Origin of the sequence: Rhizobium sp. AN6A (assembly GCF_900215635.1) — a bacterium.
GTDB classification, from domain to species: Bacteria; Pseudomonadota; Alphaproteobacteria; order Rhizobiales; family Rhizobiaceae; genus Agrobacterium; species Agrobacterium tumefaciens.
The window spans coordinates 620,001-677,671 of the sequence record NZ_OCNC01000003.1; the positions used below are offsets into that span (position 1 = coordinate 620,001).

The 57,671-nt window shown below is 59.0% G+C and carries 48 protein-coding genes (1 of these 48 only partly in view); 17 read left to right on the forward strand and 31 right to left on the reverse strand.

The window, feature by feature from the left end:
- Positions 1 to 154: 154 nt before the first annotated feature.
- Complete coding sequence (locus CRO62_RS06740; protein WP_097099664.1) at positions 155 to 2,101, forward strand: M23 family metallopeptidase; 1,947 nt, start codon at positions 155 to 157, stop codon at positions 2,099 to 2,101.
- A gap of 68 nt (positions 2,102 to 2,169) precedes the next feature.
- Here the strand turns inward: CRO62_RS06740 and clpB are convergent, their stop codons facing one another.
- The 6 genes from clpB to CRO62_RS06770 form a co-directional block, all read right to left on the reverse strand.
- Positions 2,170 to 4,794, reverse strand: a complete 2,625-nt coding sequence (clpB, locus tag CRO62_RS06745) for an ATP-dependent chaperone ClpB (protein WP_004432113.1) — start codon at positions 4,792 to 4,794, stop codon at positions 2,170 to 2,172.
- Positions 4,795 to 5,166: 372 nt separating this feature from the next.
- On the reverse strand, positions 5,167 to 5,973 hold the full coding sequence (locus CRO62_RS06750) for a DUF4167 domain-containing protein (RefSeq protein ID WP_097099665.1): 807 nt from the start codon (positions 5,971 to 5,973) through the stop codon (positions 5,167 to 5,169).
- A gap of 395 nt (positions 5,974 to 6,368) precedes the next feature.
- Positions 6,369 to 7,238, reverse strand: a complete 870-nt coding sequence (gene prmC, locus CRO62_RS06755; protein WP_097099666.1) for a peptide chain release factor N(5)-glutamine methyltransferase — start codon at positions 7,236 to 7,238, stop codon at positions 6,369 to 6,371.
- The gene (gene prfA / locus CRO62_RS06760; protein ID WP_013762139.1) at positions 7,235 to 8,317 is read right to left on the reverse strand and encodes a peptide chain release factor 1; all 1,083 of its coding nucleotides are present in this window, start codon (positions 8,315 to 8,317) and stop codon (positions 7,235 to 7,237) included. The genes prmC and prfA overlap by 4 nt, the downstream gene beginning before the upstream one ends.
- Positions 8,318 to 8,345: 28 nt before the next feature.
- On the reverse strand, positions 8,346 to 10,613 hold the full coding sequence (gene ptsP / locus CRO62_RS06765) for a phosphoenolpyruvate--protein phosphotransferase (protein WP_097099667.1): 2,268 nt from the start codon (positions 10,611 to 10,613) through the stop codon (positions 8,346 to 8,348).
- A 176-nt stretch (positions 10,614 to 10,789) separates the two neighbouring features.
- The gene (locus CRO62_RS06770; protein WP_004432098.1) at positions 10,790 to 12,067 is read right to left on the reverse strand and encodes an aspartate kinase; all 1,278 of its coding nucleotides are present in this window, start codon (positions 12,065 to 12,067) and stop codon (positions 10,790 to 10,792) included.
- Between the two features lie 390 nt (positions 12,068 to 12,457).
- Between CRO62_RS06770 and CRO62_RS06780 the strand changes: the two genes are divergently transcribed.
- On the forward strand, positions 12,458 to 14,305 hold the full coding sequence (locus tag CRO62_RS06780) for a DEAD/DEAH box helicase (RefSeq protein ID WP_097099668.1): 1,848 nt from the start codon (positions 12,458 to 12,460) through the stop codon (positions 14,303 to 14,305).
- Positions 14,306 to 14,427: 122 nt separating this feature from the next.
- On the opposite strand, the gene CRO62_RS06785 is transcribed toward CRO62_RS06780, so the two are convergent.
- Together CRO62_RS06785 and nspC are read right to left on the reverse strand one after the other, a co-directional pair.
- Positions 14,428 to 15,666, reverse strand: a complete 1,239-nt coding sequence (locus tag CRO62_RS06785; RefSeq protein ID WP_013762136.1) for a saccharopine dehydrogenase family protein — start codon at positions 15,664 to 15,666, stop codon at positions 14,428 to 14,430.
- 59 nt (positions 15,667 to 15,725) lie between these two features.
- Positions 15,726 to 16,823 (reverse strand): carboxynorspermidine decarboxylase, encoded by a 1,098-nt coding sequence (gene nspC, locus CRO62_RS06790; RefSeq protein ID WP_097099669.1) that lies wholly within the window; start codon positions 16,821 to 16,823, stop codon positions 15,726 to 15,728.
- Between nspC and CRO62_RS06795 the strand changes: the two genes are divergently transcribed.
- From CRO62_RS06795 to galE, 4 genes are all read left to right on the forward strand, one after another.
- On the forward strand, positions 16,822 to 17,082 hold the full coding sequence (locus CRO62_RS06795) for a hypothetical protein (protein WP_097099670.1): 261 nt from the start codon (positions 16,822 to 16,824) through the stop codon (positions 17,080 to 17,082). The two genes, nspC and CRO62_RS06795, sit on opposite strands and share 2 nt — an antisense overlap.
- Before the next feature lie 40 nt (positions 17,083 to 17,122).
- Positions 17,123 to 17,467, forward strand: coding sequence for a DUF883 family protein (locus tag CRO62_RS06800; protein ID WP_004432077.1), 345 nt, complete (start codon positions 17,123 to 17,125; stop codon positions 17,465 to 17,467).
- A 9-nt stretch (positions 17,468 to 17,476) separates the two neighbouring features.
- Positions 17,477 to 17,914, forward strand: coding sequence for a hypothetical protein (locus tag CRO62_RS06805; RefSeq protein ID WP_097099671.1), 438 nt, complete (start codon positions 17,477 to 17,479; stop codon positions 17,912 to 17,914).
- A gap of 198 nt (positions 17,915 to 18,112) precedes the next feature.
- Positions 18,113 to 19,096 carry a UDP-glucose 4-epimerase GalE gene (galE, locus tag CRO62_RS06810; RefSeq protein WP_097099672.1) on the forward strand — a complete coding sequence of 328 codons (984 nt, stop codon included), beginning with the start codon at positions 18,113 to 18,115 and terminating at the stop codon, positions 19,094 to 19,096.
- Between the two features lie 101 nt (positions 19,097 to 19,197).
- Here the strand turns inward: galE and CRO62_RS06815 are convergent, their stop codons facing one another.
- Positions 19,198 to 19,773, reverse strand: coding sequence for a PRC-barrel domain-containing protein (locus tag CRO62_RS06815; RefSeq protein WP_004432071.1), 576 nt, complete (start codon positions 19,771 to 19,773; stop codon positions 19,198 to 19,200).
- Positions 19,774 to 20,011: 238 nt separating this feature from the next.
- On the opposite strand from CRO62_RS06815, the gene CRO62_RS06820 reads away from it, so the two are divergent.
- Positions 20,012 to 21,736 carry a sensor histidine kinase gene (locus CRO62_RS06820; protein ID WP_097099673.1) on the forward strand — a complete coding sequence of 575 codons (1,725 nt, stop codon included), beginning with the start codon at positions 20,012 to 20,014 and terminating at the stop codon, positions 21,734 to 21,736.
- A 300-nt stretch (positions 21,737 to 22,036) separates the two neighbouring features.
- Here CRO62_RS06820 and CRO62_RS06825 read toward each other — a convergent pair whose 3' ends face one another.
- Together CRO62_RS06825 and CRO62_RS06830 are read right to left on the reverse strand one after the other, a co-directional pair.
- On the reverse strand, positions 22,037 to 23,026 hold the full coding sequence (locus tag CRO62_RS06825) for a sensor histidine kinase (protein ID WP_097099674.1): 990 nt from the start codon (positions 23,024 to 23,026) through the stop codon (positions 22,037 to 22,039).
- A 95-nt stretch (positions 23,027 to 23,121) separates the two neighbouring features.
- The gene (locus CRO62_RS06830) at positions 23,122 to 23,916 is read right to left on the reverse strand and encodes a response regulator (protein WP_004432063.1); all 795 of its coding nucleotides are present in this window, start codon (positions 23,914 to 23,916) and stop codon (positions 23,122 to 23,124) included.
- A 137-nt stretch (positions 23,917 to 24,053) separates the two neighbouring features.
- Here CRO62_RS06830 and CRO62_RS06835 point away from each other — a divergent pair, with 137 nt between their 5' ends.
- Positions 24,054 to 24,260: a NepR family anti-sigma factor gene (locus tag CRO62_RS06835; protein ID WP_004432062.1), complete on the forward strand. Its 207-nt coding sequence runs from the start codon at positions 24,054 to 24,056 to the stop codon at positions 24,258 to 24,260.
- Complete coding sequence (locus tag CRO62_RS06840) at positions 24,260 to 24,826, forward strand: RNA polymerase sigma factor (protein WP_004432061.1); 567 nt, start codon at positions 24,260 to 24,262, stop codon at positions 24,824 to 24,826. The genes CRO62_RS06835 and CRO62_RS06840 overlap by 1 nt, the downstream gene beginning before the upstream one ends.
- A gap of 66 nt (positions 24,827 to 24,892) precedes the next feature.
- On the opposite strand, the gene CRO62_RS06845 is transcribed toward CRO62_RS06840, so the two are convergent.
- Positions 24,893 to 25,363, reverse strand: a complete 471-nt coding sequence (locus tag CRO62_RS06845) for an Lrp/AsnC ligand binding domain-containing protein (protein WP_004432060.1) — start codon at positions 25,361 to 25,363, stop codon at positions 24,893 to 24,895.
- A 175-nt stretch (positions 25,364 to 25,538) separates the two neighbouring features.
- On the opposite strand from CRO62_RS06845, the gene putA reads away from it, so the two are divergent.
- Positions 25,539 to 29,225, forward strand: a complete 3,687-nt coding sequence (gene putA, locus CRO62_RS06855) for a trifunctional transcriptional regulator/proline dehydrogenase/L-glutamate gamma-semialdehyde dehydrogenase (RefSeq protein WP_097099675.1) — start codon at positions 25,539 to 25,541, stop codon at positions 29,223 to 29,225.
- A gap of 43 nt (positions 29,226 to 29,268) precedes the next feature.
- Here putA and CRO62_RS06860 read toward each other — a convergent pair whose 3' ends face one another.
- The 4 genes from CRO62_RS06860 to CRO62_RS06875 form a co-directional block, all read right to left on the reverse strand.
- Positions 29,269 to 30,096: an ABC transporter ATP-binding protein gene (locus tag CRO62_RS06860; protein WP_097099676.1), complete on the reverse strand. Its 828-nt coding sequence runs from the start codon at positions 30,094 to 30,096 to the stop codon at positions 29,269 to 29,271.
- 8 nt (positions 30,097 to 30,104) lie between these two features.
- Positions 30,105 to 30,884 carry an ABC transporter permease subunit gene (locus CRO62_RS06865; RefSeq protein ID WP_097099677.1) on the reverse strand — a complete coding sequence of 260 codons (780 nt, stop codon included), beginning with the start codon at positions 30,882 to 30,884 and terminating at the stop codon, positions 30,105 to 30,107.
- Positions 30,885 to 30,907: 23 nt separating this feature from the next.
- A complete protein-coding gene (locus CRO62_RS06870; protein WP_004432036.1) occupies positions 30,908 to 31,861 on the reverse strand; it encodes an aliphatic sulfonate ABC transporter substrate-binding protein in 954 nt (317 codons plus the stop codon).
- Positions 31,862 to 32,119: 258 nt separating this feature from the next.
- Positions 32,120 to 33,649 (reverse strand): aldehyde dehydrogenase family protein, encoded by a 1,530-nt coding sequence (locus CRO62_RS06875; protein ID WP_097099678.1) that lies wholly within the window; start codon positions 33,647 to 33,649, stop codon positions 32,120 to 32,122.
- A gap of 215 nt (positions 33,650 to 33,864) precedes the next feature.
- Here CRO62_RS06875 and CRO62_RS06885 point away from each other — a divergent pair, with 215 nt between their 5' ends.
- Positions 33,865 to 34,767, forward strand: coding sequence for a LysR family transcriptional regulator (locus CRO62_RS06885; protein ID WP_004432029.1), 903 nt, complete (start codon positions 33,865 to 33,867; stop codon positions 34,765 to 34,767).
- A 4-nt stretch (positions 34,768 to 34,771) separates the two neighbouring features.
- Here CRO62_RS06885 and CRO62_RS06890 read toward each other — a convergent pair whose 3' ends face one another.
- Positions 34,772 to 35,752 carry a glutathione S-transferase family protein gene (locus CRO62_RS06890; RefSeq protein ID WP_097099680.1) on the reverse strand — a complete coding sequence of 327 codons (981 nt, stop codon included), beginning with the start codon at positions 35,750 to 35,752 and terminating at the stop codon, positions 34,772 to 34,774.
- 105 nt (positions 35,753 to 35,857) lie between these two features.
- The gene (locus tag CRO62_RS06895; RefSeq protein WP_004432025.1) at positions 35,858 to 36,745 is read right to left on the reverse strand and encodes a DMT family transporter; all 888 of its coding nucleotides are present in this window, start codon (positions 36,743 to 36,745) and stop codon (positions 35,858 to 35,860) included.
- A gap of 376 nt (positions 36,746 to 37,121) precedes the next feature.
- On the opposite strand from CRO62_RS06895, the gene CRO62_RS06900 reads away from it, so the two are divergent.
- Positions 37,122 to 38,453 carry a UDP-glucose dehydrogenase family protein gene (locus CRO62_RS06900; RefSeq protein ID WP_035252640.1) on the forward strand — a complete coding sequence of 444 codons (1,332 nt, stop codon included), beginning with the start codon at positions 37,122 to 37,124 and terminating at the stop codon, positions 38,451 to 38,453.
- An 86-nt stretch (positions 38,454 to 38,539) separates the two neighbouring features.
- On the forward strand, positions 38,540 to 39,562 hold the full coding sequence (locus CRO62_RS06905; RefSeq protein ID WP_013762120.1) for an NAD-dependent epimerase: 1,023 nt from the start codon (positions 38,540 to 38,542) through the stop codon (positions 39,560 to 39,562).
- 1 nt (position 39,563) lies between these two features.
- On the opposite strand, the gene CRO62_RS06910 is transcribed toward CRO62_RS06905, so the two are convergent.
- The 4 genes from CRO62_RS06910 to CRO62_RS06925 are packed head-to-tail and all read right to left on the reverse strand — an operon-like array spanning position 39,564 to position 43,576.
- Positions 39,564 to 40,610, reverse strand: a complete 1,047-nt coding sequence (locus CRO62_RS06910; protein ID WP_097099681.1) for a glutathione synthase — start codon at positions 40,608 to 40,610, stop codon at positions 39,564 to 39,566.
- Between the two features lie 17 nt (positions 40,611 to 40,627).
- Positions 40,628 to 42,505, reverse strand: coding sequence for a flavohemoglobin expression-modulating QEGLA motif protein (locus tag CRO62_RS06915; RefSeq protein ID WP_097099682.1), 1,878 nt, complete (start codon positions 42,503 to 42,505; stop codon positions 40,628 to 40,630).
- Positions 42,502 to 43,332, reverse strand: coding sequence for an N-formylglutamate amidohydrolase (locus CRO62_RS06920; RefSeq protein ID WP_097099683.1), 831 nt, complete (start codon positions 43,330 to 43,332; stop codon positions 42,502 to 42,504). The genes CRO62_RS06915 and CRO62_RS06920 overlap by 4 nt, the downstream gene beginning before the upstream one ends.
- Positions 43,313 to 43,576 (reverse strand): hypothetical protein, encoded by a 264-nt coding sequence (locus tag CRO62_RS06925; protein ID WP_097099684.1) that lies wholly within the window; start codon positions 43,574 to 43,576, stop codon positions 43,313 to 43,315. Before CRO62_RS06925 ends, CRO62_RS06920 begins: the two co-directional genes overlap by 20 nt.
- A 44-nt stretch (positions 43,577 to 43,620) precedes the next feature.
- Here CRO62_RS06925 and CRO62_RS06930 point away from each other — a divergent pair, with 44 nt between their 5' ends.
- From CRO62_RS06930 to CRO62_RS06945, 4 genes are all read left to right on the forward strand, one after another.
- Positions 43,621 to 43,848, forward strand: coding sequence for a hypothetical protein (locus CRO62_RS06930; RefSeq protein WP_004431991.1), 228 nt, complete (start codon positions 43,621 to 43,623; stop codon positions 43,846 to 43,848).
- Positions 43,849 to 43,865: 17 nt separating this feature from the next.
- Positions 43,866 to 44,426, forward strand: a complete 561-nt coding sequence (locus CRO62_RS06935; RefSeq protein ID WP_097099685.1) for a type 1 glutamine amidotransferase domain-containing protein — start codon at positions 43,866 to 43,868, stop codon at positions 44,424 to 44,426.
- Between the two features lie 146 nt (positions 44,427 to 44,572).
- On the forward strand, positions 44,573 to 45,799 hold the full coding sequence (locus CRO62_RS06940) for an NAD(P)/FAD-dependent oxidoreductase (protein ID WP_097099686.1): 1,227 nt from the start codon (positions 44,573 to 44,575) through the stop codon (positions 45,797 to 45,799).
- A 150-nt stretch (positions 45,800 to 45,949) separates the two neighbouring features.
- The gene (locus CRO62_RS06945; RefSeq protein WP_004431986.1) at positions 45,950 to 46,450 is read left to right on the forward strand and encodes a ferritin-like domain-containing protein; all 501 of its coding nucleotides are present in this window, start codon (positions 45,950 to 45,952) and stop codon (positions 46,448 to 46,450) included.
- 79 nt (positions 46,451 to 46,529) lie between these two features.
- Here the strand turns inward: CRO62_RS06945 and CRO62_RS06950 are convergent, their stop codons facing one another.
- The 9 genes from CRO62_RS06950 to CRO62_RS06995 form a co-directional block, all read right to left on the reverse strand.
- Positions 46,530 to 48,866, reverse strand: a complete 2,337-nt coding sequence (locus CRO62_RS06950) for a glucose/quinate/shikimate family membrane-bound PQQ-dependent dehydrogenase (protein ID WP_097099687.1) — start codon at positions 48,864 to 48,866, stop codon at positions 46,530 to 46,532.
- Between the two features lie 104 nt (positions 48,867 to 48,970).
- Positions 48,971 to 49,201: a hypothetical protein gene (locus tag CRO62_RS06955; RefSeq protein ID WP_097099688.1), complete on the reverse strand. Its 231-nt coding sequence runs from the start codon at positions 49,199 to 49,201 to the stop codon at positions 48,971 to 48,973.
- 517 nt (positions 49,202 to 49,718) lie between these two features.
- Positions 49,719 to 50,762, reverse strand: coding sequence for a helix-turn-helix domain-containing protein (locus tag CRO62_RS06965; RefSeq protein ID WP_097100412.1), 1,044 nt, complete (start codon positions 50,760 to 50,762; stop codon positions 49,719 to 49,721).
- A gap of 117 nt (positions 50,763 to 50,879) precedes the next feature.
- A complete protein-coding gene (locus CRO62_RS06970) occupies positions 50,880 to 51,665 on the reverse strand; it encodes a 3-hydroxybutyrate dehydrogenase (RefSeq protein WP_025595201.1) in 786 nt (261 codons plus the stop codon).
- Positions 51,666 to 51,669: 4 nt separating this feature from the next.
- The gene (locus CRO62_RS06975; RefSeq protein ID WP_097099690.1) at positions 51,670 to 53,625 is read right to left on the reverse strand and encodes an acetoacetate--CoA ligase; all 1,956 of its coding nucleotides are present in this window, start codon (positions 53,623 to 53,625) and stop codon (positions 51,670 to 51,672) included.
- Positions 53,622 to 54,506, reverse strand: coding sequence for a 3-hydroxyisobutyrate dehydrogenase (gene mmsB, locus CRO62_RS06980; RefSeq protein WP_097099691.1), 885 nt, complete (start codon positions 54,504 to 54,506; stop codon positions 53,622 to 53,624). The genes CRO62_RS06975 and mmsB overlap by 4 nt, the downstream gene beginning before the upstream one ends.
- A 13-nt stretch (positions 54,507 to 54,519) precedes the next feature.
- The gene (locus tag CRO62_RS06985) at positions 54,520 to 56,115 is read right to left on the reverse strand and encodes a GMC family oxidoreductase (RefSeq protein ID WP_097099692.1); all 1,596 of its coding nucleotides are present in this window, start codon (positions 56,113 to 56,115) and stop codon (positions 54,520 to 54,522) included.
- Between the two features lie 73 nt (positions 56,116 to 56,188).
- The gene (locus tag CRO62_RS06990) at positions 56,189 to 57,196 is read right to left on the reverse strand and encodes a branched-chain amino acid ABC transporter permease (protein WP_019566513.1); all 1,008 of its coding nucleotides are present in this window, start codon (positions 57,194 to 57,196) and stop codon (positions 56,189 to 56,191) included.
- A gap of 1 nt (position 57,197) precedes the next feature.
- Positions 57,198 to 57,671, reverse strand: the 3' portion of a protein-coding gene (locus CRO62_RS06995; RefSeq protein ID WP_097099693.1) for a branched-chain amino acid ABC transporter permease. 414 nt of this gene lie beyond the right edge of the window; only the last 474 of its 888 coding nucleotides appear in the window; its start codon lies beyond the right edge, outside the window; the stop codon is at positions 57,198 to 57,200.

A 57,671-nucleotide genomic window follows, 5' to 3' on the forward strand; every position in this document is an offset into this window, starting at 1 on the left:
TGCTTTGCCAACAAAACGTTAATGCGGGCACGCGCGCGAGCCTGTTGCCGGCATATCTCTTGAGGGTGCCGATCAATTTGACTCACGGCTTTGAAAGTTGCACACCTTCGCCTGAAGTTTCTGGAGAGCGCATGACCGACGGGGCACAGCTAGTATGACTGCGGATCGCAACGTGATCCGGTCGCTAGGCACGGAACCGCCAATTCTGGCGGAAGGGCGCCGTGCACCCGATCGCCGTGAGATTTCGCTCAGATGGCTTTCCGGCACGTTCCTTACCGGCATTACCTCTTCCATATTGATGGGTGTTGCCCTTTTTGCAGCTCTCGATGGCCGCCAGCAGCTTGCCATTCCGGCCGAGGCCTTCGCCAAGGCGGATATGGGCAACAATACCGCGGAAGCGGCACGCCGCGGCACACGCCTCATTGCGCCTAACATTGCGGCGCGGCCCTCGGACCGGTCGATCATGGAAGTCTCCACCGTTATCAACGAGGGCGACAAGGAAGTGGTCCGCAAGGTTCCCTTCTCCCACGTCAAAATTCCGCTGGCGTCCAACTACGCCAAACAAGACGATTATCCCGCCTTCGATCCCCTGAACATTTTCGCAAGCGGTGACGACAAGGACGCCCCGGCGCCGGCGCCGAGCCGCACGGGCACAATCTACGGCTCCGAGGTCGAATCCGAAGTCAGCCTGAAAACGGTCGCCTTTCCGATCCAGCACTCCAAGTATCCCTTCGCCGGCTCCCTGAGCTTCGACGAGGTGGAGGAGGCAGTGCGCTCGAACGGCTCGATCCTGACAGATGGTAATGAGCAGCTTGCAGCGCTCTATTACATCGACCCCCGTCGTTTCGATAATGATGAGGGTGATGTCGATATCACCGCCGGCCTTGCCGCCCGTGTCGTCGAGCAGAATATGTCGGTTTCAACCCCTCAATCGCCCTCGGTTCCGGTCAAGGAATATGCCGACGACGTGATCCCTGCCCGCCAGACCGAAACCATCGAAGCCGCTTTGTTCGGCGCGGGTTATTCGAAGGCGCAATCCTCCGAAATCGCCGGCCTGTTGTCACCGCAACTCCAGTCGAACAATGTCGAAAGCGGCGATGTGCTCCGCGTCGGCATTATTCAGGAAGACGACAAAAGCGACATCGTACGCGTGAGCCTTTACCGCAAGGGTCGCCACATGGTCACCATGGCGGTGGACGATCGCAAGAATTTCATCAAGGCCAGCGAACCACCCAAGCTCGACGCGGTGGCGACGGCCTTCGACAGCACCCCGGCACCGGCCGCCGGCCGCGATCTGCCCAGCGTCTACGATGGCGTTTACCGGGCGGCCCTGGCCTATGGCATGAATCAGGGCATGGTCTCCCAGCTCATCAAGCTTCTGGCCAGCAGCGTCGATTTTCAGGCGCAGTTGAAACCGGCAGATACGCTGGAAGCCTTCTTCTCCGTGGAAGATGCGGACGGCAAGGCGACGGACAAGTCCGAACTGCTCTACGTCAACGCCAAGTTCGGCGACAACGAGACGCGGTTTTACCGGTTCCAGAACCCGGACGATAACAGCGTCGATTATTTCGACGAGAACGGTAAGAGCATCCGGCAGTTCCTGTTGCGCAACCCGGTTCCGAACGGCCGCATGACATCAGGTTTCGGCATGCGCCGCCACCCGGTTTTGAAATTCAGCCGCATGCATACCGGCACCGACTGGGCGGCAGCCCGCGGCACGCCGATCATCGCGACAGGCAACGGCACTGTCGAAAAGGCCGGCTGGGCCTCCGGTTACGGCAACCAGACCCTGATCCGCCACGCCAATGGCTACGTCTCCTCCTATAACCACCAGAGCGCCATCGCCAAGGGTGTCACCGAGGGTTCCAAGGTCCGGCAGGGCCAGGTGATCGGTTATGTCGGTTCGACCGGCCTTTCGACTGGCGCGCATCTGCATTACGAGCTGATCGTCAACGGCACGAAAGTGGACGCGATGAAAGTGCGCCTGCCGGGCGGCAAATCGCTTTCCGGCGTCGCGCTCGCGCGGTTCTCCGACGAGAGAAAGCGGATCGACAATCTACTCAACATCGAAGAAAAACCCAATCAGGTGGCGAGCCGCTAGTCCGCCGGGTCTCGTGACCAGAGGGACCGCTATACGAAAAAGGGCTCCGTTACCGGAGCCCTTTCGTTTTATGCCGCATCGGCGGTTTCAGTCTCGGCCTCACCCTTTGGGGGCTTGACCTTGAAAAGCAGCCGGTCGGTGCCAGAGGTCACCTTGACCCGCGATCCGTCCGGGATCTCGCCGCCGAGGATCATTTCGGCGAGCCTGTCCTGAACCGTTTTCTGGATCACCCGCTTCAGCGGACGTGCGCCGTAGGCCGGATCGTAACCCTTATTGGCAAGCCAGTTGCGGGCATCCTCATCCAGTTCGAGCGTGATCTTGCGATCACCCAGAAGCGAGACGAGGCGCTTGAGCTGGATCTCCACGATTGCACCCATCTCGTCGCGCCGCAGGCGATGGAAGAGGATGATATCGTCGATACGGTTGAGGAATTCCGGCCGGAAATGCGACCGGACCCGCTCCATCACCAGATCGCGAACCGAATCCACATCGTCATTGTCACCCATCTGCGTCATGAATTCCGAACCGAGGTTCGAGGTCATGATGATGATGGTGTTCTTGAAATCGACGGTGCGGCCCTGACCATCGGTCAGACGGCCATCGTCCAGCACCTGCAACAGAACGTTGAACACATCCGGATGCGCTTTCTCGATCTCGTCAAACAGCACGACCTGATAGGGCCGGCGGCGAACCGCTTCCGTTAACGCACCGCCCTCTTCGTAACCGACATAGCCGGGAGGCGCACCGATAAGCCGGGCAACGGAGTGTTTCTCCATGAATTCCGACATGTCGAGGCGAACCATCGCGGTCTCGTCGTCGAACAGGAACCGGGCGAGCGACTTGGTCAGCTCGGTCTTGCCCACGCCCGTCGGGCCGAGGAAGATGAACGAGCCGATCGGCCGGTTCGGATCCTGAAGACCGGCGCGCGAACGGCGAACCGCCTTGGAAACGGCCTGCACGGCCTCGCCCTGTCCGACCACGGACTTGGCAAGATCGTCTTCCATGCGCAGCAGCTTCTCGCGCTGGCCTTCCAGCATCTTGTCGACAGGAATGCCGGTCCAGCGGGATACGATGTGGGCGATATTGTCCGCCGTCACCACTTCCTGGACCATCGAGCCAGCACCGCTGCTGTCACGCGCTTCCGCTGCAGCCAACTCCTTTTCGAGGCCCGGAATGATGCCATAGGTCAATTCACCGGCGCGCTGGAACTGGCCGTTACGCTGGGCACTCGCCAGTTCGTTGCGGGCATCGTCCAGCCGCTTCTTGAGGTCTGCGGCATGGCCCAGCTTCTGCTTTTCCGCCTGCCAGCGGGCCGTCAGGGCATCGGCCTTTTCTTCGGTATCGGCCAGTTCGTCCTCGAGCTTCTTCAGGCGGTCGACGGATGACTGATCCGTCTCCTGCTTCAAGGCTTCGCGTTCGATCTTGAGCTGAATGATCCGGCGATCCAGTTCATCCAGTTCTTCCGGCTTGGAATCCACCTGCATGCGAAGGCGCGAAGCTGCTTCGTCCATCAGGTCGATTGCCTTGTCGGGCAGGAACCGGTCGGTAATGTAGCGGTTGGAAAGCGTTGCAGCCGCAACCAGGGCCGAATCCGAAATGCGGACCTTGTGGTGCTGTTCGTATTTTTCCTTCAGGCCGCGCAGGATCGAGATCGTGTCCTCCACGGTCGGCTCATCTACGAGCACCGGCTGGAAACGACGGGCAAGGGCCGGATCCTTTTCCACGTGCTTGCGATATTCATCCAGCGTGGTGGCGCCAACGCAGTGCAGTTCACCGCGGGCAAGAGCGGGCTTCAGCAGATTGGACGCATCCATCGCGCCATCGGCCTTACCGGCGCCGACCAGCGTGTGCATCTCGTCGATGAACAGGATGATGCCGCCATTTTCCGCCTGCACTTCGTTCAGGACTGCCTTCAGGCGCTCCTCGAACTCGCCGCGATACTTCGCGCCGGCGATCAGCGCACCCATATCCAGCGCCATAAGCTTCTTGTCTTTAAGGCTTTCGGGCACATCGCCATTGACGATGCGCAGCGCAAGACCTTCGGCAATCGCCGTTTTACCGACGCCGGGTTCACCGATCAGCACGGGATTGTTCTTGGTGCGGCGTGAAAGCACCTGAATGGTCCGGCGGATTTCGTCGTCACGGCCAATCACCGGGTCGAGCCGGCCTTCGCGGGCTTCCTCCGTCAGATCGCGCGCGAACTTCTTCAGCGCGTCAAAGCCCTGTTCGGCATTGGCGCTGTCAGCCGTGCGGCCCTTGCGGATTTCATTGATGACCTGATTAAGCGCCTGCGCCGTCACGCCGCCCTTTTTCAGGGACGCCGAGGTCGAAGCAGAATTTTCGATCGCCAGCGCCTGCAAAAGACGCTCGACGGTGACGAAACTGTCACCAGCCTTCTTGGCGAGTTCTTCCGCAGTCGAGAACACTTTCGCAAGTGGAGCCGTCAGGGAAAGGCCACCATTGCCGCCGGAAACCTTGGGCAATTTCGCCAGTGCCGCATCGTTGGCCAGACGCACTTCCTTGGCGTCGCCGCCAGCCCGCTCGATCAGCGATGCTGCCATGCCCTGCTCGTCATCAAGCAGAACTTTCAGCACATGTTCGGCAGAAAACTGCTGGTGATTTTCTGCGAGCGCAAACGTCTGCGCCGATTGCAGAAAACCGCGAACGCGCTCGGAGTACTTTTCAATATTCATAGTCGAACCTCCATATACCGGCCCGCCCGCTTTCGGCACGGCTCCGGGTGTTTGGGTTGAGGCTCCCTCAAAGGCAAGCCCCGCTACGGCAGTCGAGTTTTACAGATTTCACGATTGCCGCCTCTTGATGCACGGTTACCGCTGCATGCGGCATCCGGCCTTACTGCACGAATATGGGAGGCATTTTCATCGGTTTAAAGGGGAGGAAAACGACTGCCGGGGAAATTTTAGCCGGACTTGATAAGCGTCACGCCCTTTTGCCGCGATTGCCCCCTTCGAACAGCGCCCAAGCTTTTACACCCGACCCCAAAAACAAAAAAACTCCGGCAAGCCGGAGTTTTTTTCAATCGCGTGGTATTTTGAAAACCCTGCTTATTCAGCAGCGTTTTCGAGCGTGGCAGGTGTTGCCTCATCACCGGCTGGCGTATCTTCGCCTTCGGCACCCTCAGCACCTTCCGCGGTTGCGGCGCGGCGCGGACGACGCGGGCGTGGGCCGGTGGCGCGGCGAGCCTTTGGTGCGCGTTCAGTCGCTGGTGCTTCCGTCTGCTGCTGCTGTTCCTCGACGGCCACTTCCATGGGCGTGCCTTCGATGACGGGCTGAGGCGCCTGGCTGGCGTCGTATACCGGCTGCTGCCGTTCGTCCGAAGTCTGCGGCTGGCGCGGCTGGCGCTCCTGCCGTTCACGACGATCCGGACGCTCACGGCGTTCCTGACGCGGCTCGGAACGCTCGGTGCGCTCCTGCCGTTCCTGGCGCTCCGGCTGCTGAATCCGTTCCGGCTGTTCGAACTGCTGCTGCGGTGCACCATCGTCGCCGTCGTTCATATCCATATCGTCGGCATCCGAAGCATTGTATTCGCCACGGTCGTCGCGCTGGAAACGCTCCTGCATCTGGGCCTGAGCGGTGGCGATGATACGATTGTAGTGTTCAGCGTGCTGCAGATAGTTTTCAGCGATCACGCGGTCGCCAGCACTCTGCGCATCCCGCGCAAGGGTGGCGTATTTTTCCGCTATGTGCTGGGCTGTGCCACGAATTTTAACATCGGGACCGGAGCTGTCATAAGTCCTGGTGAGCGGGTTACCGCCCTTGCGGTTGAAGTTGTTGTTGTTACCGCCACCATTGTTATTGTTGTTGTTGCTTCCACGCCCCCGGCCGCGCTTGTTTTGCTGTCCTGGCCTCATCAATTGCTCACCTGAATTCTGTTTTGCTGACAATCTGGTTATTTTCATGCAATTCCGGGCGGAAAACCGCTGGAAACTTTTCCTGAAATTGCTCCATTACGCGCCCTGCTGGAGATAACCCCAGACAAGACCCCGCGTATGACGACCGGTCGCGCAAAATGCTGCAACGAGCCACCTGCGAACAAAGTTTACTGATTCACATGCCGGAAACGCCCAGCCTTCAGGGTTCTCAAAAGAACCCGCTTCGGGACTGACCCATACCCTGACGAATCTAAATTCGTCCTCAGCCACCCGGCATGTGGCGGCAAACTATCCCGCTTCATGCGGAAATCCAAGCCTTTTCTTTTGCTGTGCAAAATATCCTTGCAAATAATCCGCAGACGTATCGCGAACAACTATCTCCGGAAGGTCAAAACTCTGTCGTTGTCGCCATAATCCTTCACGGCGTCGAGAAGAGAGAAGCCGTGGGAAGCAAATATAGCGGAAACATCAAGCCTTTGATCGAAACCGATCTCCACACCGACAATCCCGTTTTCCACAAGAAAGCGGCCTGCGTCGGCAGCGATGAGGCGGTACGGTGCAAGGCCGTCCTGACCTCCGTCCAGCGCCGCCATCGGATCGTGATGGCGAACCTCTCGGTCTAGCGTTGTGACGATGTCACTTCTTATATAAGGCGGATTCGACACAATTATGTCAAAGCTGCCAGAGATTTTTTTGAACCAGTCGCTACGCATGGTTTCAAAACGCGAGGCGAGACCATTTCGGGCAGCGTTTTTCGCTGCCGTTTCCAGCGCATCGGCGGAGATATCGCTGCCGACGCCAGTTGCTTCCGGACATTCCTTGAGAAGCGCCAGACAGATCGCACCCGTGCCCGTACCCAGATCCAGAATGCGCGCACTGCCCTTGTCGGAAACAGTTTTTGTCAACACAGGCAACAGCGTATCGACGAGAACTTCCGTATCCGGGCGGGGTTCGAGCGTCTCCTTCGATAAAAGAAGATCGAGCCCGTGAAATTCGCGGTGGCCGAGAATACGATGGACTGGCTCTCCGCCTGCGCGCCTTTCGACCATGGCGGAGATACGGGCGCTTTCTTCCCGAGTGACGAGATGGTCCGGTTTCATCACGAAATCGGTCAGTGAAAAACCGGTAACGTCGGCAACCAGCAGGCGCGCATCAAGCAGCGGATCGGCGGTGCCCGCCGCCTGCAGCCGTTTGCGGGCTGCGGCAAGCTCGGTCGAAACGGTCCCGTCAGCGCCGCCACTCAAAGCTGTTGTTCGCCAAGCTGGGCAAGCTGACCGGCCTGATAATCAGCAATCAGCGCGTCGACAAGCTCGTCGATCTCGCCTTCGATCATCCGGTCGAGCTTGTAGAGGGTCAGGTTGATGCGGTGATCAGTGACCCGCCCCTGCGGAAAATTGTAAGTGCGGATGCGCTCGGAACGGTCGCCGGAACCGACCTGGCTTTTGCGGTCGGCTGAACGCTCGCTTTCCACCTTCTGGCGCTCGATGTCGTAAAGACGCGAACGCAGAACCTGCATCGCCTTGGCGCGGTTCTGGTGCTGCGACTTTTCAGAACTGGTAACGATCAAACCCGTCGGAAGATGGGTGATGCGAACGGCGGAGTCAGTGGTATTGACGTGCTGGCCGCCTGCGCCCGAAGCGCGCATCGTGTCGATACGGATGTCTTCCGGGCGAATTTCAACATCGATATCCTCCGCCTCCGGCAGCACGGCAACAGTGGCTGCCGAGGTGTGGATGCGGCCGCTCGCCTCTGTTTCCGGCACGCGCTGCACCCGGTGTACGCCGGATTCGAATTTCAGCTTGGAAAACACCCCTCGCCCGCTGATCGTGGCGATGATTTCCTTGTAACCGCCCGCCTCGCCTTCGCTTGCGGAAAGAACTTCAACTTTCCAGCCCTTGGCTGAAGCGAAGCGCTCATACATGCGAAACAAATCGCCGGCGAAAAGTGCCGCTTCGGATCCGCCCGTGCCGGCGCGGATTTCGAGGATGGCGCTTTTTTCGTCCGCCGCATCCTTGGGAAGCAGCAGGACCTGCATTTCCTTCTCAAGCTCGCCGATTCGGGCCTCGACCTCCGGCAGCTCCATTTCCGCCAGATCGCGCATGTCCTTGTCGGTCGTCTTGTCGGCAAGTAGCGCCTGGAGATCGGCGGCCTCGGAGACCGCCTTTTCGTATTCGCGGACTTTTTTTACCACCGGCTCTAGTTCGGAATATTCCGAAGCCAGCTTCACATAGACATCCGCTGCCGGACCAGCCGACATCCGCGCTTCGATCTCTCCGAAACGCCTTTCCAACTCGCGCATTTTTTCGACGGGAAGCTTCGCCACCAGTCACTCCGATTATGAAACAGGTCTTTTAAATGGGAATGGAATGCGTCGCGGCAAAGCGTAACAACACCTCGCGCGCGCTTTCCAGCGAATTATGATCGTCGAGCGCAGCGTTCAGCTCATCGGCAAGGCGCGCGGCATCAAGCCCGAGAAGCATGGCCTTCACCGGACCGATCGCCGTCGGCGACATGGAAACCGAACGGAAACCAAGGCCGATCAAAGCCATGGCCGAAAGTGGCTTGCTTGCCATTTCGCCGCAAAGCGTGACAGAGGTGTGGTGCTTTTCGCCAGCGCGCACGATATCGCGCAGAATGCGCAGGAACGGTTTGCCAAGATTGTCGAAACGATCCGAAACCCTTGCATTGCCGCGATCGACCGCCATCGAAAACTGGAACAGGTCGTTCGAACCGACGGAGACGAAATCCACTTCCTGCATCAGCTCATCGAGCTGCCACATCAGCGAAGGCACTTCCAGCATCGCACCGAATTGCAGCTTTTTCGGAAGGGCATGGCTGAATTTCGAAAGATGCTGCACTTCCTTCTGAAGCAGATCGCGCGCGGCGCGGATTTCGGAAACCTCCGTCACCATCGGCAACATCATGCGTAGTTCAGCACCTGAGGCAGCACGCAGAAGCGCGCGCATCTGTGTGCGCATCAGACCCGGACGGTCGAGCGACAGGCGGATCGCCCGCCAGCCCAGCGCCGGGTTTTCCTCTTCCTGGCCGCGCATATAGGAAACCACCTTGTCGCCGCCGATATCCAGCGTGCGGAAGGTAACGCTCTTGCCCTTGGCCTGCCGCAAGACGGACCGATAGAACGCTTCCTGCTCCTCGCCCTTGGGCATGTTGGAGGCGATCATGAACTGCAGCTCGGTGCGGAACAGGCCGATGCCATCGGCGCCGGATTCCTCGAGCTGCGGCAGGTCTACGAGAAGGCCCGCATTCATCTTGAGGTTGACCTTCTGGCCATCCTTGGTGATCGGCTCGACATTGCGAAGCGCGCGGAACTGCTCCTGGCGCTTGGCTCGCAGGCGCACTTTTTCCTCATAGGCGCGCTGCAAATCCGACATCGGGCGCAAATGCACCTGGCCGTCATCGCCGTCGATGATGATGGGATCGTTATTTTCAGCAAGGGCGACGATGCCTGTCGCCTGCCCGATGATCGGAATGCCCATGGCGCGCGCCACGATGACGACGTGGCTCGTCACCGCACCGTCTTCGAGCACCAAGCCGCGCAATTTCTCACGTGGATAATCCAGCAATTCGGCGGCACCCATGGCGCGGGCCAGAACGATGGCGTCCAGCGGAAAATCATGCTCGGGGCTGCGACCGCCGAAACCGATCAACTGGCGCAGCAGCCGGTTGGCGAGATCGTCGAAATCATGCATGCGCTCGCGAAGATAGGGATCGGTCAGGCGCATCATGCGCGCCTTTGTGTCGCTCTGAACTTTCTCGACCGCAGCTTCCGCCGTCAGGCCGTTGCGGATAGCTTCTTCCATGCGCCGCACCCAGCCCTGATCGTGGGCGAACATGCGGTAGGTCTCGAGAACCTCGCGATGCTCGCCTTCGGTCGGGACGTCGCGACGCTGCAACATGTCGTCGATCGACAGGCGCAGCGAACCGATGGCGTCGGCAAGACGCAGGATTTCCGTATCGGCATCCTCATTCAGCAGATTGGTGACCACGATTCGGGGGTCGTGCAGCACGACATGACCAAGACCGATGCCTTCGCCATAAGCATCGCCATCAATGGAAACGGCACGCGTCAGGTCCAGCTCCACACCGGGGCGGGTGATCTTTTTCAATTCACCGCTCGCCACTATTTCAGCGATGAGCATCGCGGTTGTCTCGAGCGCCTCAACTTCATCCTCCCGGTATGTTCGGCTGACCTTGTTCTGGACCACAAGAACGCCAAGAGTGCGACCGGAGCGCAAAATCGGCACGCCGAGGAAGGAATGATAAATTTCCTCCCCCGTTTCAGGAAGATAGCGGAAAGCCGGATGCGCCTGCGCATCGGAAAGATTGAGAGGTTGGGCGGAAGCGGCAATGGTGCCGACAAGACCCTGCCCCATTTTCAGCTGGGCAAGATGCACGGCATCCTTGTTGAGACCTTCGGTGGCGTAAAGCTCCAGCACGCTGTCGGAACGCAGCACGTAGACCGAGCAAACCTCCGCCACCATGTTGCTGGCTATCTGACGGACGATCTGGTCCAGACGGTCCTGCGGCTCAAGGTGCTCCGCCATCATTTCGCGCAGCCGCTTTAGCAGGACGCGCGGACCTGCAGAAAGGTCTCTCATCGCGTTTGCTCCCCGACGCTTCCGATCCGAATGTCATAATATTCGAGAATCAAAACGTCATTTAAAAAATTTATAGCGCGAGAAGCGCGTCCCGCAAGGGACACGCTTTCATGAAACGCCACATCGGAAGAACGCAACCCCGAAGAATCGGAGCATCGGGAACCGATGTCTCGAACTTAGTTCTTATCGAGACCGTAAGCAGAATGCAAAGTGCGAACGGCCAGTTCGGCATAGGCACCGTCGATCAGGATCGAAATCTTGATCTCGGAGGTGGTGATGGCCTTGATGTTGATGTTCTTCTCGGCAAGCGCCTTGAAGGCGCTGGCAGCAACGCCAGCATGGCTGCGCATGCCGATACCGATGACCGAAACCTTGGCAAGGCCGGTCTCGTTCTGCGCGACGTCGAAGCCGATCTGGGCCTTGTTCTCGTCCAGAACGCGCAGAGCCTTGGCAACGTCGCCCGAAGGAACGGTGAAGGTCATGTCGGTGCGCGACCCATCTTCGGAGATGTTCTGCACGATCATGTCGACATTGATATGCGCTTCGGCCAGTGGCCCGAAGATCGCGGCGGAGACGCCCGGACGGTCGGCCACGCGGCGCAGCGAGATCTGTGCTTCATCCTTGGCATAGGCGATGCCGGTTACGACTTCCTGTTCCACGATTTCTTCCTCGTCACAAATCAAAGTACCGGGCGGGTTGATGAGGTCGCCCATGCCCGGCGCATCGGGATCCTCGAAACTGGAGCGAACGAAGGTGCGCACCTTGTGTACCATGGCAAGCTCGACGGAGCGAACCTGCAGAACCTTCGCACCGAGAGACGCCATTTCGAGCATTTCCTCGAAAGCGATCTTCTTCATGCGGCGAGCTTTGGGCTCGATGCGCGGATCGGTGGTGTAGACGCCATCGACATCGGTATAGATATCGCAACGGTCCGCCTTGACGGCGGCGGCAATGGCAACGGCTGATGTGTCCGAACCGCCGCGACCGAGCGTCGCAATGCGGTTATCCGGGCCGATGCCCTGGAAACCGGCAACAACGGCAACCTGGCCCTCGCCCATGCGGTGGACGATATCCGAACCGTCAATCTCGAGAATGCGGGCGGCACCATGTGCATTGTCTGTGCGGATCGGAATCTGCCAGCCCTGCCAGGAGCGCGCGTTGATGCCCATGGATTGCAGCGTGATCGCCAGAAGACCCGATGTCACCTGCTCGCCGGATGCAACGACCGCGTCATATTCGCGTGCATCGTAAAAGGAGGCGGCGTTGGCACCGGCCACCTTCGCAGCATTCTGCACCCAGTCCACCAACTCGTTGGTTTTACCGGACATGGCGGAAACGACCACGGCCACTTCATGGCCGGCATCCACTTCGCGTTTCACATGCCGTGCGACATTGTGAATGCGTTCGAGGTTCGCGACGGACGTGCCGCCGAATTTCATGACAATGCGAGCCATAGCCTTGACCAGTACCATCCCTTTTTTCCGCCAGCCGTTTTTCAGGTGCGGACAAGAACAAACCCAGTCGGCTCTTTTTTTGATAAAGAGCCTCAAGTTGCGGGTCTCTTAGCGAAAAGGCGGGGGGCACGCAATGCCGTTTATGAACCATGCGGTACGCCTTTTTTTTAAGCCCCGGCGAAAGAAGATGTCGGAATGGAATGGGCGACCGCATGCGGCGCTGTGAAAGAGCGTACCGCAGTGCACTGTACAAACGGGCCTATTCGCAGTATGGAGCGCGGCAATGCAACCGGCCAGATGGCCGTAATGGCCTGCATCGGCTGCCCCGGAGACTTTAGGACCTATTGGTTTCGGGCGGATGCAGGCAGCTTCATATCCGAAAGACGGTAGATGACAGACACCCAGGGTATCGCCCCGGCGATCGCGCAGGCGTTGGAAAAACGCGGCTACAAAGATTTGACCCCCGTGCAGAAGGCCATGCTTTCGCCGGAACTCGCCGACAAGGACGCGCTGGTTTCCGCGCAGACCGGCTCCGGCAAGACAGTTGCCTTCGGCATTGCGCTCGCGACCACGCTACTGTCGGAAAACACCCGTTTCGGCCAGGCTTCCGCGCCGCTGGCACTCGCCATTGCGCCAACCCGCGAACTGGCCATGCAGGTCAAGCGCGAGCTGGAATGGCTTTATGAATTCGCCGGCGTATCGATCGCGTCCTGCGTTGGCGGCATGGATATCCGCAGCGAACGACGCGCACTGGAGCGCGGCGCGCATATTATCGTCGGCACCCCCGGCCGCCTCTGCGACCACATCAAGCGCGGCGCGCTCGATCTGTCGTCGCTACGCGCCGTGGTACTGGACGAGGCCGACGAGATGCTCGATCTCGGCTTCCGCGAAGATCTGGAATTCATTCTGGAAGAATCGCCGGCTAACCGCCGCACGCTGATGTTCTCGGCCACCGTTCCGCGCAGCATCGCCAAGCTTGCCGAAAGCTACCAGAAGAACGCCGTTCGCATCGCCACCGCTTCAGAACAGAAGCAGCATGTGGACATCGAATACCGCGCCTTGCTGGTGACCGGCTCCGACCGCGAAAACGCCATCATCAATGCGCTGCGCTTTTACGAAGCCCGCAACGCCATCGTTTTCTGCTCCACCCGTGCGGCCGTAAATCATCTGACGGCCCGTCTGAACAATCGCGGCTTTTCCGTCGTGGCTCTGTCAGGCGAACTGACCCAGAACGAACGTACCCATGCGCTTCAGGCAATGCGTGACGGTCGCGCCCGGGTTTGCGTGGCGACTGACGTTGCTGCACGCGGCATCGACCTGCCTGGCCTCGAACTAGTTATCCACGCCGACCTGCCGACCAATTCGGAAACGCTTCTCCACCGTTCCGGCCGTACCGGCCGCGCCGGTCAGAAGGGCGTCAGCACCATCGTGGTGCCTGTCAACCAGCGCCGCAAGGCCGAACGCCTTCTGGAAGGTGCCAAGGTCAGCGCAGCATGGGTTCGCCCGCCTTCGGTCGAAGAGATCGTTGAACGCGACGGCGCCCGGCTTCTGGCAGACCCGGCTCTCACCGAGGCCGTGGCCGACGACGAGCGCGATTTCGTCAAGCAGCTGCTTGAGCAGCATGGCGCGGAAAAAGTAGCAGCCGCCTTCGTGCGCCTTTACCACGCCGGACGTTCCGCCCCGGAAGACATCACCGAAGTTGCGCTGGACAATACCCGCAAACCGCGCCGCGACAGCTTCGAAACCCCCGAAAACGACGCGCCGCGCCGCGAACGTTCCGACTTTTCCGACAGCGCTTGGTTTTCGCTTTCGGTGGGCCGCAAGCAGAGCGCCGAGCCGCGCTGGCTCATCCCCATGCTCTGCCGCTTCGGCAAGATCACCCGTCAGGATATCGGCGCCATCCGCATGCAGCAGACGGAGACCTTTGTGGAACTGGCGGCCGATGCCGTCGATCGTTTCACCTCCGCCATCGGCAAGGACATGATGCTCGAAAAGGGCATTCGTCTGAAGGCGCTGGAAGGCAAGCCGGAAATGACCGGCAGTGTTCGTGAGGACACCCGCCCGGCCACGGCCCAGCGGAAGTTCAACAAACCCAATAATGCTGGCGGCGCAGCCGACGACCGCAAGGGCGACGACAAGCCCTGGAAAAAGAAAAAGACCTTCGGCGACAAGCCCAAATTCGAAGGCAAGAAGGACCGGCCTTTCGAAAAGCGCGGGCCGAAGCCGGCAAAGGGCTGAGGCGCGGGTCAGTACCGTGCCGTTAGATCCTCGGCTTAAGGCCGAGGATGATGCCAAGTAACTGGCAAACTTCATCACAAAAAAAGCCCCGCTTTTGCGGGGCTTTTTATTGTCTTGATGGATCAGAACGTCAGGGCGCGATCGCCATTTTCGTCCTTGATACGGCTTGGAAGGCCGATCTTATTCAGAAGGTTCAGGAAAGGCTGCGGTGGCAGTTCTTCCACATTGGCCATTTGCTTCACATCCCACTCGCCGGTGGCAATTAGCATGGCGGCAGCGACCGGAGGAACGCCGGCGGTGTAGGAAATGCCCTGCGATCCAACTTCCTCGTAAGCTTCCTTGTGGTCGGCCACGTTGTAGATGAAGACTTCGCGTTCCTTGCCATCCTTGATGCCCTTGACGACATCGCCGATGCAGGTCTTGCCGACATAGTCGGGTGCAAGCGAAGAGGGATCCGGCAATACGGCCTTGACCACCTTCAACGGCACGACTTCCAGACCTTCGGCAGTCTTGACCGGCTTTTCGGAGAGAAGACCGAGGTTCTTCAGCACGGTGAAGACGTTGATGTAGTGATCGCCGAAGCCCATCCAGAAGCGCACATCGGCGCCATCCATGTTTTTGGACAGCGAATGCACTTCGTCATGGCCGGTCATATAGGCCTTCTGCTTGCCGACAACCGGCAGATCGAATTCCTGGCCGACCTCGAACATCTGGTTCGTCTGCCACTGGCCATTCTGCCAGGAATAGACGACACCGGTGAATTCGCGGAAGTTGATTTCCGGATCGAAGTTGGTGGAGAACCAGCGGCCATGGCTGCCGGCATTGATATCGACGATATCGACCGAAGTGACCTTGTCGAAATATTCATCCTTGGCGAGGCGGGCATAGGCATTGACCACGCCGGGATCGAAACCGACGCCGAGCAGTGCCGTTACGCCCTTTTCCTTGCATTCGGCAGCGCGCTTCCACTCGTAGTTTCCGTACCACGGCGGCGCCTCACAAATCTTGGTGGGATCCTCGTGGATCGCCGTATCCATATAAGCAACACCCGTGTCCATGCAGGCACGAAGAACGGACATGTTGACGAAAGCCGAACCGACGTTGATGACGATCTCTACGCCGGTTTTCGTAATCAAGGCTTTCGTCGCCTCGATATCCATCGCGTCAAGCGCATGGGCCTCAAGTTTCACATCTGTCTTGAGGCTCTTCTTTTCGCGTACGGACTCGACAATCTTGCGGCACTTTTCCAAAGTCCGTGACGCAATATGAATGTCTCCCAATACATCGCTGTTCTGGGCGCATTTATGCGCCACGACCTGTGCTACGCCACCGGCGCCGATGATCAGAACGTTCTTCTTCATTTCAGGTGATGCCTCCTTTTCCCCGCAGGGATCAGCTTCGTTTCATGTTAAAACAGGGTTTAAGACAGGCTTTGCTCGAAATCGGCAAAGTCGAATTCACGAACGGCACGCACGCTGCCGTCGAGTTCCTTGATGGCAATCGCCGGCATCTTCACGCCATTGAACCAGTTCTTCTTGACCATGGTGTAGCCGGCCGCATCCTCAAAGGAGATACGATCACCAACTTTCAGCTCCTTGTCGAACCGGAAGTCGCCGAATATATCGCCCGCAAGGCAGGATTTGCCGCAGACCATGTAGGGATGTTCGCCCTCGTTCGGCAAAACCTTGGCGGTTTCGCGATAGATCAGGAGGTCAAGCATATGCGCTTCGATGGAGCTGTCGACGATGGCGAGGTTCTTGCCATTGAACAGCGTATCGAGAACCGTCACTTCTAGCGTCGTGCTCTTGGTGATCGAGGCTTCGCCGGGCTCAAGATAGACCTGAACGCCGTATTTTTCCGAAAAAGCCGCCAGGCGATCGCAGAACTGGTCGAGCGGATAGTTGTCGCCGGTAAAATGGATGCCGCCGCCGAGGCTGACCCATTCCGCACGCGACAGGAGCGATCCGAATTTCTCTTCGATCTGCGTTAACATGCGGTCGAACAACAAAAAATCGCCGTTTTCGCAATTGTTGTGGATCATGAAGCCGGAAATCCGGTCCATGACCTTGTCGACCTTGGCGACATCCCATTCGCCGAGACGGCTGAAGGGACGTGCGGGATCGGCAAGATCGAAGCTCGAGGAGCTGACCTGCGGATTGAGGCGCAGACCCCGGGTTATACCGGAGGCCTTTTCTGCAAAGCGCTCAAGCTGGCTGATGGAATTGAAGATGATCTTGTCCGCCTTCGAAATCACCTCGTCGATTTCGTAATCGGCATAGGCAACGGAATAGGCGTGGGTTTCGCCACTGAATTTCTCGCGGCCCAGACGCACTTCATAAAGCGACGACGAGGTGGTGCCGTCCATATATTGCGACATGAAATCGAAAACGGACCATGTTGCAAAGCACTTCAGCGCCAGAAGCGCCTTGGCGCCGGATTTTTCCCGCACATAGGCAATCTTCTCCATGTTGCGAAGAAGTTTTGTCTTGTCGATGAGGTAATAGGGCGTCTGAAGCATGGCGTTTCACATATTGATTGAAGTCAAGGTCCATCTGGATGATGGGCCTTATATGATGCTTGTTACAGGAAAACAAATGTCCGGCACCGAATTCCCGGAAAATTGCCCCCGCCGCGAAATCCGCGGGAGAAAACTCGCCAAGCTGCGGAACCAAGCACGCATCGGCGCGTTTGAATGGCGGACAATCGGGTTTACGGCTGCCGCAACGAAAGTTCGTAAGCGTCGGCATTCATCCGCGGCGGCAGTCTTTTTGACCTGACGCCATTTCCATCAACGATGTTCCAGGAAGGACTTCACCCATGGCAAGCGTGCGTAGCAGCGTCAACGACAAGATCCAGCAATCCCTCGAAAACGGCGATGCAGCCGATGTGGCAGCACAGCTTGCCCAACTTCGCGAAGATCTGGCAAATCTTGCCAAGAGCGTTAAGGCGCTGGGCGTTGGAGCCTCGCATGAACTGAAGGCGCAGGCCGCCCGCGTGGCCGACGACGCACTGACCGCTTCCGGCGAGATGGCCGACAGCGTTCGCAACGAAATTTCCTCGCTGAACGACAATCTGACGGATCAGGTCCAGAAGAACCCGCTGCAGTCCCTCGGCATCGCCGTTGGTGTCGGTTTCGTGCTCGCCCTCCTCACACGTCGATAAGGCCGCATCATGCTTGAGGCATTGCTGGTCTATCTGGGAGACACCCAGCGTGAAGGACGCGTTGTGACGCGGCGCCTGCGCGCCACGATAATCCTTTGGGTGCTGACCGGGATATTCTTCCTGATCGCCTTCGTAGCTGCTGTCGTGGCGGGGTCCATCTATCTTGCCCGGCATGTCGGCGCAGGGCCCGCCGCGCTTGTCGCAGCCGGTACAGCGTTTCTGCTTGGTGTCATCATGCTGGTGGCGCTGGCGATCGTCAAACGTCCGAGAGCCTATGTTGCAAGACGACCCGTCGCATCCTTGACGGCGGCTCCCTTGACCGCAGCACCTCTGGCGTTGCAATCGCTGCTGACGCTGGCGATCCAGGCGCGCCCCTATGCGACGCTCGCCGTTGCCATGGCTGCCGGCTTTCTGGCAACCAGAGCCAATACCAGGAAAAAGAAATAGGCACGCCTTCGGGCGCGTTTAATTCTCTTCGTCAAACTCTCATTTGCTGCTGCGCATCCAGACCATGGATGCGCAGTTTTTTTTATGTTACCCGCGATGGATAGACTGGTTGATGGTGCGCAGTGCCACGCCGCCCTTATTTGAACAAAGTGAAATACAGTCTCCCGCACGTCCCGTGCTTTTTCTGAAAGGCGATTGATGAAGAAGAAAGTCCTTGTCGTCGGCGGTGCCGGCTATATCGGTTCGCATACCTGCCTTCTCCTGTCTGAGCGGGGATATGAACCGGTTGTTTTCGACAATCTGTCCAATGGACATGAGGAATTCGTCCGCTGGGGACCCTTCGAGCAGGGCGACATTCGCGACCGCGCACGCCTGGACGAGGTTTTCGCCAGGCACCAGCCGGAGGCCGTACTCCACTTTGCGGCGCTGATTGAAGTCGGCGAATCGGTAAAGCAACCCGTAGCCTTCTACGACAACAACGTCATCGGTTCGCTCAACCTGCTGTCTGCCGCCATTGATGCCGGGGTAACGGCATTTGTTTTCTCCTCCACCTGCGCCACCTACGGTTTGCCGGAACAGGTGCCGATTGACGAGACGCACCGTCAGGCGCCGATCAACCCCTACGGCCGCACCAAATGGGTGGTTGAGCAGGCGCTGAAGGATTACAGCACCTATAAGGGGCTGCGCTCGGTCATGCTGCGCTATTTCAATGCCGCAGGTGCAGATTTCGAAGGCCGCATCGGGGAATGGCACAAGCCGGAAACCCACGCTATCCCGCTTGCCATCGAGGCGGCACTCGGTCGGCGTCAGGGCTTCAAGGTGTTCGGCACGGATTATGACACCCGCGACGGCACCTGCGTGCGTGACTACATCCATATTCTCGATCTTGCCGACGCCCATGTGCGGGCGGTGGACTATCTGCTGGCGGGCGGTGAAACGGTTGAACTCAACCTCGGCACCGGCACCGGTACGACAGTGAAGGAGTTGCTGGCGGCGATTTCGGACGTATCCGGCCGTCCCTTCCCGGTGGAATATACCGACCGCCGCGATGGCGATTCCACCACCCTTGTCGCCAATAACGACAAGGCAAAGGCGATTTTGGGCTGGGAGCCGCGTTATTCCCTATCTGATATCATCAAATCCGCCTGGGCCTGGCATTCCTCGCGCAACGCCGGGGACTGAGCGAACACAATTTAAAACAAAAAGACACCGGCCCAATGGCCGGTGTCTCTCGCGGGACGCCTGTTGAGGTCGGTCCCGCTCCTGCCTCCCAGGTAAGGGGATCAGGGCTTGGTGGCGGACGTGGTGGTGCTGTCCGGAGCTGCCGGCGTTGCCGCGCTCTTTTCGCTGGCCTGCTGTTCCAGCGTCTTGAATTCCGGAGCAGCCTTCAGCGTTTCCGCCGTTTCGGTCGTCGTCAGGCGAATGGTGCCGTCCTGCGTGTTGCGGGTCATCGTTACCTTGTCCATGGGCACCGCGACATCCTTGGCACCGATGCCGAGGAAACCGCCGACGCCAATCACGGCTGCGACGAGACCGCCGTCTTTTTCCATGATGAGGTTGGTGACGTTACCGATGCTCTCGTCGGCTGCGGTATAGACCGACTTGCCGATGTAATCATTGGCGCTGATCTGCGTTTCGCCCTGCTGGGTGATGTAAGCACCGCCAGTCGTTGCGGCCGCGCTGTCATTGGCCAAAGGAGCCGCCGGCGCCATCGGGGTGGCGGGAGGCGTTGCGGGTTCGGTCTGCGCACTCGGATTTGCCGGTGCTGGCTGGGTTGTACCCTGGGCGATGGCAAGCGGCGCGAAAGCCGTCGTGCCCATCAGGGCGGCGGTGACGAGTATCGTAAGTTTCTTTGCCATTTTCGTACCTTCCTTTCATCGTTTTCGACTGGCCGGGCGGTGACGAATTTCGCTTTCCACTCCATGACCGGTTCGCTTTGCAAACGGGCTGACCATTGAAATGGTTCCGATTTTTTCAGTCGCATCGACGCGATTGCGACATTTTGCGGCTCCCGAACGAAAAAATCAGGCATTGCTAAAGGAGGATGGCGCGGTATTATCCGTGACGTAACAATGCCGTAACTGCCGGAGTTTTTGCATGCCTCAACCCGGCAAAAAACTGAAAGACATGTTCTCGGCTTTGCGTCGACGCAGTGCGAATTTTTTTCCGACGGCCTCCATCGGCACCTATCTGGTGGTGATGGCAACCGTCATCACCCTGCCGCTGATCCTTTTCGGCGGCTACTTGATGCTGCGCCTTGAAAGCGAAAAGCGCGACGACCTGCAACGGGAGACGATCGAGGATGTCAGGGTCGTCAGCCGCAACATCGATCGGCGTCTGCAGGAAATAGCCACCTCGCTCAATCTGCTGTCGCAGTTCCCGGAACTCGAGAATGGCAATCTTGCCGCTTTTCAGGGGCGTGTTGCCGAAAGCCTGAAACGGGAGGGCCTGTACGCCATTCTCGCCACCAAGGAAGGCGAACAGTATCTCAATACCCGGGTGTCATTTGGCCAGCCTCTCAGCAAGGTGCCGGCCGAGGCCAATCTGGCCAAGGCAATCGAATCCCGTCGGATCACCGTTTCGGACATGTTTTTCGGCGCGACGAGCAAGGAATGGGTGTTCAACGTTACCCTGCCGCTCGACCCCAATCTGGGATCCGCCGGAGATGCCCTGATCCTGACGCAGAATACAAGTGACCTGAGCCGGCTCATTCCCACGGAAAACCTGCCGCGCAACTGGGCGGTCGCCATTATCGACGGTAACAATCGTGTTGTCGTTTCCAGTGCGCAGAATGGGGTGGAAGTGGGCAAGCCATTTGCCAGCCCCGCCATTCTTTCAGAAATGCAGGCCTTCAGCGGCAATTTCTTCGACGACAAGGGTAATCTCTATGCCTATGCCCAATTGCCGGGCTGGCAATGGCGAACCGTGATGTGGGGGCCACTTGCCGCAAGTCAGGCAGCATTGGTCGACACGTGGCGGCAAATGATGATCGGCAGCACGATGCTGGTGCTCATCGCCATCGGCGGCGCCTATCTGGTCGGCCGGCAATTGCGCAGTTCCATTCGCGATCTCACGCTCATGGCTGAACGCATCGGTGAAGGCGAGATCGTGGCGCCCGTCGACACCAAGATCAAGGAGGCCAACCAGGTCGCCGTCGCGCTCTCCAATGCTTCCTTCGACAGAAGCCAGTCGGAAGAACGGCTGCAACTTCTGCTGCACGAACTGGTTCACCGCTCCAAGAATATTCTGACGCTGGTTCAGGCGATGATCCGGCAATTGGGGCGGGAAAACAAAAGCATCCCGGAATTCCAGAAAGAGGTGGACCACCGCCTGCGCGGTCTCGGAATGTCGATCCGGGCATTGGCGGAGGTTCAATGGCAGGGCTTGCCGATCCGTAAGCTGATCGAGACCCACCTCGACGTTTTCGGCACCGTTTCGGAACGCTTCGAGTTGTCGGGGGACGATTTCATGCTTTCCCCGGAAGCGGCGCAGAATTTCGGGCTCGTGGTGCATGAGCTGACGACGAATTCCATCAAATATGGCGCTCTGTCGGTTGCGCTCGGAAAAATCACGGTGAGCTGGAAGCCGCTCGAAAAAGATGGACGTCAGATGATTTATATCGTCTGGACCGAAACGGGCGGGCCACCGGCGACAGAACCAAGCCGCAAGGGCTTTGGTACCACGGTCATCAAAAGGCATGCGGAAGGTGCATTCGGCGGACAGGTGGTTACGAAGTATCGCGAAACCGGGTTCGAATGGTCGCTTGAAGCGCCGATGCGCTATTTTATACCCAAGCGACCCGATCAGGCAGGCCCGCTTTGAAAGATGGCGTGCTGGCCCCCCCGTACCGGCAGCCGAACAGCAGCCAATTTCGCCCTCCGCAAAAAAAATGCGTTTTAGTGGAACCGAATTAGGGCGGATGCATTTTCACTGCAGGCCAAGCAATTCCCCCGTCCCCGCCTGAAGCTTGGCTGACAATAAACAGGTTTCACCCCTGAAAACCTGTCATAAAAATAGCACGGCTCTTTCATGGGCCGTGCTTTTTTATTGCGTTCTCGCAAAAACGGCCGAATTCCCTGCCTATGAGGCAGGTCTCCAACCGAGGGCCATTATTTCGAAATTTCAAATGTCGGCGACGTCCCCGGAAGGAAATTTCAGCCGGTAGACGATCCGCTCGGGCGTGAGCTGATATTCGGCACTTCCGCCCAATGCGGATGGAACGACCTTTTCCAGCACGACGCTGCCGAAACTGCCGCGCCTCGCCTGCGCCGGCTCTTTCGACGGCATGATCGGCTCTATCCACTCAACGATACAAAAATCGCCTTCCTGGCGGCATTGCAGCGAGATTGGCGGATGATAGGCGAGATTGCCGCTGTGGCTGACCGTATTGACGACCAGCTCATGGAAAGCCAGACCGATATAAAGCGCTCCATTCGGATTGAGCAGCAGGTTTTCACCTTCCATGTGGATGAGATTAGGATATTCCGGCACATAGAGATCGAATTGCTGGCGAAGAAGCTCGAATATGCGAGCACCTCTCCAGTCGGAATCCGTGATGAGATCCTGACTTTGGGCAAGCGCGTGTAACCGCCCCCGAAACTTGCGCAGAAAATCATCCTTGGTGAGGCTGAAACGGGCCGTCTGGCCCGCAAGGCTCTGGATGATCGCCAGAAGGTTCTTGGAACGGTGGCTGACCTCGCGCAGCAGCGAGCGCAAAAGCTGCTCGCGCCGCCGTTCCGCCGTCACCTCGCGAATGGTGGTTTTCATCACCGCCTGCTTCGCCTGGTTGAAGGTGGAATGGATTTGGAACTGGAAAACCCGGTCATTGCCGGCATTAACTTCCAGCATGCCCCGACTGCCCACCACATTCATATCTTTTTTGAGTTCGGCAAGCCGCTCTGAAAGATCGTTGCCAAACACATTTTCATCCGTGGGATGGCTATCGGTCGGCAGACGCCACACATCCGGCAGGTTGGCCACGAATATATACTCGCGGTTCCAGTCCTGTAACATGACTGTCTCGCCCGAATCGAGCAAAGCGAGGACGAGCGAATCGTGCAGCTCGCTCTCGTTCCTCTCCGCGTTATGCCATGCCAGCCGATGCAAATTCATCTCCCTGCAAAAAGCCGTGAGATCACCTCACGACCGTAACCGCGAACGTCCGGGTACCGTAGTTGTTCCCGGACAGTCTACGGTTTCGGCAAATTTCACGCCGCGACGCGAGAGCTTTCGTTGAAAAACAGGGCCTGGCTGATAAGCGCTTTCACCATGTCCGGGTTGAACGGCTTTGTAACGAGGAATGTCGGCTCAGGCCGCTCACCCGTCAAAAGACGCTCAGGGAAGGCGGTAATGAAGATCACCGGCAGAGACGTCATCTGAAGGATCTCCTTCATGGCATCAAGCCCGGAGCTGCCGTCTGCAAGCTGGATGTCGGCAAGGATCATCTTCGGCTGCGTGCGGTTGAAGAGATCGATAGCCTCCGCATGCGTGCGGGCAATACCCGTAACGCGATGGCCGAGATCGGTGACCATCTGCTCGATATCCATGGCGATCAGAGGTTCGTCCTCAATAATCATGATATCGGTCGCAACCTGGCGGGCGATTTCAGAGGCCGCCTCATCGATCAGCTGGCCGATCTGGGCTTCAGTTACCCTCAGAACCTCTGCTGCTTCCGAAGCTGTGAACTCTTCGACCGTGGTCAGAAGGAAAGCCTGGCGGGCGAGCGCTGGCACCGCAGAGAGGTTGGCGGAAGCGCGCTTTTCCCAACCTGACAGGTTTTCATCGGCCTTTATATTGATCGTGACGGAACTAAAAATCGATACGAACAATTGATAAAGCGAAACCCGATCGTTGCTTGTCGGCGGGAAGATGCTGATATCGGCGATCAGAGCTTCAAGTGTTGCTGCAACATAGGCATCGCCAGTGGATTGAGAGCCGCAAACGGCACGCGCGAACCTGCGCAGATATGGCAGGTGCGGTGCGATGCGTGTAGAAACTGACATGGAATTCTCCCCTTTCATGCGGTCTGCAACGCAAACCCACGATAGCAACGTGCGCATCATAAAAAAAGTTCCGGATCGCCGGAACTATTTTTTTCATCGCGCATTCTTGCCACGACACAAAAGGAATACCGGACGTTATGAACATATTTCAATCGGACCAAGATTCTCCGGACAATCCGGCCAACCCTCAGGTCCCGCACTCTGGGCGGGCGGTGATTTCCCGCAAGCTCAGGGAACTCTACGATGCTGTTCAGGAAGAAGGCATCCCTGACAAATTCCTCGACCTTCTCGAGAAACTCGATGAAGCCGAAAACAGAGCCAAAGACAAGGCTTCGGGGGAATGATGGCGAAAGAGCCGGAGCAGACAGAATACAATTTCAAACGGGAAATGCTGGCGGCACTGCCAAACCTGCGGGCATTCGCGATCTCACTCATCCGTTCGAGGGATCGCGCTGACGACCTCGTGCAGGATACGATCATGAAGGCCTGGGCGAAACAGGAGAGTTTCCAGCCCGGCACCAATATGCGCGCATGGCTGGTGACGATCCTGCGTAACGAATTCTACAGCCAGATCCGCAAGTCCGGCCGCGAAGTACAGGATACCGATGGGGTTTACACCTCGCGCCTGTCCGTGCCGCCAGAACAGCATGGTTCGGTCGATCTTCAGGATTTTCGTACGGCACTTGCAAAATTGCCCGACGATCAGCGCGAAGCGATCTTGCTGATCGGCGCCTCCGGCTTTGCTTACGAAGAAGCAGCCGAGATTTGCGGTTGCCCGGTTGGTACGATCAAGAGCCGTGTCAGCCGCGCGCGATTGCGCCTGCAGGAACTTCTCGGCATCGAAAACGAAAACGAGTTCGGTCCTGACGCGCAGATGAGCGCCGTTACCGCCGCAGCCACCGCGCGCTGAACCGACGGAATTCGCAAAGCATTAGACGGGTAGGCTCGTGCCTGCCCGTTTTTCTTCGCCGCGTCGTCAGATACCGGTCTCCTTGACCGACTGCATCACGACGAATGTCGAAGTGTTGGAAACCGATGGCAGGCTGGAGATTTTTTCGCCGAGCACCCTTCGGTATTTGCGGATATCGCTGGTGCGCACCTTCAGTAGATAATCGAAGGCGCCGGCGATCATGTGGCATTCCTCCACCTCCTTGATCTTGCGCACCGCCGTGTTGAATTCCTCAAGTGCCTTTTCGCGTGTGTCGGAAAGCTTGACCTCTGCGAAGGCGATATGGTCGACGCCCAGTTTCTGCGGATTGAGCACCGCACGGAAGCCCAGAATATAACCTTCATCCACCAACCGCTTGAGCCGCGTCTGGCACGGCGTCTTGGAGAGGCCGACCCTTTTCGACAGTTGCAGCACCGACATGCGCCCGTCTTCGCTGAGGGCCTCGAGAATCTTGAGATCGAAGTGGTCCAGATCGTCTGTTTTATGACTATTAGCCATGTGATTTCACGCCAATTTTGAATAATAAAAGTTCATATGGCCTGTTCTATCCTCAAAATAGGACCATAGCAATTTTTACGGCAATGATATTGTACGCAGCAGAATGACAAGCGGGGAGCGGAGGACACGCTGCCGCTGACAGTCTGTCTTCAACAGCTTTTTCAGGATTTTCAGAATGGCCGATGGTGCAAGCAAAGCCGATGTAAACCCGCAGCAGACGGTGAACGGTATTTTCCAGAATTTTGCACCCCCCGTGCGCGAGCAGAGCCCGTTGCGCAAAGCAATTACCGCCGCTTACCGCCGCCCCGAGGAAGAGTGCCTGGCGCCTCTGATCGAAGCGGCGACCGTCACGCCCGAGCAGGCCACAGCCATTCGCACCACGGCAACCAAGCTGATCGAGGCATTGCGCGCCAAGACGAAAGGCACCGGCGTCGAGGGGCTGGTGCAGGAATATTCGCTTTCCAGCCATGAGGGCGTGGCCCTGATGTGCCTTGCCGAAGCACTGCTGCGCATTCCCGACACTGCCACCCGCGACGCGCTGATCCGCGACAAGATCGCCCGCGGCGACTGGAAGTCCCACATCGGCGGCGGGCGCTCGCTGTTCGTCAACGCCGCCACCTGGGGTCTCGTCATCACCGGCAAGCTGACCTCGACGGTCAATGACAGCGGCCTTTCGGCGGCGCTGACCAAGCTGATCGCCCGGGCTGGCGAACCCGTCATTCGCCGCGGCGTCGATATGGCGATGCGCATGATGGGCGAGCAATTCGTGACCGGCGAAACGATCGGCGAAGCGATCAAGCGCTCGAAACCGCTGGAGGAACAGGGTTTCCAATATTCCTACGACATGCTTGGCGAAGCAGCGACCACCGCCAAGGATGCGGAGAGTTACTACAAGGACTACGAAAACGCCATCCACGCCATCGGCAAGGCCTCCGCCGGGCGTGGCATCTATGGCGGGCCAGGCATTTCCATCAAGCTTTCAGCCCTGCATCCGCGCTATGCCCGTGCGCAGGCAGAGCGGGTAATGGCGGAGCTTCTGCCGCGTGTAAAATCCCTGATGCTGCTCAGCAAGAAATACGATATCGGCCTCAACATTGACGCCGAGGAAGCTGACCGGCTGGAACTGGCGCTCGATCTTCTGGAGGAACTGGCGCTCGACAAGGATCTCACCGGCTGGAACGGCCTAGGCTTCGTTGTGCAGGCCTATGGCCGCCGCTGCCCCTTTGTTCTCGACTACATCATCGATCTCGCCCGACGTGCCGGTCGCCGCATCATGGTGCGTCTGGTCAAGGGCGCCTACTGGGATGCGGAGATCAAGCGCGCGCAGGTGGACGGGCTGGAAGACTTCCCGGTCTTCACCCGCAAAGTGCACACGGATGTCTCCTATATCGCCTGCGCCCGCAAGCTGCTTGCCACGCGTGACGTCGTGTTCCCGCAATTTGCGACCCACAACGCCCAGTCCATGGCGACCATCTACCATCTCGCCGGTCCGGACTTCAAACTCGGTGATTATGAGTTCCAGTGCCTGCACGGCATGGGCGAACCGCTTTACAGCGAAGTCGTCGGCAGGAAGAAGCTCGATCGTCCCTGCCGCTTTTATGCGCCTGTTGGCACCCACGAGACGCTGCTTGCCTATCTCGTCCGCCGTCTGCTGGAAAACGGCGCGAACTCCTCCTTCGTCAACCGCATCGCGGATCCCGCCGTGCCGGTGGCTTCCCTGCTGGAAGATCCGGTCACCGTGGTCAAGGCTTACCCCGTTCCCGGCGCACGGCACGACCGCATTGCTGCACCCGCTGGTCTCTTCGGCCCCGAACGGGCAAATTCCGCCGGTCTCGATCTTTCGAATGAAACGGCACTTGCCGCGCTGGACAACGTCCTCAAGGCAGGTGCGACGACGGAATGGAAAGCCGCAGCACCGCAGGCAGGCGGAAAGACACGCCCGGTCCTCAATCCCGGCGACCACAATGATGTCGTCGGTTATGTAACCGAACCGACAGAGGCCGATGTCGCAGCGGCAATGCAGCGGGCCGCAGCCTCCAACTGGTCTTCCACGCCGGTTGAAGAGCGCGCCGCCTGCCTGGAGCGCGCTGCCGACCGGATGCAGGCCGAGATGCCGGCCCTGCTTGGCCTCATCATGCGCGAGGCCGGAAAATCCATGCCGAACGCCATTGCCGAGGTGCGCGAGGCGATTGACTTCCTGCGTTACTACGCGGCGGAAGTGCGCAAGACCTTCAAGGCCGACCAGACACCGCTCGGCCCGGTCGTCTGCATCAGCCCGTGGAACTTCCCGCTTGCCATCTTCATCGGCCAGGTAACGGCAGCACTGGTTGCCGGTAATCCGGTGCTGGCAAAGCCCGCCGAAGAAACTCCTCTGATCGCCGCGCAGGGTGTGCGTCTGCTGCATGAGGCAGGCGTTCCGCAGGACGCCGTGCAGCTTCTGCCAGGTGACGGCAAGACCGGTGCGGCGCTGGTCGGCTCAGCGCTCACGGCGGGTGTGATGTTCACGGGCTCCACGGAAGTGGCGCGGCTCATTCAGGGTCAACTCGCAGGCCGGGTTCTCGCAAACGGCCAGCCCGTTCCCCTGATTGCCGAGACCGGCGGCCAGAACGCGATGATCGTCGATTCTTCGGCGCTTGCCGAGCAGGTCGTCGCCGACGTCATCGCCTCTGCCTTCGACAGTGCCGGCCAGCGTTGCTCGGCGCTTCGCATTCTCTGCCTGCAGGAAGATGTGGCCGACCGCACCCTGACGATGCTGAAAGGCGCGCTGCACGAATTGCGCATCGGCCGCACCGATAGCCTTTCCGTCGATGTCGGCCCCGTCATCACCGCTGAAGCTAAAGGCATCATCGAAAAACATGTCGACAGCATGCGCGCACTCGGCCACCGGATCGAGCAGATTTCGCTTGCTGGCGAAACCGGCAAGGGCACCTTCGTGCCACCGACAATCATCGAGATGAAATCGCTCGCAGATCTGAAGAAAGAGGTCTTCGGGCCGGTGCTGCACGTCATCCGATTCAAGCGCGACAATCTCGACCGGCTGATCGACGAGATCAACGCCACCGGCTATGGCCTGACCTTCGGCCTGCATACGCGTCTTGACGATACCATCCAGCATGTACTGTCGCGCGTCGCGGCCGGTAATCTCTATGTGAACCGCAACATCATCGGCGCCGTTGTCGGCGTCCAGCCCTTTGGCGGGCGTGGCCTCTCCGGCACCGGCCCCAAGGCGGGCGGCCCGCTCTATCTCGGCCGCGTCACACAAACCGCGCCGAAGATCGACCGTGTTGCCAGCCAGCAGGACCAGGCGGCTGTCGATCTCGCCCGCTGGCTGGATGAAAACGGCCAGAGCGTTGCAGCCGAAGCCGCAAGACAGGCCGCAGCCCTTTCCGGCCTCGGTTTTGAAACCGAACTGGCTGGCCCTGTCGGCGAACGCAACGTTTATGCGCTGCATCCGCGCGGCAAGGTGCTGCTTATTCCGGCCACCGAGCAAGGGCTTTATCGCCAGCTTGCTGCAGCGCTTGCCACCGGCAACTCGGTCGTCATCGACAATGCGTCGGGGCTGGAAAAGTCGATCTATGGATTGCCGGCAACCGTCACCTCGCGCATCACCTGGGCGGATAGCTGGGAAAAATCCGCCCCCTTCGCCGGCACGCTGATCGAGGGCGATGCGGAACGTGTCGTTGCAATCAACAAGAAGATCGCCGCCCTGCCCGGTCCGCTGGTTCTGGTTCAGGCCGCCACGACGGAAGCGCTTGACCGTGAAACCCAGCCCTACAATCTCGACTGGCTGGTGGAAGAAGTCTCCGTCAGCGTCAACACAACGGCCGCCGGCGGCAATGCCAGCCTGATGAGCATCGGCTGATTATCTGGTTCCGGCGGGGTCTCGACCCTGCCGGTCCATCACATCACCCACCGATTTCGCCACGACCGAAAAGCTGGTTCAGAACCTGCTCTTCAAGCCGCGCAAATTCCGGGGTGCCGTGTCGTCGCGGACGCGGCAGTTTCACATCGAGATCAAGGGCGATGCGCCCCTCATCAATCACGACGATGCGGTCTGCAAGTGCGACGGCTTCCGAAACATCGTGCGTAACGAGAACGGCGGTGAATTTCTGCTTGCGCCAGATGCGCTCCAGCAGAAGCTGCATTTCGATACGGGTGAGCGCATCGAGCGCCCCGAGGGGTTCATCCAGCGCCAGAATTTGCGGATGCGCCACCAGCGCGCGTGCCAGCGCCACGCGCTGCTTCTGGCCTCCAGACAGGACATAGGGCCATTCGCCCGCCCGGTCTTTCAGCCCGACCTCTTCGAGAATGGCGAGCGCCTGCTCGTGCGCCGCCTCACCTTTGGCGATGCCGGTCAGGCCGACGGACACATTGTTTGCGATGCGCTCCCATGGCAGAAGGCGCGGCTCCTGAAACATCATGCGAGTGCGGCTCGATGCGTCTTTCGAAACGGTGCCGCTTGTGGGCGCGTCAAGACCGGCAAGAATACGCAGAAGCGTGCTCTTGCCGCATCCACTCTTGCCGATAACAGCCAGAAACTCGCCTTCCCGCACATCGAGATCGATGCCGCGCAGAACCGGTTTATCGCCAAAGGTCTTGGTCACATTGCGGAAGCTGAAGGCGACCTTGCTGTCGTTCTGCTTGCCGCGCTGTTCAACCCTGGTCTCCGCCCCGGAAGGGGAGGATGATGGGGCATCGGGGCGTCTCAACGTCGTAACATTGCTGGTCGACATGGGTTACCTCAGACTTTCTTGAAGGCTGGATGCCACTGCAGGAAGATGCTTTCGAGGAAGCGGGCGAAACTGTCCGCCAGCTTGCCAAGAAGCGCGTAAATGAGGATCGACAGTACGACGACATCGATCAGCAGGAACTCGCGCGCCTGCATGGCCATGTAGCCGAGGCCGGAAGAGGAGGAGATCGTTTCCGCCACGATAAGCGTCAGCCACATGATGCCAAGCGCATAACGCAGGCCGGTGAAAATGGACGGCAGCGCGCCGGGCAGGATCACCCTCCGGAACAGGGTGAGGGGCGACATGCCATAGGTTCGGCCCATCTCCACTAGTTGCGGATCGACCCCCTGAATGCCGAGCAGCGTGTTGATGTAGATGGGGAAAAACACCCCGAGTGCCACGAGAAAAAGCTTTGCCTCCTCGTCGATCCCGAACCAGAGGATGACGAGCGGAATGAGCGCCAGATGCGGGATGTTGCGGATCATCTGCAGCGTCGTGTCGGTAAAGCTGCGGGAAAACCGCGACAGTCCGTTGGCCAGCCCGAAGGTGAAACCAATCGCGCCGCCAACGGCGAAACCGGCTAGAGCGCGAGCGGAGCTGACACCGATATTGGCGATGAGTTCCCCCGAAAGCAAAAGCCGCCAGAAAGCTTCCGCGACGGCAGAGGGAGCCGGCAGGACGTTTGCCGAAATGAGGCCGACGCGGGCAGCAAGCTCCCAGCCGGCAAGAATGATGGCAGGAAGCAGCCAGCCCGTGATGCTTCCAGCCTCGATACGCCTTCTGATGCTCATCGCGAAGCCCTCCGTATCCGGGATCAGTTGGTGGCGCCTGACCAGACGGCATCCTTGATGCTGATCTGCTTAGGGATCAGGCCCAGGCGATAAAAGCGGTCGGCAGTTTCCTGCTGGCTGGCAATGATCTTGTCATCGATCTTCGAAATGCCGAATTCCGAACGGTTCGCAGCCAGCGTCTGCGCTTCCAGCGGTACACCTGTCACCTCATGCAGGGCTGCCGCAACCTTGTCGCGGTTGGCGGCGGACCATTTGGCCGCCTCGCCCAGGGCATCAAGCGTGATATTGATGGTGTCGGCATGGGATTTGGCATAGTCGCGGTTGGCGAGGAAATAGGTGCTCACGTTGAGAACCTCGCTGGTACGGGCCAGAGTGACGGGCTTATAGCGGGTCTCGGCAATTGCATAGAACGGATCCCAGACGGCCCAGGCGTCGATCTTGTCGCTGGCAAAGGCTGCCGCCGCGTCCGCCGGGCTGAGATAGACCACGTCGATATCGCTAAATTTCAGGCCGTTCTTCTCAATTGCCGCCACCAGCAGATTGTGGGCGCTGGTGCCCTTGCCGACGCCGACCTTCTTGCCCTTCAGATCGGCAACCGACTTTATACCGCTCTCGGGCTTGGTGAAGATTGCCTCACCCTTGCCGTTCGAGGGAAGGGCCGCAACGTAAACGATGGCCGAACCGGCCGCCTGACCGAAGATTGGCGGCGCATCGCCCGTCCAGCCGACATTGATGGAGCCAACATTCAAGGCCTCCACCAGCGGCGGGCCTGCGGTGAATTCGACCCACGAAACCTTGACGCCTTTGGCCTCAAGCGCCTTTTCGATGACGCCCTGTTGCCTCGCGATCACCGGCAGGCCGGTTTTCTGATAACCGATCTTCAGCTCTTCCGCCGCCTGCGCCTGCAAGGGCAGAACGGATAATGCAGCGGCAACAAGAAAACTGGCGGAGAGGGCACGACGGGTAATGGCTGGCATTTTAGCTCCTTGTCGCCGACCCCTGGGGCCGGTTTGCGATATGGAGCAATGCTAGGGTTTTCGATGAAAACGATAGAGAGAGGATAATTCAATATGAGCGATATTGCGGGAATAAAATTCCGCAGAGACGCCCCTTTCCCGTAAATCATCGCAGGAGGCATCACCCAGCCTGCTTAATAGACGAATGCCGGTGCGGACTGGCCGCACCGGCATGATGGATCAATGTCGCTATCGAACGCGCAAACTTGCGGAGTGATTTTACTCGATATCGAAGGAAACGCCCTGCGCCAAAGGCAGCGCCTTGGAGTAATTGATCGTGTTGGTGGCGCGCCGCATATAGGCCTTCCACGCGTCCGAACCGGATTCGCGGCCACCGCCGGTTTCCTTTTCACCGCCGAATGCACCGCCGATTTCCGCGCCCGAGGTTCCGATATTGACGTTGGCGATACCGCAATCCGAGCCTTCCGAAGACAGGAAACGTTCCGATTCCTGAATGTCGCGGGTGAAGATCGACGACGACAGACCAGCGGCGACGGCGTTATGCGCGTCGATTGCCTGATCGAGATCGCTATACTTCATCACATAAAGGATCGGCGCGAAGGTCTCTTCCAGCACCGGCCCCGCCTGTTCAGGCATTTCGACAAGTGCCGGCTTTACGTAATAGGCATCCGGCGCACCCGTATCCACGCGCCCGCCGCCATTCACCACGCCGTCATGCGCCTTGGCCGCTTCCAGCGCCTTCTGCATGCCGTCGAAAGCCGCCTTGTCGACCAGCGGTCCGACAAGCGCCGATGTTTCCAGCGGATTGCCGACGGAAACGGAGGCGTAGGCCTTTTTCAGACGCGGCACGAGCTGGTCGTAAACACTGTCATGCACGAAGAGGCGGCGAAGCGTGGTGCAGCGCTGGCCGGCCGTGCCCATGGCGCCGAAGGCAATGGCGCGCAGCGCCATGTCGAGATCGGCAGACGGGCAGACGATGCCGGCATTGTTACCGCCGAGTTCCAGAATGGCGCGGGCGAAGCGCTTCGCCAGGCGCGGACCGACATCGCGGCCCATGCGGGTGGAACCGGTGGCAGAAACCAGGGGAACCTTGGGGTTGTCCACCAATGCTTCACCAACGGCGCGGTCCCCGATCAGAAGCTGCGACAGCCCTTCCGGCGCATCGCCAAAACGGGCTACGGCACGTTCGAAGATGCCCTGAACGGCAAGTGCCGTCAGCGGGGTCTTTTCAGATGGCTTCCAGACCACCGAATTGCCGCAGACTAGCGCGAGCGCCGCGTTCCACGACCAGACGGCAACGGGGAAGTTGAAGGCAGAGATAACGCCGACAACGCCGAGCGGATGCCAGGTTTCCATCATGCGGTGGCCGGGGCGTTCGGTGGCGATGGTCAGGCCGTAAAGCTGGCGGGACAAACCGACCGCGAAATCGCAGATATCGATCATCTCCTGAACTTCGCCAAGACCTTCAGACGGGACCTTGCCCGCTTCCAGCGAGACGAGACGGCCGAGATCGGCCTTGAAGGTGCGCAGTTCTTCGCCCAAAAGCCGGATCAGTTCGCCACGACGCGGAGCAGGCACGTTGCGCCAAACCTTGAAGGCGGCATCGGCCTTGTCGACCACGGCTGCGACACCCTCGACCGAAATGGTCTTGAGGCTTGCGATCTGTTCACCCGTTACCGGGCTGAACGACGCCATATCGCCGCCGGTATAAAGATCGCGGGCGACGCCCATTCTGTCGAGCAGGGCCGCGGCTTCCTGTTTCACGTCAAGCTTCGTGGTCGCATCCATGTCCAATTGTCCTTTTTGGCTCAAAGGGGAGGAAAGGCCGTTTTTGATACGGCGCTTTCAACTCCCGTCGCTGGTCTTTCCCCGAATTTATCATTTTGTGAAACGGGGCCTCCGCCGAAGCCGGCAAAACACCATTCCATTCTTTCCCGTAATCATATATGGCCATAATGACCCTTTTCAAATGAGGAAAGCGGGTAAGTTGATGCGAGAATGGTATGGATCCGCGCAGAAGACTGGTCCCTGATATCGTAACCCTGCAAGCATTCGAGTGTGCCGCAAGGCATGGGAATTTTACCCGTGCGGCGGAAGAACTCAACCTCACGCAAAGTGCGGTCAGCCGGCAGATCGGCGAACTCGAGGCGCAGACCGGAATGCAGCTTTTCGAGCGCATCCGCCGGCGCGTCGTCCTGTCGGAAGCGGGCCGCAAATTCCTGCCCGACGTGCGTCGCCTGTTACAGCAATCCGAACAGTTGATGGTGCGCGCGGTCTCGGCCGGAACATCGCATGCATCGCTCTCCGTCGCTACCTTGCCCACCTTCGGCAGCCGCTGGCTGATGCCGCGTCTGCACCGCTTCATCGACGCCAACCCGGAAATGACCATCACCATCGGCTCGCGCTCGCACCCGTTCGATTTCGATGAGGAAGGTTTCGACCTCGCTATCCATTACGGCCAGCCGGTCTGGGCGCACGGCACCTGCACCTTTTTATGCAACGAGGTAATAGTGCCGGTCGCCAGCCCCGCTCTGCTTCAGCGCGCGGGAATGAGAGAGCCCGAGGATTTTAACCGGCAACCGTTGCTGCACGTAACCACACGGCCGAAACTGTGGACGGAATGGCTGGAGATGAATGGGGTAACGGCGGAGAATGCCTATAGAGGCAGCCGTTTCGACCAGTTTTCGATGATCATTGAAGCAGCCATAAGCGGCATCGGCTTTGCCCTTCTGCCGAAATATCTGATCGAGGCGGAACTCGTCTCCGGCCGCCTCGAAATCGTCTTCGACATCCCACTGCAAACCGACAAGAGCTATTACGTTGCCCTGCCGGAAGGGCGGCAGGACAATGTCCTTGCCCGCGCCTTCCAGGCATGGCTTCTCGATCAGGTCGGCAAGCCGGCCTAGATATTCACACAGTGCCGCCGGTGGAAACCTCGTCAAGCCCCGGAAGATCCGGGCCGACCGGCACGATCAGGGTCGGATTGAGCGCCTTGATCGAATAATAACCGCGCTTGATGTGGTCGATGTTGACCGTGCCACGCACGCCCGGAATATTCAGCACCCGCATCATATAGGCCTGCAGGGCCCGATAGTCGGCAATGCGGCGAAGGTTGCACTTGAAGAGGCCGTAATAGGCGGCATCGAAACGCACCAGCGTCACGAAAAGCCTGACATCCGTTTCCGTCAGGCGATCGCCGAAGAGGAAGGGACCGCCTGAAGCCAGGCGAGTGTCAAGTTCCTGAAGTGTCGCGAAGACGTCGGCGAAGGCTTCCTCATAGGCAAGCTGAGTGGTGGCAAAACCGGTTCTGTAGACACCGTTGTTGAGGCGCGGATAGATATGGTCGTTGAGCGCATCGATCGCGTCCCGCAGATCTTCCGGATAAAGATCGATGCCGTTATCGGCCAGATCGCCGAAACCTGAATTCAGCATGCGCAAAATATCGGCCGATTCATTGTTGACGATGGTTTTCGTCTTCTTGTCCCAAAGAACCGGAACGGTGGCACGGCCGGTATAATGCGGATCGGCGCTGGTATAGGCTTCGTGCATATAAGCGAAGCCGTTCAGCCCGTCGCGATCCGAACCTGGATAGTCGCCGAATTTCCAACCTTCGTCGGAGAGCGCCGGCTCCACAATTGAGACCGAAATGACATCTTCGAGCTTCTTGAGCTTGCGGCCGATCAGCGTGCGTGAGGCCCATGGACAAATCAGCGCGACGTAGAGGTGATAACGGCCGGCCTCGGCCTTGAAGCCGCCCTCTCCCGTCGGGCCTGTTGAACCATCAGGCGTTACCCAGTTGCGGAAGCCGGATGTCTGGCGAACGAAACCACCCTTCTTGTCGGTCGCCTGCACCGGGTGCCATTCCGCGGTCCACTTTCCATCCACGAGCATTTTGGGCTCTCCATTCATCTATCGATGAAAAGCTTATGGGGCCGTCTGCACCCACCCCACAAGCCCCGCTTCGGTTGACGCACTGTTTCCGATCGATTGATGACTTCAAAGCCGATTGCGGAAAAACGGATTCCAGCGAACCGTGCCAAGCCTGACCCTTTCGCGGATCATCGTCAGAAGTCCCGATGCGGCGATGACACCCAGCCCAAGCACCGCGATCGCATCCGGATATTCGTGGAAGAAAGTCATGCCGATCGCCACGGCCCAGAGGATCTGAGAATAATGCGAGGGTGCAATCTGGCTGGCCGGCGCGATACGTGTTGCGACGAGCAGCGTTATCTGCCCCGTTGCCGTGCAAAGTCCGATGAAGGCAAAGGCGGCGAACTGGTGCAGATTGGGCATGACGAACTCGGGAATCGAGGCGATGCCGTTGAAGGTGAGGCCGTAGACCAAAAGCACGCCCATGATCGAGGTGCGCTTCTCCTTGCCCGCAAGCGAGCGGAGCAGCACGATTGTCATCGCCGCCAGGAATGCGACACCGATGGCTGCGACGTGCCCGAGTTCCAGCGCCTTGAAGCCGGGCCGCACGACGAGCAGAACACCGACGATGCCGGCCAGAACCGCCGCCCAGCGCCATGGCCCTATGTCTTCCTTCAATACGACAGCCGACAGCACTGTCACAAACAGCGGTGAGAGAAAGATCAGCGCATAGGCTTCGGCCAGCGGAATGGTGGTGAAGGCATAGATGCCGAGAATACCGGCGAACAGGCCGGAAATCGCCCGCCCGTGCACCGCAAACGGACGGCTCATGCGCCAGAATTCACGCCACCTTTCCTCACGCGGCTTGCTGAAGAAGATGAAGATGCCGGAAAACAGGATGCTGAAGAAGCCGATCTCGAAAACGCTGATCTGTGATCCAAGCGACTTGATCGTGGCATCGCCCAGGGAAAAGGTCGCATATGCGAACAGACCGAGCAGAAAACCCTTTTGCATTTGAACTTCCCCGAACAGCGACCGCAACGCAAAGCGCACCCCGGCCGCTTAAAGCAACCCGGACGCCCCTTAAGGGACAGACAGTCTGGCAGATTTGATCCTCACCCTATGGCTAGACCCGGCTACCTATGAGTGCAAGCCGCAAAATCCGCAAAAACACCCGATCCGACCGCATCGATGCAGATGGCCGCAAGCTGCGGCAAATTTGTCCCGCCGACGCCATCATATCACCGTCACGGAAAGAGGTTAGCCCGTGTTGATCGTGGCGCTTGGCGGCAAGCGTGAAGGCGGCTAAACATTATGGTGTGATTGCACCCGCTGATTTCGCCTGAAGCTTGCTGCGCGAACATCGCCTCACGAACCGAAAGGAAGAAGAATGCGGATAGTGATGATCGGTGCCGGTTATGTCGGCCTTGTTTCCGGTGCGTGTTTTGCCGATTTCGGCCATGACGTGATCTGCGTCGACAAGATGCCGGAGAAGATCGAAGCGCTGAAAAGCGGCCATATCCCGATCTTCGAACCGGGTCTGGAGGTCATCGTTGCCAACAACGCCAAGGCGGGCCGATTGAGCTTCACCACCGATCTCTCCTCCGCAGTTGCCAATGCCGATGTCGTGTTCATTGCGGTCGGCACGCCCTCGCGGCGCGGCGACGGCCACGCCGATCTCGGTTATGTCTATGCGGCGGCGAAAGAAATCGCCCATTCGCTTGACGGCTTCACCGTCATCGTCACCAAGTCCACCGTTCCCGTCGGCACGGGGGACGAGGTGGAACGCATCATCCGCGAGGAAAACCCTTCGGCCGATTTTGCCGTGGTTTCCAACCCGGAATTCCTGCGGGAAGGCGCGGCCATCGAGGATTTCAAGCGACCGGACCGCATCGTCGTCGGTCTTTCCGACGAGCGCGCCCGCCCGGTGATGACGGAGGTTTACCGTCCGCTCTATCTCAACCAGTCGCCTTTGCTCTTCACCACCAGGCGCACTTCGGAACTGATCAAATATGCCGCCAACGCCTTTCTGGCGATGAAAATCACCTTCATCAACGAAATGGCGGATCTATGTGAGAAGGTCGGCGCCAATGTTCAGGATATTTCGCGCGGCATCGGCCTCGATGGCCGCATCGGCGCGAAGTTCCTGCATGCCGGCCCCGGTTATGGTGGCTCCTGTTTCCCCAAGGATACGCTGGCGCTTGCCAAGACCGCACAGGACTATGACGCCCCGGTGCGGCTGATCGAGACCACCATTGCCATCAACGACAACCGCAAGCGCGCCATGGGCCGCAAGGTCATCAACGCGGTGGGCGGCGACGTGCGCGGCAAGAAGATCGCCGTGCTTGGCCTGACCTTCAAGCCCAATACCGACGATATGCGCGACAGCCCGGCGATTGCCATCATCCAGACCCTCCAGGACGGCGGCGCCAAGGTGGTCGGCTACGATCCGGAGGGTATGGTGAATGCCCGCCATGTCATCGAGGATATCGACTATGCCAGCGGTCCCTACGAGGCTGCCGAAGGCGCCGACGCCGTCGTGATCGTGACGGAATGGAACCAGTTCCGAGCGCTCGATCTGCCGCGCCTGAAGGCCATCATGAAAAACCCCGTTCTGGTGGATCTGCGCAATATCTACCGCACGGACGAGGTCACCGGGCACGGCTTCGTTTATGCCGGCATTGGCCGTCCGCACGACAGCAGTTCCGACAAGGGCCAATAGCGGTTTCGCCTTCGAAGTTTCATTAAAACGGTTTTTGCGCTTCGGTTCGGCCGCAAACGCACCAACGGATTTGGGATATAGTCATCATGCGTTATCTGGTTACCGGCACCGCGGGCTTCATCGGTTTTTACGTTGCCAAACGGCTGCTCGATGCCGGCCATTTCGTAACCGGTTTCGACGGCATGACGAAATATTACGATGTCAGCCTGAAAGAAAAACGCCATGCCATCCTTTCCCGCTCCAACGGTTTCAGGGCCGAAATCGGCATGCTGGAAGATACGGATGCGCTGAAGCGCGCGGCAGAGGCTGCCGAGCCGGAAATCATAATTCACCTCGCCGCGCAGGCGGGTGTTCGCTACAGCCTCGAAAATCCACGCGCCTATATCGATTCCAATCTCATCGGATCGTGGAACATGCTGGAGCTTGCCAAGAACCTGCGTGTCAAACACCTGATGCTGGCTTCGACTTCCTCCATCTACGGTGCCAACGAAAAAATACCCTTTGCGGAAAGCGACAAGGCCGACGAGCCGATGACGCTTTATGCGGCCACCAAAAAATCGATGGAATTGATGGCGCACAGCTATGCCCATCTCCACAAATTGCCCACCACAGCCTTCCGTTTCTTCACGGTTTACGGACCGTGGGGACGGCCGGACATGGCGCCAATCAAATTCGTCGACGCCATCTCGAACGGCGAGCCGATCGATATCTACGGCCAAGGCAATATGAGCCGCGACTTCACCTATATCGACGACCTCGTCGAAGGTATCGTGAGGCTGAGCCAGGTCATTCCGTCCGAGGAGAACCGGGTAACTGAGGAAGGCGTCACCGACACGCTGTCGCACCACGCACCGTTCCGCATCGTCAATATTGGCGGCGGCCAGCCAGTGGAGCTGATGCACTTTGTCGAAACGGTCGAAAAGGCAGTCGGCAGGCCGGCAATCCGCAACATGTTGCCGATGCAGCAGGGAGACGTCCCCCGCACCTTCGCTTCACCCGATCTTTTGAGGGCCTTGACGGGCTATGTGCCGCAAACCCCGGTCGAGGAGGGCATCAAGGCCCTCGTCGCCTGGTATCGTGACATGCAGTCGACGGAGCTGCGCGAATAAATCAAAGCGTCGCCAGCAGACGATTGGAGAGCATGCTGCCGGAGGCGCGCTGCATGGCGATCTTGGTTTCCACGGCTTCGATGATAGTATCGCTGAAATCGACATCGGTGAGGTCGCGGATGTTGGAGAGGCCGCCCGGCGAAAACACGTTCACCTCAAGTATCTTGTCGCCGACAATATCAAGCCCGACCAGGAACATACCGTCTTCCACCAGCTTCGGCCGCATCATTTCGGCAAGCGCTACGATCTCGTCCGTCACCTTCACGGCCTCGGCAGTACCCTTGGCGTGAATGTTGGAGCGCAGATCGCCTTTTGCCGGAACGCGGCGCAGAGCCGCATATTGTCCGTCGCGCATCAGCGGCTTGCCATTCATCATGAAGAACCGAATATCGCCATCCTTGGCAGCCGGCAGATAGGCCTGTGCGATCAAGTAACCTTCGAGACTGACCGCCTCGAAAATCTGGTTGAGATTGGCCTCCTTGCTGGAGCCGATCTTGAAGACGTTCTTGCCGCCTGAACCCTGCAGCGGCTTGACGATGACACCCTTAGGGTGGGTATCCGCAAAAGCGCGGATTTCATCGACATTGCGCGAGATGATCGTGGTCGGGCGTACGATTTCCGGAAAGCTCTGGAAATAGAGCTTGTTCTGCGCCAGCGCCAATCCTTCCGGATCGTTCAGAACCACAACGCCACGCTGTTCTGCCAGCCGCCCGAACAGAATACCGGCATGCACCGCCCATGGCCGCGTCGTCTGGTCCAGCGAGGGATCGTTGCGCAGCATCAGCGCGTCGATTTCCTCCACATCCATGGTGCGCCGTTCCAGCGCTTTGTCCTGAAGTGCTGCGTGAAAAGCATCGGCTTTCTTGTATTTGGCCTTCGGTAGAACGGTGGCATGTACGGTCAGACTATCATCCGACCGCAAGGTAAAATCGCCAGGCGTCAGATAGACCACCTCGTGACCACGATTGAGCGCCGCCATGGCCAGCAGGCCGGTTGCGAAAGTCGGCCCCTCGGTTTCAATGGAATTGACGAAAAATGCGATACGCATAAGCCCCTCCTTTAATATTACAATGTCGCCAGTTCGGCGATGGATAACCCGGCCCGTATCTTTTCCAGTCGCTCATTGGCCTTGGCCGGCAGCAGAAAAGCGGGACGTACGCCCGGCGGACGCAAGAGGCCGCGCAAGGCAAGCTCCTGCATCACCGGGAAATGGGCAGCGGCGATCTTGCCCATCCAGAACGGATCGAGCGCGCCACCCTTGCGCAGGTGCTCCAGCACCTCCGCCAGCCCACGCAGATAGATCGCGTCCTTGGAAAGACCGCCGCCACGATAGATGCGCAAAACCATGTTGAAGGCGCCGGCCTCGTCGAAACCATGATCACGCGTCATGGTCCGAAACGTCTCAACAAAAGTCGCGCCGTCCAGCATGGCGGCGCAGCCGACGACACGGCCGGCGATCAGCCGCAGGCGCTCGCGCGTCATGCCGCCGGCCAGATGTTCCGCCAGCACTGCCAGCCCTTCCTGCACGCCCTCATAACCGGAAAGGCCGGTGCGGAAGAGCCGGAGGCCCTGAAACGAACCGTTGAAATAGGTGAGGAGATGCACGCCGATCTCATGCGACAGCAGCGCCTCGACCCGGCGTTGTTCCATCACGGTGTGGCGAGAAATCAGGAGCTTCTCGCCCGTCACCATCAGGCCAGGCGGCAGGTCGTCCCTGATCTCGACACGCGCCTTGAATTCCGGCTCCTCCGCCAGATAGGTCTCGATCATCTCGCGCGATTTTTTGGCGACCGCATAACAATCGACCATGGCGATTTCGCCGCTCTCATCCTTGCGCGGGCAATCGGCAAGCACCTTGAGCGCCAGCGTCAGAAGCGCGGGTTCGACGGCACCGTAAAGGGCGCGGGAGAAATCGGTGAAAGTCCGGCGATGCAGATTGGCGAGCATGGTCAGTTGCAGATCGATCTCCTGCTGTTTCTCCCGGTAGAGATGATAAAGCACCGGGTCTTCCAGATGATCGAAAACGACGGAATAGAGCTTGCGTTTCTGCTCCTCGACGTCAACGCCGAGCGGCCTGTAAAGCAGGCGCGGCGCATATTGGAAGCTGCCGTCGCGAAATTCCTCGAAGGCCCGGCGGGCATTGATCGGCGTGACGGACAGAAGAAAATCAAAGGAAGAGACGATGTCGTCTATTGAACGATCGGCGCGTCTGACGGCATCAACGAAGGCCTTGCGGCCGAGCGCGCGATGGCTGGTGACCTTGAGTGCATCTTTACCGGCAGCGAATGACGAGAAGGCCTGAAGGCCGGCATCGAAAATATCCGCAATCATCGTCTCGCGCAGGCCGGGATAATCGGCGCCGGATTCAGGCTGTCGGTAGATCGGCGCGAAACGCACGCTGATGCAGGGAAAATCAAGCCCGGCATTTTGAAATCTGAGGATCGGATCGGCATCCGGTTCCGGCCGGGTTACGCGGGGCGTGCGGAAACGCACCTCGGCATCGCAAACCGCCTTGATGAAAACACGGCGAGCACTTTGCGTTTCCGGCTCAGATGTTGCCGAGACGGAAACCTCATAATGCGGCAGGAAAGGTGAATCGTCAGCGAGCAGAATGTCGTGTTCCAGTTCGCCGATATCGAGAACCATGAAGGCGCCGAACCGTTCGCGCATGGCCGTGCCGACGGCTGCAATCAGGGGTGCAGCCTCCTGAATGCTCGATGCGATCAGATAGGATGCATGCGCCGAGGCGATATCGCGGGCCGCAAGGTCCTTCGTGCCACCGGTCAGATGCAGGCAAAGAAACGGCAGCGGCCGGTCGATATGCAGCCGGCCGTTCTTTCCGACATCACGACGGACGGCCTTGCCGGCATTGAGGCAAGCGACGACATCGTCTACCAGCTCGATAACCGGTAACGGTTCGCTACGCGCCGAGGAGACGTTCATCGCCGCGCCCTCAGGCACTCTTCGAGAACCGGCTGAAGTGCCGTGATAGCGTCGCGAATATCGGAAACAACGCGCTTATCCGGCTTACCGGTCCACTCGTCCATGAAGAATTTCTTGAACTCCACCGCAATCGCGCAGCCGTTCTGCTTAAAACGCTCGTGAATAAACCGGGTCTGCTCTCCCTTACCCTGAAAGGCGACGTTCTCGCGTACATCAAGGCGGCGTCCGCCGATGGTGGCTGACGCGAAATGATGGCCCACCGCGCTGACGACGTCACTCCAGCGGCTGCGATCCATGGAAAATGTGCCGATATTGATATCTGGCGCTTCCGCCTGTGGCGTTGGCGGCGCTGTAGCGCCCTGCCGGCGATGATTGTAGCTGTGTATGTCCAGCACGACAAAAGCACCGTGCCGCCGCTCGACGGTTGAGAGAACTGCTTCGAGCATCGCGTAATAATCGGCATGAAAATCGAGCGATTGCCGGGTGGCCTCTTCGGGCGGCTCCTGTTTCCAGACCTCCAGCCCCCAGGATTGTTCCGGTTTCAGATAAACTGCCTGATCGGCGGCACGGTTGAGATCGATTTCGAAACGCGAATGGTGAACGACAATGCGGTTTGTCATCCCCGCGATCATCTCGCCGGTAAAAGGGTCTTCCTCCCTCAGTCGCTGCTCGGCGGAAAGAGCCATCAGCGAGGCTATGTCCGGGCGAATGAGATGACCATCATGAATGGCCGTGCCGATGACCGGTGAATTGCCGAAGTCGATCGACCAGAAACCCTTGCTTTCGTCGTTGCCGTGATACTCGCCGTCACTGTGTCTGGCTGTCATGCCGCCTCCCCTGCATCTGGGGTAAAACAGCACGACTTGCCGGTTTGTTCCGATAAAAATTGCGCGCGATGCATTCGTCCTCGGCAAGAATCCGCCTGAAAAAATGCGGAACCATACCGGAAAGCTCACGTTGTTCTGGCAGGAGGGCCGCCGTGTCAAACGGACACGATGGCGCTGAAGAACATCGGGATTTTTCCGTTTTCTCCCGATGGCCAACGAAATGGCAGCCGAGCTTCTTACCCATCCGGCGCCCTCCGTCCCCGCTTTCCACGCACAAGGAACCGCGACATGGAAAAGACCGAAACGCGTAAACTTGCAGAAGAATATCTGCGGCTCGGCGGCACCCGTCAGGTCATGATCGACGACAACAAGACCTTCGTGCGCCAATGGGAAGACGAACCGGCAGAAGCCGAGACCTTCTGGCAAACGAATATCGAAAAGCTCGATCCGGAGCGCCGGGAGGATGTGGAGTTTTTTCTGCCCTCCGTGAATTCGGACAAAGACGAAAACAGATAAACAGGAAGGAAACAGACATGACTGCCATCAACACTGCAAAAATCGTCATTCTCGCAACGGACGGCTATGAGCGTTCGGAACTGCGCGTGCCCTATGATCAGCTGAAGGCCAAGGGCGCGGACGTCAAGATCGCCTCGATCAAGGATGGTGAGATCAAGAGCTGGGACGAAAAGAACTGGGGTGACAGCATCGCTGTCGATATTTCCGCGAAGAGCGTCAGCGCAAATGATTTCGATGCACTCGTCCTGCCCGGCGGCCAGATCAATCCGGACGTATTGCGTCATGATGAGGATGCAATGCGCGTGGTGCGCGATTTCGTCAAATCCGGCAAGGTCGTGGCTGCCATCTGCCACGCCCCGTGGCTTCTGGTTGAAGCGGATGCCCTGCGCGGTCGCGACGCAACCTCCTATTGGTCGATCAAGACCGACCTGAAAAATGCCGGCGCCAACTGGAAGGACGAAAAGGTTGTGACGGATAAGGGCATCATCACATCTCGCAGCCCCGATGATCTGGACGCCTTCGTCGCCAAAATCATCGAGGAGGTCGAAGAAGGCAACCACGAGCGCCGCGCTGCCTAAGGGCGGTAAATCTGAAAAAAACAGAGCGCATCCGGCCTATCCAAAATGGCCGGATGCGCTCTCTGTCTTTGTTTGTTCGCATTTTCCAGACGTAAACCCGCCAGGCATTCCCACCGGAAATGCCCTACACCTTTCAGGAAAACTCCATGCCCACATCGGAACTGACGAAGGAACGCGACCTCAGGGAATCGAAACCCCTTTGGGCCGACACGCCACGCATAGGCCTCCGCACCAGAAACACCCCAAGTTCCGACCATTACGATACGATCGTCGTCGGCGCCGGCATCAGCGGCGCGCTTGTCGCCCATGCGTTGCAGAGACCGGGGCAATCCATGCTGATCGTCGACCGGCGTGATCCGGTGATGGGCAGCAGTGTCGCCAGCACCGCGATGATACAGCACGAGATCGACACACCCCTGATCGAACTCAGGAAGATGATCGGCAAGGATGCTGCCGATCGGGCGTGGCAGCGCTCCGCGCGCGCCGTGCTGCGGCTGGAGGAAATCGTTTCTTCGCTTGGCATTTCCTGCAGCATGGCGCGCAAACAGGCGCTCTATCTTGCCGGAGACGAGATGGGTTTGCGCGCATTGAAGGCCGAAGTGGCAGCGCGCGAAGAGGCCGGGATCGAGGCCCGCTTTCTCGACACCGCAGAACTTAGAAACGACTATGCGATTGATCGGACAGGAGCGATCCTCAGCGATATTTCCGCTTCCGCCAATCCGGCGCAGCTGACGGCGGGCCTGTTGCGCCACACAGCAGGCGCTGGCGCGGAGATCGTTTCACAACTCGAAATCACCGATCTTCGAAATCTCGGTGACGAGGTGGTCGTCGCCACAGCGCAGGGCAAAATCATTTCCGCACGCAATATCGTTTTCTGCACCGGATACGAATTCCTGAAATCGCTCGAAAGCCCGAAACACCAGATCATCTCCACCTGGGCGCTGGCGAGTGCGAAGGGTATCGATCTGCCGGACTGGCTGAATAGCCACATTCTCTGGGAGGCTTCAGATCCCTATCTCTACCTGCGCACCGACCGGGACGGGCGCCTTATTGCCGGTGGTGAGGATGAGGAGAACTCCACATCCTACCTGTCTGAGAGCAAGCTTGCCTCCAAGGCGGATGCAATCAAACGCAAGATCGAAACGCTTCTTGGCGTCGACATCGGCGAACCCGAATATCGCTGGGCGGCCGGCTTCGGCACGACCACCACGGGCCTGCCGCTGATCGGCGCGGTTCCCGGCATGAAGAACGTTTATGCCGTCATGGGCTTTGGCGGCAATGGCATCACCTTCAGCCAAATCGCCGCTGAGATAGTCGCCGCCGCCGTCAATGGTGGCAAGGACCCCGACGCCGATCTCTTCCGTTTCGACTGATGCCACTCGTCATCCCGTGTGCGGCCGGAGCGTCTGCTGGAATATAAAACGTTGCGCGCAACAGAGCCGGAACCATAGGGGCTCCGAAAGGTTTGTCTCCCGTGCGCATTGGCGTACATCACGCACTTTCACACCATGGGAGAAGAACCAATGGCCGAGAAAAAACTCGACGACCTGTTTTACGATACGCTGAAGGATATCTATTACGCCGAAAGGCAGATCCTGAAAGCCCTGCCGAAAATGGCGCGGGCAGCGACTGATCCGAAGCTGAAACAGGCCTTCGAAAAGCACAAGGAAGAAACGCAGGGCCAGATCGAACGCCTGCAGGAAGTGTTCGAGATCATCGGCAAGCGGGCGCAGGGCAAGACCTGCGAGGCCATCCAGGGCATCATTGCCGAGGGTGAAGAGATTATGGACGATTTCAAGGGCACCGCAGCTCTCGATGCCGGTCTCATTTCCTCGGCCCAGGCGGTCGAACATTACGAAATCGCCCGTTATGGCACCCTGAAGGCATGGGCCGAAAAGCTTGGGCATGCCAATGCCGTTACCCTGCTGGATGCGACGCTGAAGGAAGAGTCCAAGACGGACGATGCGCTTAGCGCGCTTGCCAAGACATCGATCAATGCCGCAGCCCAGAAAAAGGCGGCCTGATCGCCTGATCTAACTGCACAAGCAAAAACCGGAATGGTCACCCATTCCGGTTTTTTTGTTTGATTGAATCCGCCTCGTTTTACGGCAGGGTATAGGCGATCACATAGTCGCCCGGCTTGGTTCCAACGGAGCCGTGACCACCCGCAACCATCACAACATATTGCTTGCCGCCATCCAGCGCATAGGTCATGGGCGTTGCCTGACCACCGGCCGGCAGACGTGCTTCCCAGAGCTGTTTGCCGGTGGTGAGGTTGTAGGCGCGCAGATAGTTGTCGACGGCAGCACCTAGGAAGGCCACGCCACCCTTGGTAATCATCGGCCCGCCAATGCCCGGCACGCCCACCTTGAAGGGCAGTGGCAGCGGCGTCATGTCATGGACCGTGCCGTTCTTGTGCTTGTAGGCGATATCGCCGGTGCGCAGGTCGGCACCCGCGACATAACCCCACGGCGGTGCCTGGCAAGGGATTTTCAGCGGACCGAGGAACGGTCCCATGAAGACGCCATAGGGCGCACCGTCATTGCGGTTCAGCCCCTGCTCACTACCCTTCTCGTCCTGGCCCTTCGGCGGAATGTCGGCGCGCGGCACGAGCTGCGAGGTGAAAGCAAGGTATGTCGGCATGCCGAACATGACCTGACGCTCGGGATCGACCGCGACGCTGCCCCAGTTGAACGTGCCAAAATTGCCGGGATAGATGATGGAGCCGGTCAGCGAGGGCGGCGTGTATCGGCCCTGATAGTTCAGCTGATGGAAGCGGATGCGGCAGGCGAGCTGATCGAACATGGAGACGCCCCACATGTCCTTTTCCTTCAGCGGCTCCGGCTTGAACGACAGCGCCGTCGTTGGCTGAGTCGGGGAGCTGAAGTCCTCAGGGATTGTACCGCCCGGTGCCGGTTCTTCCGTAATCGGCAGAAGCGGCTCACCCGTGCGCCGGTCCAGAACGTAGATATCGCCCTGCTTTGTAGGGCCGACGAGTGCGGGGACGCTTTGACCGTTCTTGGTGATGTCGAGCAGCACCGGCTGGGCCGGCACATCCATATCCCAGAGGTCGTGATGAACCGTCTGGCGCACCCAGCGATCCTTGCCGGTATTGATATCGAGCGCCACGATGGAGGAGGAATATTTCTCCACATTCTCGCTGCGACCCATACCAAGCTGGTCCGGCACCTGATTGCCGAGGGGTACGTAAACGAGGCCAAGCCCCTCGTCGTAACTCAACACGGACCAGCTGTTCGGCGAGTTGGTGGTGTAGGTTTCGCCTGCGGCAATCGGCTCGGTCTTTTCCGGATTGCCGGAATCCCAGTTCCAGATGAGTGCGCCGCTGTTCACATCGAAAGCACGGATGACGCCGGACTGCTCCTGCGTGGAGTAGTTATCGTTCACCGCACCGCCGATGATGATCTTGCCCGCCGCGATCACGGGCGGCGAGGTCGAATAATAATAACCGGCGGGATTGTATTTCATGCCCTGTTCCAGATGCAGCACGCCCTGATCCGCAAAGGATGTGCAGATCTGACCGGTCGCTGCATCAAGCGCAATCAGCCGCGCATCCGAGGTCGGCAGGTAAACGCGCTCGGCGCAGGCGGTGCCCTGTGCGGCATTGGGTTCGGCATAATAGGAAACACCGCGGCACGTCTGGTGCTGGCGGTCGGGGTTAAGACCGACATTGGGGTCGTATTTCCATTTTTCCTTGCCGGTGGCGGCATCGATGGCGATCGCCCAATTATGCGGCGTGCAGATATAAAGCGTATTGCCGATCTTGAGCGGCGTTACCTGATAGGTGGTTTCACCCACATCATCCGGTAGCTTCACGTCGCCGGTCTGGTACCGCCACGCTTCCTTCAGCTGCGAAACATTATCGACATTGACCTGCGTCAGCGGCGAATAGCGCTGGCCATAAGGCGTGCGGCCGTATTGATGCCAATCGCCATCCGGCACGTCGCCGCCATAGATCGGCGCGGAAGCCACCTTCTCCTCAGGCAAGGACCCTGCCTGGTCATGCGGATCCTGCGCCATGGAATATCCCGCCACCACGATGGAGGCGAGAACAGAGAGCGCGAGTGGCCAGGCATTCGGGCCATAATTCAGCCCTGTCGGGCTTGAAAAACCGAGAGGCTTCCTGACCCAGGGCACCAGCAACCACAGGCCGATAAGAATGACGATGCCACCCCGCGGCCCAAGCTGCCACCAGTCGAAACCCACTTCCCAGATTGCCCAGGCGAGTGTCGCGACAATGAAGACGGCATAGACGTGGAGAGCTGCCCGGTTACGCTTGAACAGCAGAATGGCTGTCAACAGGAAGGCCATACCGGAAAGGACGTAATAGAAGCTCCCGCCCAACATGACGAGCTCAGAGCCGAAACCGAACAGCGCAAGGCCGATCAGCGATAGAATGACCGCAGTAACGGTGACTGCCATGAATGAAACCCCCGATTCCTGTCACTTTGCGTGAAATGGAATTGGGGGCAATCTGGTTCCATACAAACTCAACATTCGCCGTGAAAAATTTCACGGCATGCTGGTTATGGGTTTTGTGTCGCCGGCGCCGTCTCCGTCTGAACGTTTTGCGGCCGGTTCTCGTCGGGTTCGAAAACCGCATATTCGACGACCGTCCAGACCACCAGCGCGAGAAGCAGACTGACAACCAGAATGACAAGAACTGGACGTCCTTTTACCCCTTGCCGCGCCCGCGTTGCCGTTTCATTTTTCGGATCATGCCGACCGCCAAGATAGCTGGTATTTTCTCTGGCCATGTCTCTTACTCCCTGTAACCCTGTTGATTTAATTCACAGGGACACAGTTTGTTCCAGACAGCAAAATCAGCTTAGCCGTACTCTGCGACCGCAAGTCTGGATATATCGCAACCGGCACCGTCGGGCTCATCGACCGCGCTGAAACTTTGCCCAATCCCCAGCCACGAGAATGGTGGCCGGCGATTGGCGTCTTCCGTTTCGCATTGGACCTCCGGCGGGTTCTCAGAAATCGACAGCCACAGCGGTGGTCCCGCAGTTTCAAAGTCGCATTGGTCGCCGGCGGCTTCGAGGTATCTATTCGTGTCGCGGCGACGCACCCGCCATACGGGCAGCATTTCCAGAAAATTGAGAATTCGTATCATCATGATTGTCAGGCGAAATATCTATTAAAAACAACGTCCGCACTGTGGCATGCCCGCCGCGCAATCGCACCCTTGCAGACGTGCAGGCGGAACGAATGGTCGGATTGTGCCAACATTCCGTCATACAGTGTCAGATCGGCTTCGAAACAATCGCGTCAGCGACCGAGCTGCACGATCCAGCGTGTCCACTCTGCGCTATCCGGTTTGATAATATCAGGCATGGTATCACGGTTTTCGGATGCGAAATGCCGCATCTGCCGCGGCGACAGGCCAAAGGTCTTCTTGAAAACGCGGCTGAAATTTTCCGGGTTGGTGAAGCCATAGGACGCCGCCACCTCAGCTATCGTCATATGGGCCGACTGCGGCGCCCGCAGGAAATCCATTGCCCGTTCGAGGCGCCTATGGGTGATGCAGGCCGAAAACCCGCCCAGCGGTTCGAAAAGCCGGTAGACGGTGCGTCGCGATACGCCGAACTCGCCCATGACCTTTTCCACCGACAAGGCCGGATCGAGCAGGTGATTGTCGATATAGCGCCTGATGGATGCCCGCAGCGCCCGCTGAACACCCTGCGCATTGTCTTCCCGGACATGATTATTGATGGCAGCCGCGGCAAGCTCCAGCAATGGCGAGACCGTGGCCGCGCCGTCATTGGCATTCATGACGTCAAAGTGGCGGTAAACGCTCGTCATCGTTTCCCGCAGCAGAGATACCAAGGGCAAACCGGCCGGCAGCACGCGCTCGTGATTATTGCCGGAACCGATGAGCCTGCCTTCCAGCAGCCGGCGCGGCACGACAAGGCTCAGATGATCGTGATCCGTTGTGGCTGTGGCCAGCGGCTGCGCCATGTCGATGATGTAGAGATCTCCCGGGCCGGCAGTCTCGCCCGCTCCGCGCCGCGACATGCTTTGGCCGCTGGCGTAAAATTGCAGGAGAAAGCCGTCCATCCCATCCCGGGCAATCTTGTGGCGCGAGCGGTCGAAATCCTGCGCCGAGGACTGGGTGCGGCCAAGCGCGACATTGCCGATGAAGGCGGCATCGACACTGGCAAAAAACCCGTCATCCTGCGATCTGCGCAGGCGGGCGTCAAAAAGCACGTTGATCGAATCCCGCCACAGCGCCATGGCGTCGCGCTTCGGCACATGGCGCGTATCGAAACGCGAGCGCGCTAACGGAGCTTCCGAAAACCCTGTGTTCATAATACCGCTGTTCCGTGAACACGGCGCTGACCCCGCCGCACGCAAAACTATACAGTATTGAAATCGCATCACAATACCGGAGGGATGGCAGATGGTTCGCTTGAGCCGGATGCGCGAAAACTATTTGGCGGTCCAGCCGCCATCGATGGAAATGGTGGTACCGGTGATGGAGCGCGCCATATCGCCGGTGAGGTAAAGCGCCATCTCCGCCACTTCCTCCGGCTGCACGAAACGTCGCGTCGGCTGCGGCGCAAGCATCACCTTCTTCACCACCTCATCCTCGCCCATGCCATGCAGGCGCGCCTGATCGGCAACCTGCGCCGCGACGAGTGGCGTCCAGACGTAACCGGGGCAGATGGCGTTGCAGGTAATGCCAAGTTCTGCCACTTCCAGCGCCACGCTTTTCGTCAGGCCCACCACGGCATGTTTCGTCGCCACATAGGGACCCTTGAAGGGTGAGGCGCGCAACCCATGCGCGGAAGCAATATTGACGATGCGCCCCCAACCCCTTTCCTTCATGCCCGGCAGGGCTGCACGGATCGTATGAAAAGCACTGTCTAGCGAGATCGCGACAATATGGGAGAAATCGGCGAAATCGAATTCGTCGATCGGCGCGACCTTCTGGATACCGGCATTGTTGACGAGCACGTCGATGTGACCGAATTCGGCAATGACGGTTTCCGGCAGATGTGCACTCTCGTCATAATTGGCGAGGTTGGCAGAAAAATAGACCGGCCGGTGCCGCGCTACCTTCGCAACCGCCTCCAGTGCCTGCGTCGCCGCCTCCACGGTTTCTATGCCATGGACGGCGACGAGAAATCCCGCCTCGGCAAAACGTTTGGCGATGGCAAGGCCAATGCCGCTGGTGGAGCCGGTGACCAGAACGGTTTTCGGTTGATCCTCCATCATCCTAATCCTTCAGTTGCGGCAGGTTGCGGAAAAGCTCGAGCGCTTCGGGATTTGCGAGCGCGTCGGTGTTTTTCACCGGCCTGCCATGAATGGTGTCGCGAACCGCGATTTCGGAAATCTTGCCCGAGCGGGTACGGGGAATGGCCGTGATGGCAATGATCCTCGCCGGAACATGCCGTGGCGTAGCACCCGAACGGATGCGGGTACGGATGGTCTTTTCGAGTTCCTCCGTCAGCGCCGCACCCTCTTTAAGGCGCACGAAGAGGATAACCCGTTGGTCACCATCAATGTCCTGACCCACGGCAATCGCTTCCTCGACCTCCGGCACGGCTTCCACCTGACGGTAGATTTCCGCCGTACCGATGCGAACCCCACCGGGATTGAGCGTCGTATCCGAGCGCCCGTGGATGACATATCCGCCGGTGGTTCGCATTTCGGCAAAATCGCCATGCGCCCAGATGCCCGGGAAGCGATCGAAATAGGCAGCCTGATAACGAGAACCGTCCTCATCGCCCCAGAATTTGACCGGCATGGAAAGATGGGCATTGCGGCAGACGAGCTCACCAGCCACGCCGCGAACGGGATGGCCTTCATCGTCCAGGGTATCGACATCCATACCGAGCATCGCGCCCTGCAACTCCCCACGGTGAACAGGTTGCAGCGGATTGCCGCCAAGGAAACAGGCGCATATATCCGTGCCGCCGGAAATGGAGGCGAGATGCAGATCGGCCTTCCAGTCGCGATAGATATAATCGAAGGATTGCGAGATGAGCGGCGAGCCGGTGGAAAGGATTGTCCGAAGGGATGAAAGGTCATGGGTTTCGCGCGTTTTCAACCCTGCCTTCAGGCATGCGTCGATAAATTTGGCCGATGTTCCGAAGGTCGCGATCCGTTCGGCGTCAATGAGATCGATCAGCCGCGCGGGCGACGGATAACCGGGATTGCCGTCATAGGTGACGAGGGTGGCGCCAAGCGCCAGGCCGGACACCTGCCAGTTCCACATCATCCAGCCGCAGGTGGTGAAATAGAAGAAACGTTCGCCTTGCCTGATATCGCATTGCAGCTTCTGCTCCTTCATATGCTGAAGAAGCAGGCCACCGCCGGAATGGGTGATGCACTTCGGCTTGCCGGTGGTGCCGGAGGAATAGAGGATCGCCAGCGGCGCCTTGACCGGCAGCCGGTTGAACGCGATTTCACCCGGCTCGAAGGGCGCAACGAAATCATTCAACGTCACGCAGCCGAGTTCGGAAAGGCTGGCGGGAACAACGTCACCGATCAGCACGATCTTTTGAGGGGCAGCGCTTTCCACCACCGCGCGGATGGTCGGTCCGACATCGATCCGCTTGCCGGCATAACCGTATTCCGGCACGGCGATGAGGATTTTCGGATCGATCTGCGAGAGCCGGTCGGAAGCTCCCGCCGGGCCGAAATCCGGTGAACAGGACGACCAGATGGCTCCGATGGCGCTCGTTGCCAGATAACCGACGATCGCCTCGATATCGTGGGTGACGATGGCTCCGATGCGATCGCCTTCCTTCACGCCTGCGTGGACAAGCGCCTGCACCATGAGGGAGACATCCGCATAAAGCTGCCTGCGGCTGATTTCGCGCCGCGTGCCATCATCGCGATGGGCGATAATCGCCAACCGTTCATCGGCATCGCGCAGCAGGTTTTCGGCATAATTGAGCCGCGCGCCGGGATAAAACTCGGCTTCCCGCATGGTCGCGCCAGGCTTGAAGGCCCTTTCGCCGCGCGTGCCGATGATCCCCAGCTCGTCCCACAAGGCATTGTAAAAGGCATCCGGTGCCTCGATGGACCAGCGCAGCAGGCCGGAATAATCATCAGCCGCAAGCCCATGCAGCGACGCGGTCTTTGTGGCAAAGGCGAAAAGCGCCGAGTGCTCCAGCCTTTCCCTTGGCGGTACCCACAGAATATCCGACGGCGTGGCGTCCATCATGCCTCGCCTCCGCGTAGCATTTCGACAATTGCGGAGAAATCACGCGCGCCACCGCCCTCATCGATGAAGTTCTCATAAAGCGCCGATGCTGCGGCGCCGAGTGGAGTGGCAACGCCGGCTCCATTCGCGGCCGCCTGCGAGAGTAGCAAATCCTTCAGCATCAGCGCCGCAGCGAAACCGGGTTGATAATCATTGTTCGCCGGCGATGTCGGCACTGGTCCCGGCACCGGGCAATAGGTGGTGAGCGACCAGCATTGACCCGATGAGGTGGAGGCGACATCAAACAGCGCCTGATGCGAAAGGCCGAGTTTTTCGCCCAGCACGAAGGCCTCGGAAACCGCAATCATGGAAACTCCGAGGATCATGTTGTTGCAGATCTTGGCCGCCTGCCCGTTGCCGCCCTTGCCGCAATGGACGATCTTCTTGCCCATGGCTTCCAGCACCGGCTTGGCCGCCGAGAAAGCCTCAGCCTCGCCGCCACACATGAAGGTCAAGGTGCCGGCACTGGCACCGCCCGTACCGCCAGATACCGGCGCGTCGACCGAAGGGCAGCCGGCGGAAGCGGCAAGCTCGTGTGCCTTCAGGGCGCTCTCCATATCCACCGTCGAGCAATCGATAAGAAGCGTTCCGGCAGCTGTTTTCTGCACCAGATCACCATATACCGAAACAACATGTTCCCCCTTCGGCAGCATGGTTACGATCACTTCCGCCGCATCAATGGCTTCGGCAGAATCCAAAGCCACGGGAATTCCGGCCTCCCTCGCCGCCGCGCGGCATGCCTCGGAAAGGTCGAAACCCCTGACGGCATAACCCGCCTTGACGAGATTGGCGGCCATCGGCAGGCCCATATGGCCAAGTCCGATAAAAGCGACGGTCTTCATGGGAACGCTCCTCTTAGCGATTATCCGCAAGGATCATGTCGGCAGCCTTTTCGGCAATCATGATCGTTGGCGAATTGGTATTTCCGGACGTGATCCTCGGCATGATGGAGGCGTCCGCCACACGCAGCCCTGCAAGCTTGCGGAATTTCAGCCGCGTATCGACAACACTTTCGGCATCGGAACCCATGCGCAGGGTGCCGACGGGGTGGAATATGGTCGTGCCGATATCGCCCGCAGCGCGGGCCAGATCGTCGTCATTCTCAAAAGAAGGGCCGGGCCGATATTCCTGCGGCTTGAACCGCGAAAAGGCGGGCTGGTTGACGATGCGGCGCGTCAGCCGCATGGAATCGATCGCCACCCGGCGGTCGCCTTCCGTCGAAAGATAATTCGGTCGGATTTCCGGCTGCATGGCGAAATCCGGTCCTTTCACATGCACTGAGCCTCGGCTTTCCGGCCGCAGATTGCAGACACTTGCCGTAATGGCCGGAAAAGTGTGAACCGGGTCACCGAACTTGTCGAGTGACACCGGCTGGACATGATATTCCAGATCCGCGGTCTCCTTTTCCGGAGAGGAACGGGTGAAGACACCAAGCTGGCTCGGCGCCATCGACATCGGCCCGGAGCGGGTCAGGGCATATTCGAGGCCGATCCTTGCCTTGCCAAACAGGGTGGAGGCCCTCTCATTCAGCGTCAGGACGCCTGAAACCTTGTAGACCATGCGCAATTGCAGATGATCCTGCAGGTTCTCGCCCACACCTTGAACTTCCGTCACTGTGCCGATACCGGCGGCCTGCAACACGTCGCCGCGGCCAACGCCGGAAAGCTCCAGAATGTGTGGTGAACCGACTGCACCTGCGGAAAGCACCGTTTCGCGCCGTGCACGCATCTTTTTCAAGACGCCGTCGTGGTGAAACTCGACGCCGGTGACCCGGCCCTCTTCGACAATGAGACGCTTGACATGGGCCTTGGTCATGACTGTCAAATTCCGGCGGCCAAGCGCCGGTTTCAGAAAGGCCTTGGCCGTGTTCCAACGCCAGCCCGACCGCTGGTTCACATCGAAATAACCGGCCCCTTCATTGTCGCCGCGGTTGAAATCTTCGGTCGCAGGAATGCCGGCCTCACCCGCTGCCTGCTGAAAGGCATCAAGCACATCCCAGCGCACGCGCGCCTTCTCCACCCGCCATTCGCCGCCGGTGGAATGCATGTCGCCCTTCCCGCGATAGAAATCCTCCGACTTCAGGAAATAGGGCAGGATATCATCCCATCCCCAGCCCTCGCAGCCGAGTTGACGCCAGACATCGTAGTCGCGCGCCTGACCGCGCATATAGATCATGCCGTTGATGGATGAACAGCCGCCGAGGACCTTGCCGCGAGGATAGATCAACGACCTTCCGTTAAGCCCAGGTTCTTCCGCCGTCTTGAAACACCAGTCGGTGCGCGGATTGTTGATGCAATAGAGATAACCAACCGGAATATGGATCCAGTGATAATTATCGTTGCCGCCCGCTTCCAGCAGCAGGACGCGATTGTTCGGGTCTTTCGAGAGGCGGTTGGCGAGAACGCATCCCGCACTTCCCGCTCCGATGACGATATAGTCAAATTCCGCCATGCTATTCTCCATGCGGCTCCCTTGCCGCGTCGCCCCGGACGCGGAGGAGCCTTCCCCCTGTTTCAAAAAATTCTTATCCCCGGTGCTGAAAACCCAGTTTTCGCCCGAGCCGCGAAGCGTAAAATTCACCGATCAGACCGCGCCGGAACACCAGAACGCAGGCCATGAAAACGAGGCCGGTGATGATGGTGACCGGGAAATCGGATGTCGCGAGATAGTTCTGCAGCGCGACGACAAGCCCCGCACCGAAGATCGGGCCGATCATGGTGCCGATACCGCCAAGCAGGGTCATCAGGATAACCTCGCCCGACATCTGCCAGGCCACATCGGTCAAGGTTGCGAACTGGAACACCAGCGCTTTCAGGCCGCCCGCAAGACCGGCAAGCGCTGCCGACATGACGAAAGCACCAAGCTTGTAACGCTGCACGCTGTATCCAAGAGAAATGGCGCGCTGCTCGTTTTCGCGGATGGATTTCAGGATCATGCCGAAGGGCGAGTTGACGAAACGCCAGATGACGAGAAGTGCCAGCACGAAGGCGGCCAGCACCGTGTAGTAAATGTTCAGCGGCGCGTTGAGATCGAGAAGGCCGAAGAGGTGTCCACGCGGCACGCCCTGCAATCCGTCCTCACCATGGGTGAAGGGTGCTTGAAGGCAGAAGAAATAAAACATCTGGGACAAAGCAAGCGTGATCATGGCGAAATAGATGCCCTGCCGGCGAATGGCGAAAAAGCCGATGACGAGGCCAAGAAGGGCGGCACCCGCCATGCCGATGAGGAGGCCGATCTCGGGCGTGACGCCCCATTCCTTCACCGAATAGGCGGTGAAATAGGCAGCGCCGCCGAAAAATGCCGCATGGCCGAAGGAAAGCAGCCCGGTATAACCGATCAGCAGATTGAAGGCGCAGGCAAACAGCGCAAAGCACAGAAGCTTCATCAGAAAGATCGGATAGACAAACATCGGCGCAGCGATCAGCACGGCCAATCCTGCCAGTATCAGCACGGTCTTGATGGTTCCGGCGGTTGCGGAAACCTCCGCCTGCGGCATCGCGCCGGCTGTCGGGTTGTGAGTGGCTTTGGACATATCAGGCGTCCTTTCCGAAAAGTCCGGCGGGGCGGATGAGCAGCACAAAGGCCATGATGACGAAGATGACGATGTTGGACGCTTCCGGGTAGAACACCTTGGTCAGGCCTTCAGCGATACCCAGCATGTAGCCGGTGACGATGGCGCCCATGATCGACCCCATGCCGCCCACCACGACGACAGCGAAGACGACGATGATGAGGTTGGTGCCCATCAGCGGTGAGACCTGATAGATCGGCGCGGCCAGCACGCCGGTGAAACCGGCAAGGCCCGCACCCAGCGCGTAGGTCAGCGTCAGGAGCACAGGCACGTTGATACCGAAGGCCTGCACCAGTGTCGGATTTTCCGTCGCCGCGCGCAGATAGGAGCCGAGCCGCGTCTTTTCGATCAACGCCCAGGTGGCGATGCAGGCGACAAGCGAGATGACGACGACGAAAGCGCGGTAGTTCGGCAGGAACATGAAACCGAGATTGGT

What these genes read in the sequence shown, in the direction of transcription:
- CRO62_RS06860 (WP_097099676.1), bottom strand. Translation starts at nt 30,096, where the DNA reads ATGTCGACCAGCAATGTTACGACGTTGAGACGCCCCGATGCCCCATCA.
- CRO62_RS06795 (WP_097099670.1), top strand. Translation starts at nt 16,822, where the DNA reads ATGGCGTTTCACATATTGATTGAAGTCAAGGTCCATCTGGATGATGGG.
- CRO62_RS06820 (WP_097099673.1), top strand. Translation starts at nt 20,012, where the DNA reads ATGCCTCAACCCGGCAAAAAACTGAAAGACATGTTCTCGGCTTTGCGT.
- clpB (WP_004432113.1), bottom strand. Translation starts at nt 4,794, where the DNA reads ATGAATATTGAAAAGTACTCCGAGCGCGTTCGCGGTTTTCTGCAATCG.
- CRO62_RS06890 (WP_097099680.1), bottom strand. Translation starts at nt 35,752, where the DNA reads ATGCTCGTGGATGGAAAGTGGACCGCGGAATGGCACCCGGTGCAGGCG.
- CRO62_RS06900 (WP_035252640.1), top strand. Translation starts at nt 37,122, where the DNA reads ATGCGGATAGTGATGATCGGTGCCGGTTATGTCGGCCTTGTTTCCGGT.
- CRO62_RS06970 (WP_025595201.1), bottom strand. Translation starts at nt 51,665, where the DNA reads ATGGAGGATCAACCGAAAACCGTTCTGGTCACCGGCTCCACCAGCGGC.
- CRO62_RS06865 (WP_097099677.1), bottom strand. Translation starts at nt 30,884, where the DNA reads ATGAGCATCAGAAGGCGTATCGAGGCTGGAAGCATCACGGGCTGGCTG.
- CRO62_RS06845 (WP_004432060.1), bottom strand. Translation starts at nt 25,363, where the DNA reads ATGGCTAATAGTCATAAAACAGACGATCTGGACCACTTCGATCTCAAG.
- CRO62_RS06740 (WP_097099664.1), top strand. Translation starts at nt 155, where the DNA reads ATGACTGCGGATCGCAACGTGATCCGGTCGCTAGGCACGGAACCGCCA.
- CRO62_RS06955 (WP_097099688.1), bottom strand. Translation starts at nt 49,201, where the DNA reads ATGGCCAGAGAAAATACCAGCTATCTTGGCGGTCGGCATGATCCGAAA.
- CRO62_RS06975 (WP_097099690.1), bottom strand. Translation starts at nt 53,625, where the DNA reads ATGATGGACGCCACGCCGTCGGATATTCTGTGGGTACCGCCAAGGGAA.
- galE (WP_097099672.1), top strand. Translation starts at nt 18,113, where the DNA reads ATGAAGAAGAAAGTCCTTGTCGTCGGCGGTGCCGGCTATATCGGTTCG.
- CRO62_RS06935 (WP_097099685.1), top strand. Translation starts at nt 43,866, where the DNA reads ATGACTGCCATCAACACTGCAAAAATCGTCATTCTCGCAACGGACGGC.
- CRO62_RS06915 (WP_097099682.1), bottom strand. Translation starts at nt 42,505, where the DNA reads ATGAACGTCTCCTCGGCGCGTAGCGAACCGTTACCGGTTATCGAGCTG.
- CRO62_RS06830 (WP_004432063.1), bottom strand. Translation starts at nt 23,916, where the DNA reads ATGTCAGTTTCTACACGCATCGCACCGCACCTGCCATATCTGCGCAGG.
- CRO62_RS06770 (WP_004432098.1), bottom strand. Translation starts at nt 12,067, where the DNA reads ATGGCTCGCATTGTCATGAAATTCGGCGGCACGTCCGTCGCGAACCTC.
- CRO62_RS06785 (WP_013762136.1), bottom strand. Translation starts at nt 15,666, where the DNA reads ATGAAGAAGAACGTTCTGATCATCGGCGCCGGTGGCGTAGCACAGGTC.
- putA (WP_097099675.1), top strand. Translation starts at nt 25,539, where the DNA reads ATGGCCGATGGTGCAAGCAAAGCCGATGTAAACCCGCAGCAGACGGTG.
- CRO62_RS06930 (WP_004431991.1), top strand. Translation starts at nt 43,621, where the DNA reads ATGGAAAAGACCGAAACGCGTAAACTTGCAGAAGAATATCTGCGGCTC.
- CRO62_RS06885 (WP_004432029.1), top strand. Translation starts at nt 33,865, where the DNA reads ATGGATCCGCGCAGAAGACTGGTCCCTGATATCGTAACCCTGCAAGCA.
- CRO62_RS06805 (WP_097099671.1), top strand. Translation starts at nt 17,477, where the DNA reads ATGCTTGAGGCATTGCTGGTCTATCTGGGAGACACCCAGCGTGAAGGA.
- mmsB (WP_097099691.1), bottom strand. Translation starts at nt 54,506, where the DNA reads ATGAAGACCGTCGCTTTTATCGGACTTGGCCATATGGGCCTGCCGATG.
- CRO62_RS06925 (WP_097099684.1), bottom strand. Translation starts at nt 43,576, where the DNA reads ATGGGTAAGAAGCTCGGCTGCCATTTCGTTGGCCATCGGGAGAAAACG.
- CRO62_RS06905 (WP_013762120.1), top strand. Translation starts at nt 38,540, where the DNA reads ATGCGTTATCTGGTTACCGGCACCGCGGGCTTCATCGGTTTTTACGTT.
- CRO62_RS06985 (WP_097099692.1), bottom strand. Translation starts at nt 56,115, where the DNA reads ATGGCGGAATTTGACTATATCGTCATCGGAGCGGGAAGTGCGGGATGC.
- CRO62_RS06750 (WP_097099665.1), bottom strand. Translation starts at nt 5,973, where the DNA reads ATGAGGCCAGGACAGCAAAACAAGCGCGGCCGGGGGCGTGGAAGCAAC.
- CRO62_RS06895 (WP_004432025.1), bottom strand. Translation starts at nt 36,745, where the DNA reads ATGCAAAAGGGTTTTCTGCTCGGTCTGTTCGCATATGCGACCTTTTCC.
- CRO62_RS06920 (WP_097099683.1), bottom strand. Translation starts at nt 43,332, where the DNA reads ATGACAGCCAGACACAGTGACGGCGAGTATCACGGCAACGACGAAAGC.
- CRO62_RS06825 (WP_097099674.1), bottom strand. Translation starts at nt 23,026, where the DNA reads ATGAATTTGCATCGGCTGGCATGGCATAACGCGGAGAGGAACGAGAGC.
- CRO62_RS06835 (WP_004432062.1), top strand. Translation starts at nt 24,054, where the DNA reads ATGAACATATTTCAATCGGACCAAGATTCTCCGGACAATCCGGCCAAC.
- CRO62_RS06815 (WP_004432071.1), bottom strand. Translation starts at nt 19,773, where the DNA reads ATGGCAAAGAAACTTACGATACTCGTCACCGCCGCCCTGATGGGCACG.
- CRO62_RS06875 (WP_097099678.1), bottom strand. Translation starts at nt 33,649, where the DNA reads ATGGATGCGACCACGAAGCTTGACGTGAAACAGGAAGCCGCGGCCCTG.
- CRO62_RS06910 (WP_097099681.1), bottom strand. Translation starts at nt 40,610, where the DNA reads ATGCGTATCGCATTTTTCGTCAATTCCATTGAAACCGAGGGGCCGACT.
- CRO62_RS06840 (WP_004432061.1), top strand. Translation starts at nt 24,260, where the DNA reads ATGGCGAAAGAGCCGGAGCAGACAGAATACAATTTCAAACGGGAAATG.
- CRO62_RS06800 (WP_004432077.1), top strand. Translation starts at nt 17,123, where the DNA reads ATGGCAAGCGTGCGTAGCAGCGTCAACGACAAGATCCAGCAATCCCTC.
- CRO62_RS06940 (WP_097099686.1), top strand. Translation starts at nt 44,573, where the DNA reads ATGCCCACATCGGAACTGACGAAGGAACGCGACCTCAGGGAATCGAAA.
- CRO62_RS06945 (WP_004431986.1), top strand. Translation starts at nt 45,950, where the DNA reads ATGGCCGAGAAAAAACTCGACGACCTGTTTTACGATACGCTGAAGGAT.
- CRO62_RS06950 (WP_097099687.1), bottom strand. Translation starts at nt 48,866, where the DNA reads ATGGCAGTCACCGTTACTGCGGTCATTCTATCGCTGATCGGCCTTGCG.
- ptsP (WP_097099667.1), bottom strand. Translation starts at nt 10,613, where the DNA reads ATGAGAGACCTTTCTGCAGGTCCGCGCGTCCTGCTAAAGCGGCTGCGC.
- nspC (WP_097099669.1), bottom strand. Translation starts at nt 16,823, where the DNA reads ATGCTTCAGACGCCCTATTACCTCATCGACAAGACAAAACTTCTTCGC.
- CRO62_RS06990 (WP_019566513.1), bottom strand. Translation starts at nt 57,196, where the DNA reads ATGTCCAAAGCCACTCACAACCCGACAGCCGGCGCGATGCCGCAGGCG.
- CRO62_RS06870 (WP_004432036.1), bottom strand. Translation starts at nt 31,861, where the DNA reads ATGCCAGCCATTACCCGTCGTGCCCTCTCCGCCAGTTTTCTTGTTGCC.
- CRO62_RS06780 (WP_097099668.1), top strand. Translation starts at nt 12,458, where the DNA reads ATGACAGACACCCAGGGTATCGCCCCGGCGATCGCGCAGGCGTTGGAA.